The organism is Klenkia sp. AC732, assembly GCF_979256525.1.
Genome location: NZ_CEEDOS010000040.1, coordinates 1 through 42,524 on the forward strand (window position 1 = coordinate 1; position 42,524 = coordinate 42,524).

General features: G+C 74.8%; 47 protein-coding genes. 13 read left to right on the plus strand and 34 right to left on the minus strand.

The genetic code is table 11. From position 1 onward, the window contains the following. Positions 1–52: 52 nt before the first annotated feature. The 4 genes from kal to AC0IVP_RS17265 all read left to right on the plus strand — a co-directional run bounded on the left by kal (position 53) and on the right by AC0IVP_RS17265 (position 3,716). Positions 53–442, plus strand: coding sequence for a 3-aminobutyryl-CoA ammonia lyase (gene kal / locus AC0IVP_RS17250; RefSeq protein ID WP_471758120.1), 390 nt, complete (start codon positions 53–55; stop codon positions 440–442). A 308-nt stretch (positions 443–750) separates the two neighbouring features. Then, positions 751–2,385: an apolipoprotein N-acyltransferase gene (lnt, locus tag AC0IVP_RS17255; protein ID WP_471758122.1), complete on the plus strand. Its 1,635-nt coding sequence runs from the start codon at positions 751–753 to the stop codon at positions 2,383–2,385. After that, positions 2,382–3,167, plus strand: coding sequence for a polyprenol monophosphomannose synthase (locus tag AC0IVP_RS17260; protein ID WP_056298584.1), 786 nt, complete (start codon positions 2,382–2,384; stop codon positions 3,165–3,167). Before lnt ends, AC0IVP_RS17260 begins: the two co-directional genes overlap by 4 nt. Before the next feature lie 30 nt (positions 3,168–3,197). Further along, the gene (locus AC0IVP_RS17265; RefSeq protein ID WP_471758124.1) at positions 3,198–3,716 is read left to right on the plus strand and encodes an FxsA family protein; all 519 of its coding nucleotides are present in this window, start codon (positions 3,198–3,200) and stop codon (positions 3,714–3,716) included. A 66-nt stretch (positions 3,717–3,782) separates the two neighbouring features. Here the strand turns inward: AC0IVP_RS17265 and AC0IVP_RS17270 are convergent, their stop codons facing one another. The 5 genes from AC0IVP_RS17270 to AC0IVP_RS17290 all read right to left on the minus strand — a co-directional run bounded on the left by AC0IVP_RS17270 (position 3,783) and on the right by AC0IVP_RS17290 (position 8,079). Continuing rightward, on the minus strand, positions 3,783–4,130 hold the full coding sequence (locus AC0IVP_RS17270; protein WP_056298576.1) for an RNA polymerase-binding protein RbpA: 348 nt from the start codon (positions 4,128–4,130) through the stop codon (positions 3,783–3,785). A 172-nt stretch (positions 4,131–4,302) separates the two neighbouring features. After that, positions 4,303–5,043 (minus strand): thymidine kinase, encoded by a 741-nt coding sequence (locus AC0IVP_RS17275; protein ID WP_471758126.1) that lies wholly within the window; start codon positions 5,041–5,043, stop codon positions 4,303–4,305. Further along, complete coding sequence (locus tag AC0IVP_RS17280) at positions 5,040–6,374, minus strand: MFS transporter (RefSeq protein WP_471758128.1); 1,335 nt, start codon at positions 6,372–6,374, stop codon at positions 5,040–5,042. Before AC0IVP_RS17280 ends, AC0IVP_RS17275 begins: the two co-directional genes overlap by 4 nt. Next, positions 6,371–7,306 (minus strand): lysophospholipid acyltransferase family protein, encoded by a 936-nt coding sequence (locus AC0IVP_RS17285; protein WP_471758130.1) that lies wholly within the window; start codon positions 7,304–7,306, stop codon positions 6,371–6,373. Before AC0IVP_RS17285 ends, AC0IVP_RS17280 begins: the two co-directional genes overlap by 4 nt. After that, the gene (locus AC0IVP_RS17290; RefSeq protein ID WP_056298565.1) at positions 7,303–8,079 is read right to left on the minus strand and encodes a glycerophosphodiester phosphodiesterase family protein; all 777 of its coding nucleotides are present in this window, start codon (positions 8,077–8,079) and stop codon (positions 7,303–7,305) included. The genes AC0IVP_RS17285 and AC0IVP_RS17290 overlap by 4 nt, the downstream gene beginning before the upstream one ends. 97 nt (positions 8,080–8,176) lie before the next feature. Here AC0IVP_RS17290 and AC0IVP_RS17295 point away from each other — a divergent pair, with 97 nt between their 5' ends. Beyond that, a complete protein-coding gene (locus tag AC0IVP_RS17295) occupies positions 8,177–8,626 on the plus strand; it encodes a hypothetical protein (RefSeq protein WP_235564907.1) in 450 nt (149 codons plus the stop codon). A 55-nt stretch (positions 8,627–8,681) separates the two neighbouring features. On the opposite strand, the gene AC0IVP_RS17300 is transcribed toward AC0IVP_RS17295, so the two are convergent. The 5 genes from AC0IVP_RS17300 to AC0IVP_RS17320 form a co-directional block, all read right to left on the minus strand. Next, on the minus strand, positions 8,682–8,915 hold the full coding sequence (locus tag AC0IVP_RS17300; protein ID WP_157519525.1) for a hypothetical protein: 234 nt from the start codon (positions 8,913–8,915) through the stop codon (positions 8,682–8,684). A gap of 1,452 nt (positions 8,916–10,367) precedes the next feature. Continuing rightward, positions 10,368–11,273 (minus strand): 4-hydroxy-tetrahydrodipicolinate synthase, encoded by a 906-nt coding sequence (dapA, locus tag AC0IVP_RS17305; RefSeq protein WP_471758132.1) that lies wholly within the window; start codon positions 11,271–11,273, stop codon positions 10,368–10,370. A gap of 18 nt (positions 11,274–11,291) precedes the next feature. After that, positions 11,292–11,753 (minus strand): tRNA (cytidine(34)-2'-O)-methyltransferase, encoded by a 462-nt coding sequence (locus tag AC0IVP_RS17310; RefSeq protein WP_471758134.1) that lies wholly within the window; start codon positions 11,751–11,753, stop codon positions 11,292–11,294. Between the two features lie 4 nt (positions 11,754–11,757). Then, the gene (locus AC0IVP_RS17315; protein ID WP_471758136.1) at positions 11,758–12,246 is read right to left on the minus strand and encodes a GNAT family N-acetyltransferase; all 489 of its coding nucleotides are present in this window, start codon (positions 12,244–12,246) and stop codon (positions 11,758–11,760) included. A gap of 59 nt (positions 12,247–12,305) precedes the next feature. After that, positions 12,306–12,866, minus strand: coding sequence for an isochorismatase family protein (locus tag AC0IVP_RS17320; RefSeq protein ID WP_056298537.1), 561 nt, complete (start codon positions 12,864–12,866; stop codon positions 12,306–12,308). Between the two features lie 120 nt (positions 12,867–12,986). Here AC0IVP_RS17320 and AC0IVP_RS17325 point away from each other — a divergent pair, with 120 nt between their 5' ends. Beyond that, positions 12,987–13,277 carry a hypothetical protein gene (locus AC0IVP_RS17325; protein WP_471758138.1) on the plus strand — a complete coding sequence of 97 codons (291 nt, stop codon included), beginning with the start codon at positions 12,987–12,989 and terminating at the stop codon, positions 13,275–13,277. A 28-nt stretch (positions 13,278–13,305) separates the two neighbouring features. Here AC0IVP_RS17325 and AC0IVP_RS17330 read toward each other — a convergent pair whose 3' ends face one another. The 4 genes from AC0IVP_RS17330 to AC0IVP_RS17345 all read right to left on the minus strand — a co-directional run bounded on the left by AC0IVP_RS17330 (position 13,306) and on the right by AC0IVP_RS17345 (position 15,765). Further along, on the minus strand, positions 13,306–13,974 hold the full coding sequence (locus tag AC0IVP_RS17330) for a lysophospholipid acyltransferase family protein (RefSeq protein WP_235564906.1): 669 nt from the start codon (positions 13,972–13,974) through the stop codon (positions 13,306–13,308). Further along, complete coding sequence (gene trhA / locus AC0IVP_RS17335) at positions 13,971–14,666, minus strand: PAQR family membrane homeostasis protein TrhA (protein WP_471758140.1); 696 nt, start codon at positions 14,664–14,666, stop codon at positions 13,971–13,973. The genes AC0IVP_RS17330 and trhA overlap by 4 nt, the downstream gene beginning before the upstream one ends. Positions 14,667–14,768: 102 nt before the next feature. Then, positions 14,769–15,134, minus strand: coding sequence for a Rieske (2Fe-2S) protein (locus AC0IVP_RS17340; protein WP_471758142.1), 366 nt, complete (start codon positions 15,132–15,134; stop codon positions 14,769–14,771). 31 nt (positions 15,135–15,165) lie between these two features. Then, entirely contained in the window at positions 15,166–15,765 is a 600-nt protein-coding gene (locus AC0IVP_RS17345) for an antibiotic biosynthesis monooxygenase (RefSeq protein WP_235564905.1), read from the minus strand. A gap of 77 nt (positions 15,766–15,842) precedes the next feature. On the opposite strand from AC0IVP_RS17345, the gene AC0IVP_RS17350 reads away from it, so the two are divergent. Continuing rightward, positions 15,843–16,538, plus strand: a complete 696-nt coding sequence (locus AC0IVP_RS17350) for a M50 family metallopeptidase (protein WP_471758144.1) — start codon at positions 15,843–15,845, stop codon at positions 16,536–16,538. A gap of 4 nt (positions 16,539–16,542) precedes the next feature. On the opposite strand, the gene AC0IVP_RS17355 is transcribed toward AC0IVP_RS17350, so the two are convergent. Together AC0IVP_RS17355 and AC0IVP_RS17360 are read right to left on the minus strand one after the other, a co-directional pair. After that, positions 16,543–18,906: a glycoside hydrolase family 65 protein gene (locus AC0IVP_RS17355; RefSeq protein ID WP_471758146.1), complete on the minus strand. Its 2,364-nt coding sequence runs from the start codon at positions 18,904–18,906 to the stop codon at positions 16,543–16,545. Then, entirely contained in the window at positions 18,903–19,622 is a 720-nt protein-coding gene (locus tag AC0IVP_RS17360) for an HAD family hydrolase (protein ID WP_471758148.1), read from the minus strand. Before AC0IVP_RS17360 ends, AC0IVP_RS17355 begins: the two co-directional genes overlap by 4 nt. 105 nt (positions 19,623–19,727) lie before the next feature. Between AC0IVP_RS17360 and AC0IVP_RS17365 the strand changes: the two genes are divergently transcribed. Together AC0IVP_RS17365 and AC0IVP_RS17370 are read left to right on the plus strand one after the other, a co-directional pair. Next, positions 19,728–20,261: a YbhB/YbcL family Raf kinase inhibitor-like protein gene (locus AC0IVP_RS17365; protein ID WP_056298520.1), complete on the plus strand. Its 534-nt coding sequence runs from the start codon at positions 19,728–19,730 to the stop codon at positions 20,259–20,261. A 67-nt stretch (positions 20,262–20,328) separates the two neighbouring features. After that, positions 20,329–21,216 (plus strand): serine hydrolase, encoded by an 888-nt coding sequence (locus AC0IVP_RS17370; protein ID WP_471758150.1) that lies wholly within the window; start codon positions 20,329–20,331, stop codon positions 21,214–21,216. Between the two features lie 7 nt (positions 21,217–21,223). On the opposite strand, the gene AC0IVP_RS17375 is transcribed toward AC0IVP_RS17370, so the two are convergent. After that, a complete protein-coding gene (locus AC0IVP_RS17375) occupies positions 21,224–22,060 on the minus strand; it encodes a GNAT family N-acetyltransferase (protein WP_471758152.1) in 837 nt (278 codons plus the stop codon). Between the two features lie 90 nt (positions 22,061–22,150). Between AC0IVP_RS17375 and coaA the strand changes: the two genes are divergently transcribed. Next, entirely contained in the window at positions 22,151–23,113 is a 963-nt protein-coding gene (gene coaA / locus AC0IVP_RS17380) for a type I pantothenate kinase (RefSeq protein WP_471758154.1), read from the plus strand. 2 nt (positions 23,114–23,115) lie between these two features. Here the strand turns inward: coaA and AC0IVP_RS17385 are convergent, their stop codons facing one another. Both AC0IVP_RS17385 and AC0IVP_RS17390 read right to left on the minus strand, forming a co-directional pair. Continuing rightward, on the minus strand, positions 23,116–23,541 hold the full coding sequence (locus AC0IVP_RS17385; RefSeq protein ID WP_471758156.1) for a VOC family protein: 426 nt from the start codon (positions 23,539–23,541) through the stop codon (positions 23,116–23,118). Continuing rightward, positions 23,538–23,822 carry a tetratricopeptide repeat protein gene (locus tag AC0IVP_RS17390; protein WP_471758158.1) on the minus strand — a complete coding sequence of 95 codons (285 nt, stop codon included), beginning with the start codon at positions 23,820–23,822 and terminating at the stop codon, positions 23,538–23,540. Before AC0IVP_RS17390 ends, AC0IVP_RS17385 begins: the two co-directional genes overlap by 4 nt. Before the next feature lie 54 nt (positions 23,823–23,876). On the opposite strand from AC0IVP_RS17390, the gene AC0IVP_RS17395 reads away from it, so the two are divergent. Beyond that, positions 23,877–25,337, plus strand: a complete 1,461-nt coding sequence (locus tag AC0IVP_RS17395; protein WP_471758160.1) for an aminopeptidase P family protein — start codon at positions 23,877–23,879, stop codon at positions 25,335–25,337. Here the strand turns inward: AC0IVP_RS17395 and AC0IVP_RS17400 are convergent. Next, complete coding sequence (locus AC0IVP_RS17400; RefSeq protein ID WP_471758162.1) at positions 25,319–25,996, minus strand: response regulator; 678 nt, start codon at positions 25,994–25,996, stop codon at positions 25,319–25,321. The two genes, AC0IVP_RS17395 and AC0IVP_RS17400, sit on opposite strands and share 19 nt — an antisense overlap. Continuing rightward, entirely contained in the window at positions 25,993–27,627 is a 1,635-nt protein-coding gene (locus AC0IVP_RS17405) for a sensor histidine kinase (RefSeq protein WP_471758164.1), read from the minus strand. Before AC0IVP_RS17405 ends, AC0IVP_RS17400 begins: the two co-directional genes overlap by 4 nt. Before the next feature lie 179 nt (positions 27,628–27,806). Between AC0IVP_RS17405 and AC0IVP_RS17410 the strand changes: the two genes are divergently transcribed. Next, positions 27,807–29,246, plus strand: coding sequence for a CitMHS family transporter (locus AC0IVP_RS17410; RefSeq protein WP_471758166.1), 1,440 nt, complete (start codon positions 27,807–27,809; stop codon positions 29,244–29,246). A gap of 52 nt (positions 29,247–29,298) precedes the next feature. After that, positions 29,299–29,688, plus strand: a complete 390-nt coding sequence (locus AC0IVP_RS17415) for a universal stress protein (RefSeq protein ID WP_056298501.1) — start codon at positions 29,299–29,301, stop codon at positions 29,686–29,688. A gap of 17 nt (positions 29,689–29,705) precedes the next feature. Here AC0IVP_RS17415 and gcvP read toward each other — a convergent pair whose 3' ends face one another. The 13 genes from gcvP to AC0IVP_RS17480 all read right to left on the minus strand — a co-directional run. Then, positions 29,706–32,705, minus strand: coding sequence for an aminomethyl-transferring glycine dehydrogenase (gcvP, locus tag AC0IVP_RS17420; protein ID WP_471758168.1), 3,000 nt, complete (start codon positions 32,703–32,705; stop codon positions 29,706–29,708). Between the two features lie 112 nt (positions 32,706–32,817). Beyond that, positions 32,818–33,384, minus strand: coding sequence for a MerR family transcriptional regulator (locus tag AC0IVP_RS17425; protein WP_056298498.1), 567 nt, complete (start codon positions 33,382–33,384; stop codon positions 32,818–32,820). Positions 33,385–33,605: 221 nt separating this feature from the next. After that, entirely contained in the window at positions 33,606–34,097 is a 492-nt protein-coding gene (locus tag AC0IVP_RS17430; protein WP_056298496.1) for a bifunctional nuclease family protein, read from the minus strand. Positions 34,098–34,247: 150 nt separating this feature from the next. Beyond that, a complete protein-coding gene (gene ftsR / locus AC0IVP_RS17435; protein WP_471758170.1) occupies positions 34,248–35,036 on the minus strand; it encodes a transcriptional regulator FtsR in 789 nt (262 codons plus the stop codon). Beyond that, on the minus strand, positions 35,033–35,551 hold the full coding sequence (odhI, locus tag AC0IVP_RS17440) for an oxoglutarate dehydrogenase inhibitor Odhl (protein ID WP_082557099.1): 519 nt from the start codon (positions 35,549–35,551) through the stop codon (positions 35,033–35,035). The genes ftsR and odhI overlap by 4 nt, the downstream gene beginning before the upstream one ends. Before the next feature lie 271 nt (positions 35,552–35,822). After that, positions 35,823–36,227 (minus strand): glycine cleavage system protein GcvH, encoded by a 405-nt coding sequence (gene gcvH / locus AC0IVP_RS17445; protein ID WP_056298488.1) that lies wholly within the window; start codon positions 36,225–36,227, stop codon positions 35,823–35,825. Between the two features lie 77 nt (positions 36,228–36,304). Beyond that, positions 36,305–37,078 (minus strand): DUF881 domain-containing protein, encoded by a 774-nt coding sequence (locus AC0IVP_RS17450; protein ID WP_471758172.1) that lies wholly within the window; start codon positions 37,076–37,078, stop codon positions 36,305–36,307. A 10-nt stretch (positions 37,079–37,088) separates the two neighbouring features. Next, positions 37,089–37,421 (minus strand): small basic family protein, encoded by a 333-nt coding sequence (locus AC0IVP_RS17455; protein ID WP_056298486.1) that lies wholly within the window; start codon positions 37,419–37,421, stop codon positions 37,089–37,091. A gap of 4 nt (positions 37,422–37,425) precedes the next feature. Further along, positions 37,426–38,385 carry a DUF881 domain-containing protein gene (locus tag AC0IVP_RS17460; RefSeq protein WP_471758174.1) on the minus strand — a complete coding sequence of 320 codons (960 nt, stop codon included), beginning with the start codon at positions 38,383–38,385 and terminating at the stop codon, positions 37,426–37,428. Next, entirely contained in the window at positions 38,382–39,008 is a 627-nt protein-coding gene (locus AC0IVP_RS17465) for a CDP-alcohol phosphatidyltransferase family protein (protein ID WP_471758176.1), read from the minus strand. The genes AC0IVP_RS17460 and AC0IVP_RS17465 overlap by 4 nt, the downstream gene beginning before the upstream one ends. Before the next feature lie 97 nt (positions 39,009–39,105). Beyond that, positions 39,106–40,455, minus strand: a complete 1,350-nt coding sequence (locus AC0IVP_RS17470; RefSeq protein WP_471758178.1) for a YcaO-like family protein — start codon at positions 40,453–40,455, stop codon at positions 39,106–39,108. Further along, positions 40,452–41,795 (minus strand): CocE/NonD family hydrolase, encoded by a 1,344-nt coding sequence (locus AC0IVP_RS17475; protein ID WP_471758180.1) that lies wholly within the window; start codon positions 41,793–41,795, stop codon positions 40,452–40,454. The genes AC0IVP_RS17470 and AC0IVP_RS17475 overlap by 4 nt, the downstream gene beginning before the upstream one ends. Next, positions 41,792–42,524 (minus strand): hypothetical protein (locus AC0IVP_RS17480; RefSeq protein ID WP_471758182.1); only part of this gene is annotated, 733 nt, incomplete at its 5' end. The genes AC0IVP_RS17480 and AC0IVP_RS17475, both read right to left, overlap by 4 nt.

Genomic DNA, 42,524 nt, shown 5'->3' on the forward strand with positions numbered 1-42,524 from the left:
CGTCGGCGTCGGCGGAGACCGCGGCGGGGGAGAGCCCCGAGGAGACCGCCGCGTGAGCGCCACCGTCGGACTGACCGTCACCCACCGCCGGTACGTGCCGCACGCGCAGGCCCACTACGGCGGCTCGCTGGTCGACGGCGCCTACACCCTGGGCCTGTTCGGCGACGTCGCCACCGAGGTCGCGGTCGTCGGGGACGGCGACGAGGGGCTGCTCGCCGGGTACAGCGAGGTCCGCTTCCTGGGACCGGTGCAGGCCGGCGACGTGCTGGAGGCCTCCTGCGAGGTGGTCCGGGTCGGCCGGCGCAGCCGGACGCTGCGCTGCTGGGCCGACGTCGTCGCCCGCGCGGAGCCCGCGCGGGGCCCGTCGGCGGCGGGCGTGCTGGACCCGCCGCTCCGCGTGGTAGAGGCCACCGCCACCCTCGTCGTGCCGGAAGCGTCGTGACGCACGGCAGCGACTCGGTCACATTTTGGTCACGGCCTGCCGCTGGTGTCCCGATGACCTGTCCGTCCGGCGTGTCGGCTCCTAGGGTCTGACCGCTCGCACGATGCGGTCCCGACCTGTCTCGGGGCCACCCGGGCGGCACCCCGCGCCACCAGACAACGACGGGTGCGGACGCAACCGGCGTCCGGTCCGACGGCCCGAAGGCGCGGGGTGCCGTCGCCGGGGAGCTGACGCCGGCCCCCGCCCCCCGGGTGGGATGCTGGTGGTCCCGCGCCGCCCGGCGCGGACCAGCGAGGGGAGTGCCGGCAGTGGCAGCGACCGGCACGGTCGAACGGGCGGTCCCGCCCGCCGACGACGACACCCCCCGCACCCGCCGCCCGGCCACCGCGCTGCTGGGCCGCACGCTGCTGGCCGCGGGCGGTGGCCTCGCCCTGTTCTTCGCGTTCCCCGGCTTCGACCTCTCCTGGCTGGCTCTGGTCGGGCCGGCGACGCTGTCGCTCGCCGTCCACGGCACCCGCTTCCGCACCGGGCTCTGGCTGGGCCTCGTGCACGGCCTGGCCTTCTTCGTCCCCCTGCTGTCCTGGACCGGCGTCTACGTCGGGTCCTTCCCCTGGCTGGCGCTGGCCACCGCCGAGTCGCTCTACGTCGCGGTGCTGGGCGGCGCGCTCGCCGTCACCGCCGGCGTCCGCGGCTGGCCGCTGTGGGCAGCAGCGCTCTGGGTGGGCCAGGAGGCCGTGCGCGGCCGCTGGCCCTTCGGCGGCTTCCCCTGGGGACGGCTGGCCTTCAGCCAGGCGGAGGGGCCCTTCACCGGGCTGGCCGCCTACGGCGGGACCGCGCTGGTCAGCTTCGCCGTCGCCCTCACCGGCACGCTGCTCGCCGCCGCGGTCCTCGCCCTCCTCCGCGCCCGCCGCACGGACGCGCTGCGCGCGCCCGCCGTCCGCGCCGGGGCCGCGGCCGTCGTCGTCGCCCTCGCGGTGCCGGTCCTGGGCTGGGTCGCTGCGCTGCCGCTGCCCGGCGCCTCGCTGACCGAGGGTGGACCCACCCGGGTCGTCGCCGTCGTCCAGGGGAACGTGCCCCGGGCCGGCCTGGACTTCAACGCCCAGCGCCGGGCGGTGCTGGACAACCACGTGCGGGAGACCCAGGCGCTGGCGCTGCAGGTCGACACCGGCGAGGTGGCCCAGCCCGACCTCGTCGTCTGGCCGGAGAACAGCTCCGACATCGACCCCTACCGCAACGCCGACGCGGCCGCGGCCATCAGCACCGCCGCCCGCGCCATCGGCGCCCCGATCCTGGTCGGTGCAGTCGTCAGCGGCCCGGGGGAGTTCCTCAGCAACACCGCGATCGTCTGGGACCCCGAGACCGGGCCGGGGGACACCTACGTCAAGCGCCACCCGGTGCCCTTCGCAGAGTACATCCCCCACCGCGACTTCTTCCGGTTCTTCAGCTCCCAGGTCGACCTGGTCCGCAACGACTTCGCCGCCGGCGAGGGCGTGGGCACCCTGGACGTCGGCGGCGCCCGCATCGGGGACGTCATCTGCTTCGAGGTCGCCTACGACGGCCTGGTCCGCGACGTCGTCGACGCCGGGGCCACCATGCTGGTCGTCCAGACCAACAACGCCACCTTCGGCTACACCGACGAGAGCCCCCAGCAGCTGGCCATGGGCCGGCTGCGTGCCGTCGAGTTCGGCCGGTCGGTCGTGATGGCCTCCACCAGCGGGATCAGCGCCGTCATCGCCCCCGACGGCACCCTGGTCCGCAGCTCCGGGCTGTTCACCGCGGCGACCTTCGTGGAGGAGATCGCCCAGCGGGACGGTCGGACCCTCGCCTCCCGCGTCGGCGCCGGACCGGAGTGGGTGCTGACCGCACTGGGTGTCGCCGCATTCGCCGGTGTCGTGGGCTCGGGGGTCATCCGCCGCCGGGCTCTGCGACGAACCCCGGCGTGACCTCCCCGAGCGACCGCGTGCTGGTCGTCGTCCCCACGTACAACGAGGTCGAGAGCCTGGCCGGGGTGCTGGACCGGCTGCACGCCGCCGTCCCCACCGCGCACGCGCTGGTCGTCGACGACGGCTCACCCGACGGCACCGGCGCGCTCGCCGACGCGCTGGCGCAGGCCGACGAGCGGGTGCACGTGCTGCACCGCACCGAGAAGTCCGGGCTGGGCCCGGCCTACGTCGCCGGCTTCGCCTGGGCCCGGGCCCAGGGCTGGCCGGTCGTCGTCGAGATGGACGCCGACGGGTCGCACCCGCCGGAGCAGCTGCCGGACCTGTTGGCCGCGCTGGAGGACGCCGACCTCGTGCTGGGCTCCCGGTACCTGCCCGGCGGCCGGGTCGAGGACTGGCCGTGGTTCCGGCTGGCCATCTCCCGGGTCGGGAACGTCTACACCCGGTGGGCGCTGCGGCTGCCCCTCACCGACGCCACCGGCGGGTTCCGGGCCGCGCGGGCCGACCTGCTGGCCCGGCTGCCCTTCGAGGAGGTGGCCAGCCAGGGCTACTGCTTCCAGGTCGACTGGGCCTGGCGGGCGGTCCGCAGCGGGGCCCGGGTGGTCGAGGTGCCGATCGTCTTCACCGAACGTGCCGCGGGCAGGAGCAAGATGAGCTCCTCGATCGTTGGAGAGGCACTGGCCCGGGTCACCTGGTGGGGTGTCCTGGACCGGGTGGCCGACCGGCTGCCCGGTCGGGTGTCCCGGCCGGTACCGGCACGATCGCAGGTCGCCGGGGGTCGCTGACCTCCGCCTGCGGCCGGAGAGAGGGAGCACATGAGCAGCCGACTGCGCACCGCACTGGGCCTGGGCGCACTGGCCGAGGTCCTGGTCTTCATCGCCGTCGCAGCGTGGATCGGGGTGGGCTGGACCATCCTGGCCACCCTGGCGACCAGCGCGCTGGGCTGGGTCCTGCTGGCCCGGCAGGGCACCAAGACCCTCGCCGAGCTGCGCCTGCGCGCCCAGGAGCACCGCGCCCCGGGCACCGTCCTCGGGGACGCCGGCCTGATCGCCGCCGGCGGCCTGCTGATGGTCCTGCCCGGCTTCATCGGCGACCTGCTGGGCCTGCTGTGCCTGCTGCCGGGCACCCGCAAGCTGCCCCGCGCGCTGATCGCCCGCGCCGTGCTGAACAGGCTGCCCGACCGCGCCCGCGGACCGGTGCACGTCCGCAGCACCCGGACGGCGGAGTTCACCACCGACGGCCCGCACCGCACGACCAGCACCCGCGGCCCGGCCGTCATCGAGGGCAGCGTCGTCGAGGGCAGCGTCGTGGGGGAGCCGAGCCCCGAGCGCTGAGCCCGGCCCGGACGCAGAACGGCCCCGGTCCTGGTGGACCGGGGCCGTTCTGCTGTCAGCTGTCGCTCAGCTGGGGACGCGGGTGCGGCGGCTCTTGAGGACGTCGAGGCGCTCGGCCAGGACCTCCTCGAGGTCGTCGACGCTGCGACGCTCCAGCAGCATGTCCCAGTGCGTGCGCGGGGGCTTCACCTTCTTGGGGGCCGGCTCCGCGCCGCCCACCAGCTTGGCGGGCGCGCCGTCGTACTTGCACTCCCAGGTGTCGGGGAGCTCGGCGTCGTCGGCGAACGGCACCGTCACGACGTGGTTCTGGGGGCACCGGTACTCGGCGTACTGCCGCTCGATCGGCGCCGTGTTGCGCTCGGTCTCGTAGCTGACGCTGCCCAGTCGGCTGCCGCGCAGGGAACGCTCGCCCATGGCACACCGTCCTCTCGTGCTCGTGTCGGTCCGTGACGTGGTCCCACGGTGTCTGCCCACCCGGTGACCACTGCACGCGCGACCGAGGTCATCGGTGCGGCGGTGTCGTCCGGGGGAGTCAGGAGGACCAACGACGGAAGTCGGACGGAGATTCCGTCTCGTCAGTCGCCCATCATCGCACGGACACCTCGTGGTCAGCCACCCTCTCCCCGGACAGGGTGAGCTGTCCGGGACCGGTCGGGGTGGGGCCGAGCTGCCCGCGGACGTGGTGTCGGCGGCACAGCACCTGGTACCTCACGTCGTCCCCCGCGGTGGGGGTGGCCACGGTGTCGGCGACGACGACCGTCTCGCCCTCACGCACCATCGCGCCGTCGACGACCCGGGCGTTGAGCAGCCCGGGCAGGCCGCACCAGCACAGCACCTCGACCTGGATCCGCTGGACGTCGTCGGCGAGCTCGAACAGGCGCCGCGTGCCGGTGAACAGCTGGGCGCGGAAGTCGGTGGTCAGCCCGAAGGCGTAGACGTCGACGTGCGACTCGTCGACGAGCTCGGCCAGCTGCTCGACCTGCCGACCGGTGAGGAACTGGGCCTCGTCGACGATGACGTAGTCGACCCGGTGCCCGTCGGCCCAGCGCCCGCGCACCAGCAGCCGGACGTCGACGTCGGGGTCGAGCTCGACGGCCTCGCGGGACAGCCCGACCCGGCTGCTGATCTGCGGGGCGGCGGACCGGTCGCCCTGGGTCAGCCGCAGGCCGTGCCGGCCCTGCCGGCTCTGGTTGTGGTCGACCTGCAGGGCCAGGGTGGACTTCCCGCAGTCCATCGGGCCGTGGAAGAAGGTCAGGTGCGCCGGGGCGGCGTGCCGTCGGCGGTCGCCGGCGACGGGGACGAACGGCGGCAGGGGAGAGGGGGTCACAGACGCTCCGGAGGGGTGTTGCCGGCCTCGAGGACGGCGCGGCGCATCGGCAGCCGGGCCAGCAGCACGAAGCCGGCGACGAAGAAGACGACGAGGCTGATGATGGCCAGCCGGTAGGAGCCGGTGAGCTGGTAGGTCAGACCGAACGCCAGCGGGCCCAGCCAGCTGGTGCCGCGGTCGCTGATCTCGTAGAAGCCGTAGTACTCGGCCTCCTTGCCCAGCGGGATGAGGTGGCTGAACAGCGAGCGGGACAGTGCCTGGGTGCCGCCCTGCACGAGCCCGATGACCGCGGCCAGGGCGTAGAACTGGGCGGCGGCGCCCTCCTGCAGGGTGAAGGCGGCGACCAGCACCAGGGTCCAGGCGACCAGGCAGCCCAGCACGGTGCGCTTGGCGCCGTAGCGGGCCGCGACCCGGCCCAGGCCCAGGGCGCCCGCGATGGCGACCACCTGGACCATGAGGATCGCGCCGGTGAGCACCGACTGGTCCAGGCCCAGCTCCTCGGTGGCGTAGAGCGCCGACAACGAGATGACGGTCTGCACGCCGTCGTTGAAGAGCAGGTAGGCGCCCAGGAACCACAGCGTGAGCGGGAAGGCCCGCATCTCCCTGAGCGTGGTGGCCAGCTGCTTGAACCCGCTCCCGGTCCGGCCCACGGCGGCGGCCACCGGCCGGTTGCGGAGCCGGGACACCGTGAACACGGTGAAGGTGCCCCACCACAGCCCCGCGGTGGCCAGGCAGATCCGCACCGCCTCGCCCTCGGTGAGACCCAGGGAGTCCCGGGAGACGTAGAGCACCAGGTGCACGGCCAGCAACAGGGCGCCGCCGACGTAGCCGACCGCCCAGCCCCGGCTGGAGACCCTGTCCCGCTCGTCGGGTGCAGCCAGGTCGGGCAGCCAGGCGTAGTAGACGACGGTGGCGGCCCCGAAGCTGATGTTGGCCAGCACGAAGAGCCCCGCGCCCAGCAGGTAGCGGCCGTCGGAGACGAAGAACAGGCCCGTGCAGGACAGCGCGCCCAGCGCGGCGAACCCGCCGAGCAGCTCGCGCCGCCGTCCGGTGCGGTCGGCGATCGCCCCGGTGACCGGCAGGACGACGACCTGGACGACGACGGAGAACGACAGCACGAAGGAGAACCAGCTGCCCGGGTCGATGCCCAGGAAGCCCAGCTCGCCGTCCGGGCCGGCCGCGTCGCGGGCCACCGAGGTCAGGTAGGGCCCGAGGAAGACGGTGGTGACGCTGGTGTTGAACACCGACATCGCCCAGTCGTAGGAGTACCAGCCGGTGCGCTCGCGCCGCAGGGCGCGGTCGACCGGGGGCGCGCTGGGGGCGTGGGTCACGGCCGCAGGGTGTCAGGCGGGGACGGGGCGGGTCCAGCACCGGGCACGTCGGCGGGCACGCGTCCTCCCGGGTAGGCAGCGACGGCCGTGGTCGGCCGGGTGGGGTCTCCGAAGGCGATCCGGTCGGTGGGCTCGCCGGCGCGCAGCGGCACCAGCCCCCGGGTGATCGCCGCGGTGATCCGCATCCGGGCCCGGTGCGCGTCACCGACCCGACCGGCCTCCAGGTCCTCCAGCGGCACGGGCGGTCCGACGTGCACCCGGAGGGCCGGCTGGCGCCACAGCGCGCGGGCCAGGGTGCGCAGCTTGCCCCAGTCGTTGGCGTACTGCAGGACCTCGTGGGCTCCCCACTGGCTGATGGGGAGCACCGGCACCCGGGTCTCCAGGGCCAGCCGGGCCAGACCGGTGCGGCCCTTCTCGGGCCACCCGTCGGGGGCCAGCCCGACCCGGCCCTCGGGGTACACGGCCATGTGGCCACCGTGGTCCAGGGCCACCCGGACGACGCGCAGGGCGTGCGCGGCGACGTCGGTGCCCCGCTCGACCCGGACCCCGCCGGACCGCTCCAGCACCGCGCCCACGAGGGGGGCGCCGATGATGCCGCCGGTGGCCATGAACCGCGGGGCAACGCCCAACCGGTGGAAGGCGGCGCCGATGACGAAGGAGTCGTAGTCCCCGATGTGGTTCCCGGCCAGGATCAGCGGCCCGTCCCGCAGCTCGGGCGGGATCTCCCCGGTGATGACGACCCGGCCGAACAGCGATACCGCGGGGGAGACGGTGCGCAGCAGCGCCCGCCACCCCCACCACGGCGGTGCGGCGGCGATGGCCAGCTCGCGGGCGAACCAGTCCGGGTCGGAGTCGGCCACCTGGTCGGCGAGGTCGGCGGGCAGCGGGGGTGGCGTGGGACGCCAGGCCAGCAGCCGGTCCCGGAGGCTCACGTCGCGCTCCAGGCGCCCCGGCGGGTGAGCACCTCGCGCAACATGCTGGGCCGGTCGGTCATCACGCCGTCGACCCCCAGGTCCAGCACCCGGTCCACCTCGGCCGGGTCGTCCACGGTCCACACGTGCACCTGCAGGCTGCGCTCGTGTGCGGCGGCGATGAACCGCTCGTCGACCAGGGGCCGACCGCCCAGGTGCAACGGGACCTGCGCGCAGCCGGCCTGGATGCGGACCAGCCCGGCGGCACGCGGGGAGTAGGAGGACAGCCGGAGCGCGGCGACGCCCTTGGGCCCCAGCGAGGTGCACAGGTCCGGGCCGAGCAGCCGGCGGGCGGCCGCGACGCGGGCGTCGGAGAAGGAGGCCAGGCAGATCCGGTCCAGCACCCCGGTGCGCCGGATCAGCCGGGCCAGCGGGGCCAGCACGCCGGCGGCCTTGACGTCGATGTTGAACCGGACGTCGGGCCAGGCGGTGAGCAGGTCCTCCAGCGGCACGATCGGGTCCCGGCCGCCGATCAGCGCGGTGGACACCTCACTCCAGGGCAGGGCGTCGATCCGGCCGGTGTGGTCGGTGACCCGGTCCAGCGTGGGGTCGTGGAAGGCGACCAGGACGCCGTCGGCGGTGGCCCGGACGTCGGTCTCCAGGTACCGGTAGCCCAGGGCCACCGCAGCCTCGAAGGCCGGCTGGGTGTTCTCGACGTGCTCGATGGCCCCGCCGCGGTGGGCGATCGCCAGAGGCGTCGGCGCGTCGAGGTAGGCGAAGCGCGAGCCGGGCACGGCGACACGCTAGGACGGCCCGTGGAGCCCATGCCTGCCGGGGGTCCCCGGGCGTGTCCCGGCAGCTCCGGGTGATGATCCGTCTACGGTCTGCGACGTGGTGGCAGAGCAGCTGGCGGTGCCGGGGACGGCGTCCGCGGAGTCCGTGGCGGACCCGACGTCGACCGTCCGGGTGCGCCGCTCCCGCCGGCGCGCGCCGGCCGAGGTCGAGGAACGCCGGTGCGGCTGGTGCCGCAGCGTCCTGCCTGCCCAGGAGTCCGTGGGGCGGCCTCGGCTGTACTGCGGCCAGGCCTGCCGCCAGCGCGCCTACGAGCAGCGGTCCGCGACCGCGAAGGCCGGCCTGTCGCCCGATGTGGTGCTGGTGACCCGGACCGAGCTCGACGGGCTCCAGGACCGGCTGTTCCAGCTGCGCTGTGCCCTCGAGGACGTGCAGACCCTGATGACCGAGAAGCCCACGAAGGCCGAGCTGGAGAAGGCGCTGTCGGAGCTGATCCGCTCCACCGGGCGCCTGGACCGGTTGTGGCTGTCGGGCAAGAACGCCGGCTGAGAGCCGCTGGTCGACCTGGTTGCGTCAGCGTGACGCAACCAGGTCGAGGGGCAGGTCAGTCCGGGTCGGAGGGGACGTCGCCCGAGTCCGGGTTCTCGTTGCCGTGGTTGTAGACCGACCCCTGCTCGACGCTGGTCGGGTCGTTGCCGGACAGGTTGCTGGCACCGTCCTTGGGCGTGCCGGAGCGCTGCCCCAGACCCTCGGTGTCGCTGCACCCGGTGAGGGCGGCGCCGCCGCCGAAGAGCGCCAGAGCGGCGAGGACGGAGACGACGGGACGGCGGATCTGCATGCTGTGAGCGTAGGCGACCCGCCCGTCTGTCGCGCCCTCGACACCCACCTGCCGTCACCTGTATTCGTCACTGTGACCTTATGTGGTCTGTCCCGGTGGACCGAGGGGAGTGGCGCCCGGACGCGGCGTCGCCCACCGGGGGCTCGGTGGGCCCGGCGTAGAAGGTCTGGCACCGGTGAGGCCTGAGGTCGACGGCCGACGACGCCGGGCACGGTGGGCGATCGTGATCGACGGTCGACGCCCGCGGCGGTCGACGGCGCGGGCGCAGAGCCGCACGGGCGCCGCACACGGGGACGGACACCACCAGGACGACCGAACTCGACGGACCGGGCGCAAGCTGGTGCGCGTGCGAGCTGACCGCCGACGAGCGAGCACCGACGAGCGAGCACCGACGCGCAGTCGGCGGGCGACGACGTCACGGTCCGTCGGAGCACCCAGACGTCGGGTGGGCCACCCCTCCCGGCCCTCCACCTGTCACGCCGATAATCGACATTATGTCAACCACCGCCCTCGGCTGCTCGACTCAGACTGCGGCCAACGTCCGGCAGATCAGTCCTTGCTGGCACGGGAGTGAGCGACAACTCTTCTGTCTCCCACCGCGTCTGGCGCAGAACGGCCCGGGGGCTGAGGGGGGTGCCCGCGCGCAGAAGTCAGCTGCTGGTTGGTCTAGGCCGGTAGGTAGAGCGTCCGCGGGCTAGCTAGATGAGCAGGGGGCCGCGTGGGGCGCGGCCACCCTGTGGCGCCACGGCTCACGCGGCTCGTACCTCCGGCGCCTGACTGGTCCCGGACTTTGTGCCCGTCAGTCGTCCCGCCTTCGCTATTGCAGCAGTAAGGCGTCGCCGGAAGGGAGAGCAATCTGCCCCTCCCGACGCAAAGCGATCAGTGAAGTAGCTAGATGAGACGCTGCCATCCAGGGTCCGGTTGTCGGATCAAGGAGCTCTCCTGCTAGCCAATCAAAGTGCATCGCATAAAGATGGTCCCCCCCTTTCCGCTTCTTGGTTGGCGTGATCTCAACGTCTTCCTCGCCCCGTCGCACAATTAGGAAGAGGAACAAGTTGCGAACTTCCGGATTTGCTGTCCGTAGTGCTCCGTCGACCGGCTTGAGCATGATGTCCCGGGCGCGGAGAAAGTTCCGATGGACCACTCGAAAGCGTTCCACATCGTCGCTGGGTTCCGCGCGAAAGGAAACTTGAACCCAGTCTTCGAGGTCATTCATATTACGTACTCCAGTCATCGACAGTAGGGGCCCCGGAGGGCACCTCCCATGTTCGGCTCGGTAGGCCATCATGTGCATGTACTCCCAGGACAACGCCGGTCGCCGGGACCTGCTCCGATGAGCTCATGGACCCGCGAGAGGGCAAGCCTTCTCCGAACAGCAGAGGTGACCCGGGTGACCACGACCGCGCGCTGCCGTCGATCAAAGCTCGTCTGAGCTGACCCATCCGGGCGGGATCAGACGATGGCGTCGGCCAACAGCCCGGCGGCGACCAACCCGGCCCGCAGGTCGGCGACCTCGTCGTCGTCGAGCTCGACCAGGGGCTGCCGGACCCGACGGTCCCCCAGCACCCCGAGCAGCTCCAGCGCCGCCTTGGCCGTCGTGGCGCCGTAGTTGGGCACGCCCATCACCGCGTCGAAGGCCGGCAGCAGGCGGGTGTGCAGCGCCAGCGCCCCGGCGTGGTCACCGGCCAGGAACGCCTCGATCATCGCGCGCAGCTCGCGGCCGGCGGCGTGTGCGACGACGCTCACCGAACCCACGGCGCCGTAGGCCAGGTAGCCCAGCGTCAGGGCGTCGTCCCCGCAGTAGACCTCGTAGCCCAGGTCGACCAGCCGGGCCGCGTGCGCCGGGTTGCCGGTGGCGTCCTTGACGGCGACCACGGACGGGATCTCCCGGGCCGCGCGGTAGGTGTCCAGCGCGATCGACGACCCGGTGCGCCCGGGCACGTCGTAGAGCATGACCGGGATGTCGCTGACCGAGGCGACCGTGCGGAAGTGCTCGAGCACGCCCTTCTGGCTGGGCTTGTTGTAGTACGGCGTCACGACCAGCAGCCCGTCGGCGCCGATGTCGGCGGCCTGGCCGGCGATCTCCACCGAGTGCGCCGTGCTGTTGGTGCCCACCCCGGCGACGACCGCGGCCCGGTCCCCCACGGCCGCCCGCACCGCGGCCAGGATCTCGCCGTCCTCGGGCACCGTGGTCGTGGGCGCCTCCCCCGTCGTGCCGGAGACGACGACGCCGTCGCTGCCGGTGGCCACCACGTGCTCGGCGATCGCCACCGTCGCCGCGAGGTCGACGCCGCCGTCGGCGTCGAAGGCCGTGGCGATGGCGGTGAGCAGGCGGCCGAAGCGGGGCGGGTTCTCCACGGCGGCAATCTAGCTGGCTCAGCTGCCGGCGAAGTCGTGCTGGCGCCAGGCCTCGTAGGCGGCGACGGCCGCGGCGTTGGACAGGTTCAGCGACCGCCTCCCGGCCAGCATCGGCAGCCGGACCCGGTCGGTCACCCGGGGGTGGGACAGCACTGCCTCCTCCAGGCCGGTGGGCTCGGGGCCGAAGAGCAGCACGTCGCCGGGCTCGTAGACCACGTCGGTGTGCCGGACGGTCGCACCGGTGGTGAAGGCGAACACCCTGGCACCGGGCACCGAGTCGAGGAAGGCAGCCAGGCCCTCGTGCACCGTCACCGAGGCCAGGTCGTGGTAGTCCAGCCCGGCCCGGCGCAGCTTGGCGTCGGACAGGTCGAAGCCCAGCGGGCCGATCAGGTGCAGCTGCGCGCCGGTGGCCGCGACCAGCCGGATGGCGTTGCCGGTGTTCGGCGGGATCCGCGGTTCGTGGAAGGCGATGCGGAACACCGGGTCAGTCTGCCTGGCCGCGGGTGACCGGGTCGTCGTAGACCATCAGCACCGCGTCGACCACGTGGTCACCCCACTGCTGGCGCGCCGTCCCGGTCTCCCGCCACCCGCGCCGGAGGTAGAAGCCCCGGGCGGCCGCGTCCGGTTCGACCAGCAGCACCGGGGCCCGGCCGGCCGCGACGGCCGTGGCCACCGCGTGCTCCAGCAGCGCCCGGCCGGCGCCGCGCACGGAGCCGTCGGTGACCAGCCGGGACACCACGGCCAGCCGCTCGGGCGGCATGCCGGTGGCTGCCGACCAGCCCCGGGCCGCCGTCCACTCCCCCTCGTCGCCGTCCGGCCCGGCCGCCGGGTGCAGGGCGACGTGCCCGACCACCCGGCCGGCGGACTCGGCGACGGCGCCGGCGAGTTCGGTGGGAGCAGCCAACCAGTCCGCCCGGACGACGGAGGCCCGCACCGGGTACCGGTGCATCCGGTGGCTGCGGGTCAGGATCACCAGCAGCGGGTCCAGGTCGGTCTGCCGGCGGGGCCGTACGACCAGGTCGCCCGGGGCGCTCAGGACCGACCTGCGAAGGCGATGTCGGCGGCGGGCAGCACGGCCGCGGTCCGGCCGGGGGCGGTCTGGAAGCCCCAGTACAGGTTGGTGTGCGCGACGACCTGCTCCGGTGGCGGCGCCCCGTGGGCGGTGAGGTCCTCGGTGGTGTGCGCGTCGCCGACCAGCGTGACGTCGTACCCGCGGGTGAAGGCGCCGTGGATGGTGGAGCGGATGCAGGCGTCGGACTGGGCGCCGGCAACCACCAGGTGACCCACCCGGGCCTGGGCCAGCACGGTCTCCAGGTCGGTGTCCTCGAAGGAGTCGCCGTGGGTCTTGGCGACCAGCGCCTCGGCGTCCCGGCGCTGCAGCTCGGGCACGTACTCCCACTGCGGGCTGCCGACCGGCAGGTCCTCGGCGGAGTGCTGCACCCAGACCACCGGGACGTCGGCGGCGCGCGCGGCGTCCACGAGCCCGCCGATCGCCGCGACCACCTCGTCCCGCCGTGGGGCGCCGGCGACGACGCCGTTCTGCACGTCGACCACCACGAGGGCGGTCCGGGGTCGGTCGGGCAGCGTCGTCATCACGATCTCCTCAGCGCGGGGCCGTCAGGTGCGGCGACCGTAGCGCCGACCACCGACAGGACGGGCCCGGTGAGCAGTCCTCCCCTGGGACCGGCGGCCGCGGCCACCCAGCCTGGTCCGGTGACCACGCAGCCCGTCAGCACCCGGGCCCTCCACCGCAGCTGGCCCGGTCGGCTCGACCGCGCCGGTCAGGCCGCACTCGCCGCCGGCGGGCTGCTGGTGGGCGCCGCGATAGTCTGGAACCACCGGCACGTCGGTGACCCCGGCACCTGGACCGCGGACGCCGTCGCCCTGGCGCTGCTGGCCGCCCTCGGGCTGGGGCACTCGCAGCTGCGCCGCGGCCGGCCGGGCCGCTGGCCGGTCGCGGTCGCCGTCGTGGTCCTGCTCGGCCTCCCGCTGCTGGCCGTCTGACCTAGAACCAAACGCTCGGGCCGACCGCTCAGGCCGACCGCTCGGCGTCGTGCCGGGCCACCAGCTCCCGGAACGCCACCTGCGCCTTGGCCCGACCCGGGATCTGCGGCGGGGCACCCGTGCGCACCTCCGTCATCACCCGGCGACCCAGCTCGGCCGCGCTCTCGCCCTCGACGACCGTGGTGGGCGGCAGGAACTCCACGGTGATCCGCGGCCGTCGGGGCACCCGCACGATGTCGGTGACCCCGGTGATCCGACAGCCGACGACGACCGTCCCGGGGACGGCGAGCACGAGCCGGCCGGCCCCGCTGCGCACCGGCATGGTGCGCCCGCGTGACACCGTGCCCTCGGGGAAGACGCCCAACGCCCCGCCCTCGCGCAGCACCTGCTCGGCGGCGGCGAGCGCGCCGGTGTCGCCGGTGCCGCGGGCGACCGGGATCTGGCCCATCCGGTCCAGGACCCAGGCGATGGCCGGGTTCTTCCACAGCGAGTCCTTGGCCAGTGCCCGCAGGTGCCGCCGGCGCAGTGCGGCGATGCCGACGACGACCGGGTCCCACGCGCTGTCGTGGTTGGGCATCACGACCACCGGCCCCTCGGCCGGCAGGTGCTCCAGGCCGCGCACGTCCAGCCGGCCCCACCAGCGCACCGCGGGGGTGCTGGCGACCATGACCAGGCGGTACACCCAGGGGACGCTCACCGGCTGGCCAGCAGGATCGCGACGGCGGCGAAGTGCATGGTGGCCGCGACGCAGACCGCGGCGTGGAACACCTCGTGGTAGCCGAAGACCAGCGGGCGGGGGTCGGGGCGGCGCAGGTGGTAGCCCACCGCCCCGGCGATGTAGACCGCTCCCCCGCCGAGGACGAGCCAGCCGGCGGCGTGCCCGGCGGTGTCCCACAGCGCCGGCAGGCCCAGCGCGGAGAGCACGCCGAGGCCGACGAAGACCCCGCCCATCAGCAGCTCGGGAACGTCCATGAAGACCAGGTGCAGCACGATGGCGGCCAGCGCACAGCCCCACACCAGGCCCAGCAGCAGGTACCCCGCGGTGCCCCGGACGGCGAGCAGCGCGACGGGGGTGGCGGTGCCGGCGACCAGCGTGACGATCATGGTGTGGTCCAGCCGCTGCAGCCGGCGGTTGGACCGCACCGACCAGCTGCCCCGGTGGTACAGCGCGCTGGTGCCGAACAGGCCGCTCACCCCCACCACGTAGACCACCGCGGCGACGGTCTCGACCGGTCCGCGGGCGGCGACGACGAGCAGCACCCCGAACACCAGGGACAGCTCGAACCAGACCAGGTGCAGCCACCCCCGCCACTGCGGCTTGACGTAGTGCGTCTGCCGCTGGGCGTCGTAGAGCAGGGCTGCCTGCGGGTCGATCGGCGGGGCGGTCACGCGTGCCTCCTCGGGCCGCCCGGTGGTTCGAGCGGTGCCCGCCAGTCTGCCCGACGGCCGCACCCCACGCCGGGGTGAGGTCCCGGCGGGGGCCGGTGCGGGTCAGCCCTCGACGACGACGTCGTCCCCACGGCGGACGGCGCGGCGCACCCGCAGCGGCAGGACCTTCCCGAGCAGCCGGATCAGCCCGGTGTACCCGGGGGTGGGGCCGTGCCAGCCCAGGAACCCGCGGGGACCCTCGACCATCGCGCCGGAGTCCAGGTCGTAGCGGGCCTGGTGCCAGGGGCAGACCAGGCAGCCGTCGGCGTCCACCGTGCCCTCGGACAGGTCGGCGAGCTGGTGCCGGCAGCGGCGGGAGGTGGCGACGAGGTCGCCGTCCCGGTTGGCGACGGCCCAGGGCCCGGCCCGGCGGACGGCGCCGGGCGGGAGGTCGGCGGCGGGGATCCGGCGCTGCTCACGTGAGGTCATGCCCGGGCCCCTACCCCGGCGGGACGGGGGCTCAGCCGCGCCGGTGCCGCCAACTGCGGCCCTGCAACCACCACTCGAGGCGGCGGGTGATCCAGGGCAGCAGCAGGTAGGTCATCAGCGGGGTGAGGGTCAGTGTCACGACCGCCACCCGCCAGACGACGAACACGTCGGCCAGCAGCGCACCCAGGGTGACCGTCGCGAGCAGGTTGAGCGGGAAGAAGACCAGCCAGATGGTGGTGGCCTGCTTCCAGCGCGGCGGCGGACCGGCGGGGGGCGGGGTGTGGTCGACGGCCTCGGTGCTCTCCGGCGGGTCGAACCAGCCCTCGATGCCGGTGCGCTTCTCGGTGCGGGTGACCTGGGCCAGCCCCTGGGCGGCGCCCAGCCACCAGGACCGCTCGGGGCTGGCCTCCCAGGCGGTGAGCGTCGCGGGTGAGTCGAAGCGGGCCAGCATGTGCCACTCGTCCGAGCCGCCGCGCGGGCGCACCCAGCCACCGCCCAGGAAGCCCGGCGCGGACTCGGCCAGCGTGAGCCCGGACCGGATCCAGGCGGTCATCTCCGCGGCGTGCGCGGGGTCGGCCCGCCGGGTGAAGGAGACGGTGACCGGCAGGGTGCCGGTGGCGGGCGCTGTCACGCCTTCCAGGGTCCCCGGTGATCGTGTCCCGTGCGTGTCACGTCGCGCACACAGCGGACTGTGGTCGGCTGGCCCCGATGAGCGAGACCTGGGACCGCGTGAGCGCCACCTCTCCCCCGCTGCCGGCCTGGGCGCTGCTGGTCAGCGCGGCCGTGGCGCTGGTGCTGGTCGGCCAGCGAGACCTCTGGCGGACCAGCCGCAACGCCGTGACGATCGCCCACGAGGGCGCGCACGGCGTGGCCGCGCTGCTGACCGGACGGCGGCTGGCCGGGATCCGGCTGCACTCGGACACCTCCGGCGTCACCGTCTCCGCCGGACGCCCGACGGGCCCGGGCATGGTGGTGACGGCGGCCGCCGGTTACGTCGGGCCCGGTCTGATCGGGCTGGGTGCGGCCGCGCTGCTGGCCTCGGGTCACGCGATCGGCCTGCTGTGGGCGCTGCTGGTCCTGCTGGCGCTCCTGCTGCTGCAGATCCGCAACCTCTACGGGCTGTGGTCGGTGCTGGCCACCGGGGCCCTGGTCTTCGCCGCGACCTGGTGGCTGCCGGTGACCTGGCAGTCCGGGTTCGCCCACGTCGTCGTGTGGTTCCTGCTGCTGGCCGCGCCGCGCACGGTGTGGGAGCTGCAGGCCAAGAGACGACGCCGGGCAGCACCGGACTCCGACGCCGACCAGCTGGCCCGGCTCACCGGGCTCCCCGGCCTGGTGTGGGTCGGGGTCTTCCTGCTGGTCGACGTCGGGGCGCTGGCGCTGGGCACCTGGTGGCTGGTGCGCTGAGGCCTCAGGCGGGGCGGCCCCGGCGGCGGGGTGCGCAGTGCGCCGGCTGCCGCACCGGCTCGACCGGGCCGAGCTCGGGGACGGGCAGCACCAGCTCCTCGCCGGTGACCTCCACCTGCTCGCCGTGGTGGGTGATCGTCAGCGACTCCCCCCGCACCAGCCGGTAGGTCGCCGTCTCCTGGGTGACGCGGACGGAGAGGCAGCGGCCCAGGAAGACCACCCGGAAGGACAGTGCGGTCAGCCGAGGGGGCAGCCGCGGCGCGAAGGACAGGGCGCCGCCGTGGTCCCGCATCCCGCCGAACCCGGCGACCGCGACCGTCCAGCCCCCGGCCAGCGAGGCGATGTGCAGGCCGTGCCCGGAGTTGCCGTGCAGGTTCTGCAGGTCGGTCAGCGCCGCCTCGCCCCAGTAGTCGTAGGCCAGCTCCAGGTGACCGGTCTCCGCGGCGACGACGGCCTGCTGGGCCGCCGACAGCGAGGAGTCCCGCACCGTGCGCGCCTCGTAGTAGGCGAAGTCGCGGGCCTTCTGCTCGGGGGTGAAGGCGTCCCCGCGCAGGTGCAGCGCCATGACCAGGTCGGCCTGCTTGACCACCTGCTTGCGGTAGATCTCGAAGTAGGGGAAGTGCAGCAGCAGCGGGTACTTCTCCGGCGGGGTGCCCTCGAAGTCCCACTCCTGGTGCCGGGTGAAGTGCTCGCTGGTCTGGTGCACGCCCAGCTCGTCGTCGAACGGGATGCGCATGGCGTCGGCGGCCCGGCCCCACAGGTCCAGCTCGTCGTCGGTGACCTTCAGCCGGGCCGCGACGGCGGGCTGCCGGGCGGCCGCGGCGCGGGCCTCGCGCAGGTTCTTCTGCGCCATCAGGTTCGTGTACACGTTGTTGTCGACCACGGCGGTGTACTCGTCGGGGCCGGTGACGCCGTCGATGCGGAAGCCGCGCCCGTCGTCGAAGTGGCCCAGCGAGGCCCACAGGCGGGCGGTCTCCACCAGCATCTCGACGCCGAACTGCTCGTCGAAGGTGTCGTCGAAGGTCGCCGCGTAGTACCGGGCGACGGCGTCGGCGATGTCGGCGTTGACGTGGAAGGCCGCGGTGCCGGCCGGCCAGTAGCCGCTGGTCTCCTCACCGCGGATGGTCCGCCACGGGAACGCGGCACCCTCGTGGCCGAGCACGCGGGCGCGCTCGCGGGCCAGGTCCAGCGTCGAGTGCCGCCACATGAGGGCGTCCCGGACGGCCTCGGGGGCGGTGTAGGTGAGCACCGGCAGCACGTAGGTCTCGGTGTCCCAGAAGGTGTGCCCGTCGTATCCGGGGCCGGTGAGGCCCTTGGCCGGGATGGGCTGCCGTTCGGCGCGGAGCCCGGCCTGCAGGACGTGGAAGACCCCGACCCGGACGGCCTGCTGCAGTTCGTCGTCGCCCTCGATGACCACGTCGGCCTGCGCCCAGTGCTGGTCCAGCAGGTCGCGCTGCTCGCGGACCAGCCGGTCCCAGCCGGCCAGCTTGGCCACCGAGAGGGCGCCCTCGACCTGGTCGCGGACGGCGGGTGAGGACCGGCGGGAGGACCAGCCGTAGGCCAGGTACTTCACCAGCCGGAGCTTCGAGCCGGCGGGCAGCCGCGCGGCCAGCGTGTAGCGGGCCAGGTCCGGGGAGACCTCGAGGTCCTCGCTGGCGCTGTCGGGCACCTCGACGTCGTGGTCCATGCCGGCGGCCATCCGCAGCCGCGAGGTCCTGGTCTGGTGCACCAGGACGGCGTGCCGGCCACGCCCGACGTGCAGCTCGCCCTGCAGCGGCTTGCTCAGCGCGGCCGCGGCGCGCGGGTCGTCGGACCCGGCGTTCTCCACCAGCTCGTTGGCCAGCAGGTCGGACTGGATCGCGACGTAGAGGTCGCCCTTGTCGTCCACGCAGCGCACCGAGAACTCGATGGCGGCGATGGAGCGGCGGGTCAGGGAGACCAGCCGGGTGCTGGTGACCTCCACGGTGCGCCCGTTGGGCGAGCGCCACACGGTGGTGCGCCGCAGGACGCCGGCGCGCAGGTCCAGGGTGCGGCGGTGCGACTGCACCTCGCCGTAGTCCAGGTCCAGCGGGGAGTCCCCCACCAGCAGCCGGATGAGCTTGCCGTCGGTCACGTTGACGACGGTCTGGCCCTCCTCGGGGAAGCCGTACCCGGCCTCGGCGTAAGGCAGCGGCCGCTCCTCGAAGAACCCGTTGAGGTACGTGCCCGGGACGACGGAGGGCTCCCCCTCCTCCAACGTGCCGCGCATGCCGATGTGCCCGTTGGCCAGGGCGAAGACGGACTCGTTGACGGCCAGGCTGTCGTGGTCGATGCCCACCTCGGTCAGCGACCAGGGCTCGATCGGGAAGTGCGCGCGCCCCTCGGTCACAGCAGTTCCTCCAGGTCCTGCACGACGACGTCGGCGCCGTTCGCGCGCAGCGCGTCGGCCTGACCCACGCGGTCCACGCCCACGACGAAGCCGAAGTGCCCGGCCTTCCCGGCGGCGACGCCGGACTGCGCGTCCTCGAAGACGACGGCCTCCGACGGCTGGACCCCCAGCGCGCGGGCGCCGGCCAGGAAGGTGTCCGGCGCGGGCTTGCCGCGGTACCCCTCCCGGGCCGTGACGACGCCGTCGATGCGCGCGTCGACCAGGTCGGCGAACCCGCCGGCGGCGATGACGGCCTCGCCGTTGGCCGAGGCGGTGACCACGGCGACCGGCAGGCCGGCCTCCTTGGCGGCGCGCAGGTAGCGCATCGAGCCCTCGTAGACCTGGACGCCGTGCTCGTCGAGCTCGGCGAGGACCAGCTCGTTCTTCCGCGTGGCCACGCCCTCCACCGTCGCGGCGTCGGGACCGTCGTCGGCGGAGCCCTCCGGAAGCTCGATGCCCCGGCTGGCCAGGAAGTCGCGGACGCCGTCCCGACGTGGCTTGCCGTCCACGTAGGAGTTGTAGTCGGCGTCGCTGAACTCCGCGGCCTGCGGGTCGCGCGAGCGGAGGAAGTCGTCGAAGGCGCGCTTCCAGGCGGCCTGGTGGACCTTCGCGGTCTGCGTGAGCACACCGTCGAGGTCGAACAGGCACGCGCGGACGGCGTCAGGGAGTCCCAGCACGCGACGACCGTACGGCCCGGTGATCACCCCGACCTCTCGAAGGGCGCCGGGGTGACCAGGCTCCTAGGTTGGGCACGACCCACCCGCTGTTGGAGGAGCACCCCCATGACCCGTCCCACCCCGCCCGACCCCTACGACTTCCTGCCCCAGGTCCCCGAGTTCGCGCTGACCAGCACCGACGTCAGCGACGGCGTCGGTCTGGGCCGCGAGCAGGTCAGCGGGAAGATGGGCCTGGATGGCGAGGACCGCTCCCCGCAGCTGTCCTGGTCGGAGTTCCCCGAGGGCACCCGGGGCTTCGCCGTCACCGTGTACGACCCCGACGCCCCGACCGCCAGCGGCTTCTGGCACTGGGCCGTCGCCGGCATCCCGGCCTCGGTCACCGAGCTGGCCGCCGGCGCCGCGGACGGCGGGCTCCCGGAGGGCGCCGTCCAGCTGCGCAACGACGCCGGCTTCGCCGGGTTCGTGGGTGCCGCTCCCCCGGCCGGTCACGGCCCGCACCGGTACTACGTGGTCGTGCACGCCCTCGACACCGACGACCTGGGTGTGCCGGCCGACGCCACGCCGGCCTTCCTGGGCTTCAACCTGTTCAGCCACACCCTGGCCCGGGCCGTCCTGGTCCCGACCTTCGAGGTGAGCTGACCCCGCGTCACCGGGCGGTCGCACAGTCGGACTGTGTGAACGCTTGAGCACCGGGTAACCCCGGTGCATGCGCCGAGCCCAGGACCTGCGACCCGACCCGTCGGCGCAGCCTGGGCTCTCGGCGTCCCGGCCCCTCCTCCTGGCGGTCTCGGTCGTCGTGGCCCTCCTGGTCGGCCTCACGGCCGGCCCCGCGCAGGCACAGATCCGGACCGCGTCCTCGGTGGACGCCGCCGACGCCGCGTGGGCCCAGGCCCTGGCCCCCAGCGGCACCGGCGGCACGCTGGCCGTGGTGGTGGCCCCCGTGCAGTCCGCCCGGGCATCGCTGGCCGACCGCACCCCCGCCCCCGTGGGCAACGCCGCCGCGGACCGCCCGACCTACTCGGCCTCCCTGGTCAAGCTGCTCGTCGTCGAGGACGTGCTCCACCGGGCGCGCTCCGGGGCGCTGACGCTCACCACCGCCGACCGCCAGCTGCTGATGAGCATGCTCATCACCTCCGACGACCCGGCGATGAACACCGCGTGGGAGCGGTGGGGCGCCGACCAGATGGTCCGCGACGCCGCAGCCCGCTACGGGCTCACCTCGACCGCCCCGCCCGCCGAACTCGGCCAGTGGGGTCAGACGGTCACCACCGCCGGCGACATGGCCCGCTTCCTCGCCGCGCTCCCGGTGACCGCGCACCCCGAGGACGCCACCACCATGCGGTTCTGGCTGTCCATGGCCACCCCACTGGGCGCCGACGGCTTCGACCAGTCCTTCGGCCTGCTCGCCCAGGACACCCCCGGCACCGCCGCCAAGCAGGGCTGGATGTGCTGCGTCGCCGACACCCGCCACCTGCACTCGGTGGGCTACGTCGACGACACGGTCGTCGTGCTGCTCGGTGAGGTCCCGGCCGCTACCGGCTGGGACGTCACCATCGCCGGGCTCGACGCCGCCGCGGCCGCCCTGCTGCGCTGAGGCGCGTTCAGCAGCCCTCGACGGGACGCTCGGCGACGTACGTCGTCCCCACGCGGGCGAAGCCGACCCGCTCGTAGACCCGGGCCACGTCGTCGTCCCCGGCGGAGAGGAAGACCAGCTCGGCGGTCTCCCGGGCGTGCTCGACCAGCGTGGAGGCCAGGCCGGCGCCCAGGCCGCGCCCCCGGAAGCGGGGCAGCGTGGCCACCCCGACGATCTCGCTGACCTCGACGCCGTCGACGTCGACCGGCTGGTGCGAGCCGACCGCGACCGGCTCGCCGTCCTCGACGGCCACCATCATCACGGTGCGGCCGGCGGCGATGCGCTCCCGCAGCACCGAGGTGGGCTGCGGGGGGTCGACCAGCCGCTCCGGGGCGACCCCGGTGGAGGTGGTGACCGGCTCGTCGGGGGCCAGCGGGCCCGTCGGGGCGGCGAAGGCGAGCTGGGCCAGCCGCTGGTAGGTCGCCAGCTGCGGGTCGTCGGCCCCGATCAGGAAGTACCGGACGCCGGGCGGGAGCATGACCTCCAGGGTGTCGACGGCCACCAGCAGGGGCAGCTCGTCGACGACCAGCCCGGCCTGCCGGGCGGCCTGGCCCAGGCCCGGGTTCCGCTCGGCGAACCACTCCAGCGCCTGCGGCAGGTCCGCGGCCTCCTGGGCGGCCAGCGCGGCCTCCACGTCGGCCAGCGGCACGGGGCCACCACCGGGGTGCGGGCGCGCGGGGTGCGGCCACTCGGGGGCCCCCAGCGGGACGTCGAGGGCGCCGATCCGGCTCACCGGGGAGTCCGGCAGCGGGGACAGGGCGAAGTAGCGCTCGATGCGGTCCAGGACCCCGGGACGCGTCGACACACCCGCACCCTAGACGCGCGAGGGCCCGGCGTCCGCCGGGAGGACCCCACGGTGACCCGGGCGGGGGGTCCGCGCGAGCCGGACGGCACCATGTGTTCCGTGACGGTCGGACCACGGAGCCACCCCTCGCCCTACGCGGCGTTCGACCGAGCCCAGTGGCGGGCGCTCGCCGCCGGGCAGGACCTGCCCCTGGACGCGGACCAGCTGGAGGAGCTGGCCTCCCTCGGCGACCGGATCGACCTGCACGAGGTCAACACCGTCTACCTGCCGCTGGCCCGGCTGCTCGCCCTGCACGTGACGGCCAGCCGCCGGCTGTGGGCCGCGCAGTCGGAGTTCCTGGGCGCCAGCACGGCGAAGGTGCCCTTCGTCATCGCCGTCGCCGGCAGCGTCGCGGTCGGCAAGAGCACCACGGCCCGGCTGCTGCAGGCCCTGCTCGCCGCCCAGCCGGACACCCCGCGGGTCGACCTGGTGACCACCGACGGGTTCCTGCACCCCAACGCCGTCCTCGAGGCCCGTGGCCAGCTCGGACGCAAGGGCTTCCCGGAGACCTACGACCGCCGGGCGCTGCTGCGCTTCCTGGCCGACGTGAAGAGCGGACGCGGCGAGGTGTCCGCCCCGCTGTACTCCCACCAGTCCTACGACGTCCTGCCCGACCGCCGTCAGCTCGTCGACTCCCCCGACGTGCTGGTGCTCGAGGGCCTCAACGTGCTGCAGGCCGGCAGCCGCACCGACGGCCGGGTGCCCGAGGTGTTCCTGTCGGACTTCTTCGACTTCTCCGTCTACGTGGACGCCGCCGAGGCCGACGTCGAGCAGTGGTACGTCGAGCGCTTCCACGCCCTGCGCCGCACGGCCTTCCAGGACGAGGCCGCCTACTTCCACCGCTTCGCCGACCTGACCGACGAGGAGGCCACCCAGACCGCGCGCGGCATCTGGGCGGGCACCAACGGCCCCAACCTGCGGACCAACATCGCCCCGACCCGGTCGCGTGCCCGGCTGGTCCTGCAGAAGGCCTCCGACCACTCCGTGCGCAAGGTGCTGCTCCGCAAGCTCTGAGCTCAGTCCGGCAGCTGGGAGGTGCCGTCCTCGGCCAGCGGCCAGAACGGGTTGTGCGCGATCTCCCAGCGGTGCCCCTCGGGGTCCGCGAAGACGCCGTTGTACCCGCCCCACGGGGTGGCCGCCCCCTCGCGCAGCAGCTGCCCGCCGGCGGCCACCGCCTCGGTCAGCACGGCGTCGACCTCGGCCGGGGAGCCCACGTTGTGCGCCACGGTGATCCCGCCCCAGCCGCCGGCGTCCTGGGTCACCTCCGAGTCGGCGGCCAGCTCGGTGCGGGACCACAGCGCCAGGTGCGAGCCCACGCCCCGCAGGAAGGCGATGGACTCCTGGGACTGGCTGGACTCCCGCCAGCCGAGGGCCGCGTAGAAGGCGCGGGCCCGGGGCAGGTCGGTGACGCCGAGGGTGAGCAGGGTGACGACGGGTCTCATGGCACAGCACCTTGGCACGACCCCCCGACAGTCGTGGCCTCGCGCCGGGCGTGGACGGGACACGGGTGTCCGCGCTGTGGGCCCCGGGAGCTGGTGCACCACGGTGCGGAGGTCGCGGTGCTGCGCGACCTCCACCGCGCCCGCAGCTCCTCGGCGTAGGCCTCCAGCGAGCGCCGGTACCGGGTGAGGTGCGGGGCCAGCGCGCCGACGGCGAACCCCACGGCCTCCCGCTGCCGGAGACCAGTCGAAGTCCGCCACGGGCCGATCCTGGTAGCCGGCACGCTGCCTCGTCACCCCCTGCGGCCCGCAGGCCCACCGGACCGCAGACTGGTCCCATGAGCGAGCTGCCCGCCGACGCCGCCACCCGCCGCGCCCCGCACGACCAGCCCTTCGGGCCCTGGGTCCAGACCACCCTGGCCGGCGGGTGGGACCCCGAACCCGTCGTCGCCCACCCCGCCGTCGACGGAGCCGCCGAGGCCGCCGCCGACCACCGCGCCCGGCTGCTGGCCGCGCTGGGCGCCGGCACCGTCGTCGTCCCCGCCGGGACGGCGCCGGTGCGGGCCAACGACACCGTCTTCGGGTTCCGGCCGGCCAGCGCCTACACCTGGCTGACCGGCGACCAGGCCGAGGGTGCCGTGCTGGTGTTCGACGCCGACGGCGCCACGGTCTTCCTGCCGCCCTCGGCCGGCCCGGGGACGCTGACCTACGTCACCGACCGCCGCGAGGGCGCGCTGTGGGTGGGCGGGGTCCCCGGCGCCGAGCCGACCGCGCGGCGGCTGGCCGTCGCCGTGCGCCCCCGCACCGACCTGGCCGCCGACCTGGCCGGCCGGCCGGGCCCGGTGCGCCTGCTCGCCGGGGTGGACGCCGACGTCGACGCCCTGCTGCCCGGGGCCGCCTCCCGGGAGCTGGAGCTGACCGTGGACCGGCTGCGCGCGGTCAAGGACGCCTGGGAGGTCGACCGGCTCGCCGAGGCGTGCGCGGCCACCGCCCGCGGGTTCGCCGACGTCGTCGCCGAGCTGCCGGGACTGCTCGCCGGCGACGGGCGGCGCGGCGAGCGCTGGCTGGAGGGCACCTTCTGGCGCCGGGCCCGGTTCGAGGGCAACGACGTCGGCTACTCCTCGATCGTCGCGGCCGGGGCCAACGGCACCTCGCTGCACTGGGCCCCCGTCGACGGCGACATCGTGGCCGGACAGCTGCTGCTGGCCGACATGGGCGTGGAGACGACGTCGCTGTACACCGCCGACGTCACCCGGACCATGCCGGTGTCGGGCAGCTGGACGCCGGTGCAGCGGCGGGTCTACGACGCCGTCCGGGAGGCGCACCTGGCCGGCATCGCCGAGGTGCGGGCGGGCAACGCCTTCCTGGCCGCGCACGCCGCCGCGCAGTGGGTGCTGGCCGACCACCTGCACCGCTGGGGGGTCACCGCCTGGTCCGCCGACGACGCCCTGCACCCCGACCTCGCCCGGCCCGGCGCCGGGGCACACCGCCGGTACACGCTGCACTCGACCAGCCACCTGCTCGGCCTCGACGTGCACGACTGCGCCCGCGTCGACGGCGCCGAGTACCTGGCCACCACCCTGCAGCCCGGCCACGCGCTGACGGTGGAGCCGGGTCTCTACTTCCAGGTCAACGACCGCACCGTGCCCGACGAGCTGCGCGGGCTGGCGGTGCGGATCGAGGACGACCTGGTGGTCACCGACGGCGCCGCCCGGGTGCTGTCGGACGCCCTGCCCACCGACGGCGACGAGCTGGTCGCCTGGATGGCCGACGCCGGCACTCAGGCGCGCGGGCTGTAGCGCTGCTCGGGCCGGCCGGTGCTGCCGTACCGCAGCTCCAGCTCGAGGCGCCCGTCGGCGTCCAGCGCCGCGAGGTGACGCTGCGCGGTCGCCCGGGACACCCCGGTCGCCGCAGCCAGGTCGGCTGCCGACTGCGGCTCCCCCGCGGCCCGCATCGCCTGCAGCAGCAGGTCACGGGTCGCGCTGGACGCCGATCGCGTCACGCTGCCGCCGTCCCCGCGCAGCGCGTGCAGCGCGGCGTCCACGAGTTCCTGGTCCAGGTCGACGGCGTCGTCGACGACCCGGCGGTACCGGGCGTAGGCCCGCAGTCGGGACTGGAGCACCCGCTCGGGGAAGGGCTTCACCAGGTAGCCCAGCGCCCCGGCGCGCAGCGCCGCGCGGAAGGTGGGCAGCTCGGTGGCCGCCGACAGCACGAGCGCGTCGCAGTCCAGCTGGGGCAGCAGCCCCAGCCCCGACCCGTCGGGCAGGTACAGGTCCACGAGCGCCAGGTCGTAGGGGGCTGCGCCGGACTGCCGCCGGGCGGTCACCGCCGCCCGGGCCGCCGCGCGTGTCCCGGCCTGCCCGGCGACGACGAAGCCGGGCACCCCGGCCACCGCCCGCGCGTGCAGCTCGGCCACGCGGAAGTCGTCGTCGACCACCAGCACCGTCAGGTCGGTCATCGGCCCGCTCCCCTCTCCAGCACCCCGGGCAGCTCCACGACGAACACCGCGCCGCCGAGCTCGCCGTCGCCACCGGCCGACGCCAGTCGCGCCGCACCGCCCCGCGCCCGGGCCACCTGGCGGACCAGACCGAGCCCGATGCCACGCTCACCGGAGGGCCGGCCCGTCACCCCGGACTCGAAGACCCGGTCGCCGAGCTCGGCGGGGACCCCGGGTCCGTTGTCGGCGACCGCGAGCACCAGGGTGTCCCCGTCCTGGACCAGGTCCAGCTCGACCACCCCCCCGGTGCGGCCCGCCAGGGCGGCGACCGCGTTGTCGACCAGGTTGCCCAGCACCGTCGTGACGTCGACCGGGTCGGTGAGCCGACCCGGGACGGCCACCCCGCCCAGTCGCAGCTGCACCCCGCCCTCGCGGGCGTGTGCGGCCTTGGCCGCGACGAATGCCTGCAGGTAGGGGTCCCGGACGGCGTCCAGTCCCTCGACGGCGGTGCCGAGCGGTCCGGTGCCCAGCAGCGTGTGCACGTACTCGGCGGCCTCCGCGCCGGCGCCGGCGTCCAGCAGGCCGGCGACCAGGTGCAGCCGGTTGGCGAACTCGTGTCGTTGGGCGCGCAGCACGGTCCCGGCCTCGGCGACCGCGTCGAGCTGGCGGGTCAACAGTTCCACGTCAGTGCGGTCACGCAGTGTCAGGACCACCCCCAGTGCCCGCCCGTCGCGCTGGACCCGTCGGGAGGAGCACAGCAGGGCCCGGTCGCCCAGCACGGTCAGCGAGGCGACCGGGTCGGGGTCGGCCACCAGCCGCCGCAGCGCCGCGGGCCAGTCCCCGGTCGTGTCCCCGGCGCCGACGGGTCGGCCCAGCAGGCGCACCGCCTCCTCGTTGGCCAGCACGACCCGGCCGTCCGGGCCGACCGCGACGACGCCGTCCCCGATGCCGTGGAGCACCGCCTCGTGGCCCTGCAGCAGGGCGCCCAGCTCCTCCGGTTCCACGCCGTGGGTCAGCCGCCGCAGCCGGCGCGCCAGCAGCACCGCACCGGCGACCCCGCCGAGCAGGGCCAGCACGGCCGTGGCGGCCGCCAGCAGGGTCGCGTCCCGGGCCAGCCGGTCAACCTCGACGGCGGGCACGCCGACGCTGACCTCACCGACCACCCGGTCCTGCCCCGGGGCCCGGACCGGCACCTTGGCGCGGGCCGCCTCCCCGAGGGTGCCGGTGCCCTCCTCGACGACCTCTCCCCCGGCCAGGGCGACGGAGGGGTCGCTGCTCACCGGCAGCCCGAGCCGCTCGGGTTCGGGGTGGGACAGGCGCAGCCCCCGCGCGTCGGTGACGACGACGAAGAAGGCACCGGTGCGCCGCCGGGTGGCCTCCGCGGCCGCCTGCACCGGTCCGTCCACGAGGTCGGCGCGGGCCGCGTCGTCGGCGGGTGCCGGCGCGTCACTGGCGCGGGCGGCACCGGCCCGGACGACCTCGTCCTCGGCCACCGCCCGGGCCAGGGCCAGGGCGACCTGCCCGGCGTTCTGGTCGGCCTGCCGTTGCAGCACGACCGCCGAGCCGCCGAGAGCGACCACGAGCACCGCCGTGACCAGCAGGACCAGGACGGCGAGGGTCTGCCGGGTGAACGTCCACCGGCGGGGATCCACCACCGGAGGCTACCCGGCTCGTTGCGCACAACGAGCACAACGAGGTCATCGCGGACAACCGATCTCTGCGCGCGCAAGCCCGGTGACGCACGCCACCCCTCCTAGCGTCGGACCACCGCGACCGGTCGGGTCGGCGGGGGGCCCGCACACCGGGCCCGTCCAGATCGGATGGAGCGACGATGCTCGTACTTCTCGGATTCGGCATGGTCGCCGTGTTCATGGCCCTGATCCTGACCAAGCGGCTCTCGCCGGTGGTCGCCCTGATCCTGGTCCCGGTGGTCTTCGGGATCGTCGCGGGTGCCGGGTCGGACCTCGGTGACGCCGTGGAGGAACAGGTCGGCGGGTTCGCCACGACCGCGGCGCTGTTGTTCTTCGCGATCATCTTCTTCGGCCTGATGATCGACGTGGGCCTCTTCGACCCGCTGATCAAGGGCATCCTGCGGGTCTGCGGTGACGACCCGGTGCGGGTGGTCGTGGGCACCGCCCTGCTGGCCGGCGTGGTCTCCCTCGACGGCGACGGCTCGACGACGTTCATCATCACCGTCTCGGCCATGCTGCCCATCTACCTGCGGCTGGGGCTGTCCCCGGTGACGCTGACCGTCGCGGCGAACCTGGCCAACGGCGTCTTCAACATCCTGCCCTGGGGCGGGCCCACCATCCGGGCGGCCACGGCGCTGGACGTCTCCCCCACCGAGCTGTTCAACCCGATGGTGCCCAGCATGGTCGCCGGGTTCGCGATGGTCCTGCTGCTGTCGGTCCTGATGGGCCTGGGCGAGCGGCGCAGGCTCGCCAAGCGGGGCATCTCCCTCACCGAGGTCCGTGAGCAGGAGCTCGCCGGGGTCGGCGCGTTCCGCACCGGCGGGCCCGGTGGCGGACGCCGTCCGGTGGCGCGCCCGGCGGGCGGCGACGACGACAGCGAGGCCGACGACGTCCCCACCACCCCCGAGGACGCCGACGGCCCCGCCACGACCGGCCTGGATCCCGAGCGGGCCAGCCTGCGGCCGGGACTCCTGTGGTTCAACGCCTCGCTCACCGTCGCCCTGCTGGTGCTGCTGGGCCTGGACCTGGTCCCGCTGTTCTTCGTCTTCATGGTCTTCAGTGCGATCGCCCTGCTGGTGAACTTCCCCAGCCCGGCCGAGCAGGCCGAGCGGATCAAGGAGCACGCGTCCTCGATCGTCGCCGTGGTCTCCATGGTGTTCGCCGCCGCCGTGCTGGTCGCCGTGCTCTCGGCCACCGGCATGGACACCGCGATGGCCGGCTGGATCGTCGACGTCGTCCCGGAGAGCTGGGGGCCGTACTTCGCCGTCCTCACCGGTGTGCTGTCGATGCCGTTGACGTTCTTCCTGAGCAACGACGCCTTCTACTTCGGCGTGCTGCCGATCCTGTCCGAGGCCGCGGCCAACTACGGCATCACCCCGGTCGAGATGGCGCGCGCCTCGATCATCGGCCAGCCGGTGCACATGACCAGCCCGCTGGTCCCCGCGATGCTGCTGCTGATCTCGCTGGCCCGAGTCGACCTGGCCGACCACCACAAGAAGGTCATCTGGCGGGCCGCGCTGTGCTCGCTGTCGATGCTGGCCGTCGCCCTGCTGATCGGCGTCGTCCCCTTCCGAGCGTGACGGCCGGCCCAGGCACACCCACACACCCGAGCACGAGCACCCAGGAGAGACCGTGACCCCCGCACCCGTCGTCATCGCCGTCAACGACCGTCCCGAAGGCAGCGCCGCCCTGACCTGGGGCCTGAAGCGGGCCCGCCGGCTGCAGACCACCGCCGTCCTGGTGCCCAGCACCGGGGACACCCCCAGCGCACCGGTGCACCTGTCGGTGGCCACCCGGGACCTCATCGAGTCCGCGACCGCCGCTGCCGGGGTGGACTACGTGCTCCACGAGCAGCCCGAGGACGTCGCCCAGGCGCTCATCACCCTGTCCGAGGGCGCGGACATGGTGGTGCTGCCGGTGCGACGCCGGTCGGTGACCATGAAGTTCCTGCTGGGCAGCAACGCCATGCGGGTGATCGCCGAGGCACACTGCCCGGTGGTCACGGTGAAGACCCCGGGCTGACCCCGCGCTGAGCCGGCCTAGGCCTGGGCGACGGGCTCCCGCTCGACGCCGGCGGTCTCGGTCTCCCCCACGCCCTCCGGGTCGGCGTCGGCCTTCGGCACGGCAGTCGGCTCGACGTCCTCGAAGGCCTCCGGGGACGGGCAGGAGCAGACCAGGTTGCGGTCGCCGTAGGCGCCGTCGATCCGGCGGACCGGGGACAGGTAGGACCGGCCGACCAGCCCCGGCACCGGGTAGACCGCGGTCTCCCGCGAGTACGGCTTGTCCCAGTCGCGGGCCAGCATCGCCAGCGTGTGCGGGGCGTTGCGCAGCGGGTTGTCGGTCCGGTCGAACTCCCCGGACTCCACCTTCGCGATCTCCCCGCGGATGGCGATCATCGCGTCGACGAAGCGGTCGAGCTCGCCCAGGTCCTCGCTCTCGGTGGGCTCCACCATCAGCGTGCCGTTGACCGGGAAGCTCATGGTCGGGGCGTGGAAGCCGTAGTCGACCAGCCGCTTGGCGATGTCGTCGTTGGTGACGCCGGTGGCCTTGGTGATCCCCCGGACGTCCAGGATGCACTCGTGGGCGACCAGGCCCTCCGCGCCGGTGTAGAGCACCGGGTAGTGCTCGCGCAGCCGGGCGGCGACGTAGTTGGCGGCCAGGATGGCGTGCTCGGTGGCCCGGGTCAGCCCGTCGGGACCCATCAGCCGCAGGTAGGCCCAGGAGATCGGCAGGATGCCGGCTGAGCCGAAGGGGGCCCCGGCGACGGCCGGACCGGTGCCGCCGGTCTCGACCAGCGGGTGGCCGGGCAGGAAGGGCACCAGGTGCTCCCGGACGCCGATCGGGCCCACGCCGGGGCCGCCACCACCGTGCGGGATGCAGAAGGTCTTGTGCAGGTTCAGGTGGCTCACGTCGGAGCCGAACCGGCCCGGGCGGGCCAGCCCGACCAGGGCGTTGAGGTTCGCGCCGTCGACGTAGACCTGACCGCCGGCGTCGTGCACCGCGGCGCAGATGTCGCCGACCGCGGTCTCGAACACCCCGTGCGTGGAGGGGTAGGTGATCATCAGCGCGGCCAGCCGCTCGGCGTGCTGGTCGACCTTGGCCCGCAGGTCCGCCACGTCGACGTTGCCCGCCTCGTCGCAGGCCACCACGACGACCCGCATGCCGGCCATGACCGCGGAGGCGGCGTTGGTGCCGTGCGCCGAGGACGGGATGAGGCAGACGTCGCGCTGCTCGTCGCCGCGGGAGTGGTGGTACCCGCGGATGGCCAGCAGGCCGGCGAACTCGCCCTGCGACCCGGCGTTGGGCTGCACGCTCACCGCGGCGTAGCCGGTGATCTCGGCCAGCCCGGTGCACAGCTCGTCGATCAGCTGGCCGTACCCGCGGGCCTGCTCGACGGGCGCGAACGGGTGCAGCCCGGCGAACTCCGGCCAGGTGATGGCGGCCATCTCGGTGGCGGCGTTGAGCTTCATCGTGCAGGAGCCCAGCGGGATCATCGTCCGGTCCAGCGCCAGGTCCTTGTCGCTCAGCGAGCGCAGGTAGCGCAGCATCGCGGTCTCGCTGCGGTGCGCCGAGAACGTCGGGTGCGTCAGGTACGGCGTGGTCCGGCGCAGGGCACCCGGCAGCGCCTCGGTGGCGTCGTCCAGGTCGCCGGCGGCGACGCCGAACGCCCCGGCGACGACCCGCAGGGTGTCCACCGACGTCGTCTCGTCGCAGGCCACCGCGACCGTGTCGGCGTCCACCCGGCGCAGGTTGACCCGCTGCGCGGCGGCCGCGGCGACGACCTCGGACGCGCGGCCGGGCACCGAGGCCAGCACGGTGTCGAAGAAGTGCTCGTGGACGACGTCGACCCCGCCGGCGCGCAGCCAGCCGGCCAGCGTGGTGGCGCTGCGGTGCGTACGCGCCGCGATCGCGGCCAGGCCCTCGGGGCCGTGGTAGACGGCGTAGGCACCGGCGATGACCGCCAGCAGCACCTGCGCGGTGCAGATGTTGCTGGTGGCCTTCTCCCGGCGGATGTGCTGCTCGCGGGTCTGCAGCGCCAGCCGGTAGGCGACGTCGCCGTCCGCGTCGACGGAGACGCCGACCAGCCGCCCCGGGAGCTGGCGGGCCAGGCCCTCGCGGACCGAGAGGTACCCGGCGTGCGGGCCCCCGTAGCCCATCGGGACGCCGAAGCGCTGGGTGGTGCCGCAGGCGACGTCGGCGCCCCACTCCCCCGGTGCCTCCAGCAGGGTGAGCGCCAGCAGGTCCGCGGCGACGACGACGGCCGCACCGGCCTCGTGCGCGGCGGCAGCCAACGCCCGGTGGTCGCGGACCGCGCCAGAGGCACCCGGGAAGGCCAGCAGCACGCCGAAGGCGCCGGCCTCGGGCAGGTCGGTGGGCCAGCCGGCGGACAGGTCGGCGACGTGCAGCCCGATGCCCAGCGGCTCGGCCCGGGTCTGCAGCACCGCGAGGGTCTGCGGCAGCGTGTCGGCATCGACGACGAAGACGGCGTCGACCTTCGCGCGGCCGGCCCGGCGGACCAGGGTCATCGCCTCGGCGGCCGCGGTGGACTCGTCCAGCATCGAGGCGCCGGCCACCGGCAGCCCGGTGAGGTCGGCCACCGTGGTCTGGAAGTTGATCAGGGCCTCGAGCCGGCCCTGGCTGATCTCGGGCTGGTAGGGCGTGTAGGCGGTGTACCAGGCCGGGTTCTCCAGGATGGTGCGCTGGATGACCGCCGGCGTCGTCGTCCCGGAGTAACCCAGGCCGATCATCGAGGTGAACACCTCGTTGGCCGACGCGCGCTCCCGCAGGGCGGCGAGCACCTCGGCCTCGCCCTGCGCCGCGGGCAGGTCCAGGGCGGCGCGGTCACGGACGACCTCGGGCACGCAGGCGTCCACCAGGGAGGCCAGCGAGTCGTGGCCGACGGCGGTGAGCATCGCCTGCGTGTCGGCCGGCCGGGGGCCGATGTGCCGGGCGGCGAAGGCCCCTCGCGGCTGCAGGTCCGTGAGCGGGGGCAACGACCCGGTCAGCGGTACGGAGGCATTGCTGGTGCGGTCAGCCACTGCTCAGACGCTACCAGCGGAGCGCGTCCGGCCGGTGACGGAACGGGCGCGTGGGGCCTGGACGCACGAGAGCCCCCGCCGTTGCCGGCGGGGGCTCTCGGGAGGGTGTGGCTCAGGCGGTGGCGCGACGGCGGCGGCGGGCGGACAGCTCGTCGTCTGCGTCGAGCGTGCGCCCGTCGATGCGCTCGGCGGGCAGCTCGGCGAGCTCACCGGACAGCTCGCGCAACGCACCGGACACGGCGATGCCGAACACGCCCTGGCCGCCGGCGAGCAGGTCCACGACCTCCTCGGCGGAGGTGCACTCGTAGACGGTCGCGCCGTCGGAGAGCAGCGTGATGTTGGACAGCTCCTTGACCCCCCGCGTACGCAGGTGGTCGACGGCCTTGCGGATGTTCTGCAGCGAGACCCCGGTGTCCAGCAGTCGCTTGACGACCTTGAGGACGAGGATGTCGCGGAAGCTGTAGAGGCGCTGGGTGCCCGACCCGGTGGCGGTGCGGACCGACGGGGAGACCAGACCTGTTCTCGCCCAGTAGTCCAACTGCCGATAGGTGATACCAGCGGCGGCACACGCCGTGGGACCGCGGTAGCCGAAGGCCTCGCTGTCGGCCTCGTCGTAGGAGGGTGCGCCGACTGCTGCGTCGGTGAACAGCTGGCCCTGCCCGCTGTTCTGATCGCTCACGTCAGCGTCCTCCTCGTGGTGCGTCCGCCCCGTGGTCGGGGCCGGTGTCGCGCAACCCGTGAGTCACATCCGTGTGAGTCACACCGGGGTCGTTCTGCGAACCTAGGCCCGTGCCCAGGGGCGGTCAACCGAGGGCGACGGCGTGTCGAGCAGCTCACCCGAGAGGGTGACCGGACCGTGACCTGCGGACCCTCGGTGTGTGGTCGCGCGGTCACCGCCAGTCAGGACTGGGTGCCCGGACCGCCGGAGCCGGCCTCGAAGTCCTCGGGGCTGATCTGGTCGAGGAACTCGCGGAACTTCTCGACCTCGTCCTCCTGCTCGTCCGGGATCTCGATGCCCACCTCGTCGAGCAGCTGCTCGGCGCCGTAGATGGGGGCACCGGTCCGCACGGCCAGGGCGACGGCGTCCGAGGGGCGGGCGCTGACGGTGCGCTCGTCCCCGAAGACCAGCTCGGCGATGTAGATGCCGTCGCGCATCTCGGTGATGTGCACGGCCTCCAGGCTCGCGCCCAGGGCGGTCACCACCTCGCGCAGCAGGTCGTGCGTCATCGGCCGCGCCGGCCGGACGCCCTGCTGCTCGAAGGCGATGGCGGCGGCCTCGACGGCGCCGATCCAGATCGGGAGGTAACGCTCCCCCTGGGTCTCCTTCAGCAGCAGGATGGGCTGGTTGCCGGGCAGCTCGACCCGGACACCGACGACTCGCAGCTCCTGCACGGTGTGGCTCCTCCCGCGTGGTGCCGACGGCGGCCGCGGTGCGCGGCCCGGCGTCGGCGGGTGTCGTCTGGTCTGTCCGGGCCGGTGCCGCCGGGACCCCGGGGAGGGGCGTCCGGGTCACCGTCCGTACGGCGACACGGTACGCCCGCCTCAGTCGGCCAGGGGCTCCCCGAGGACGTCACGCAGCCGGGACTCCAGCAGCGCGGTGTGCAGCTGGGCCGACAGCGCGGCGAGATCGCGCAGCTGCTCGGCGGCGCGGGTGTGCGCCTCCTCCGAGCGGGCCCGCAGGCCCGGTGCCACGACCTGCTCGAGCAGCTGGGCCTCCCGCTCGGCCCCACTGCGGTAGACCCGCAGGTGCCGGGCCTCGATGCCGTGCCGCGCCAGGCCGCCGGCCGCGCTGGCGATCGGCAGGTCGGCGACCGGGTGGCGCCCCTGGGCGTCGGGGGTCAGCAGGCCGTACTGCACGCAGTCGGCCAGCTGGACCGGGTCGAGCCCGGCGGCGGCCCCGAAGTCCTCGGGGGACATCGGCTCCCCGGCCGCGACGTCGTCGACCGCGGCCTCGGCGCCGGTGCCCACGGGCGTCGGCTCCGGGTCGGGGGCCGACGCCGGGACCGGGGGCTGGCCGGTCACCCGGGTGGTCCCGTCGGGCAGCGGCTCCCCGCGGTCCAGGGCGTCCAGGTGCTCCTTGATGACGCGCAGCGGGAGGTACTGGTCCCGCTGCGCGGCCAGCACGAAGCGCAGCCGGGCGACGTCGGAGGTGGAGAACTTGCGGTACCCCGACGGCGTCCGCTGCGGGTGGACCAGGTCCTCGCCCTCGAGGTAGCGGATCTTGGAGATCGTGACGTCGGGGAACTCCCCGCGCACGCCGGCCAGGACCTCGCCGATGGTGAACCGGGGCTGGGTGTCGGCGTCCGGCTCGGGCCGGGGCGCCGCGGTCACGACGAGGCGGGCTCGCCGGTGCGCGGCCCGGTCAGGTAGACGAGCCGGAACTTGCCGATCTGGACCTCGTCACCGCCGGCCAGGGAGGCGACGTCGACCGGCTCGCGGTTGACGTAGGTGCCGTTGAGGCTGCCGACGTCGTGCACGGTGAAGCCGCCGCCCTCGCGGTGGAACTCCACGTGCCGGCGGCTCACGGTCACGTCGTCGAGGAAGATGTCGCTGTCGGGGTGCCGACCGGCGGTGGTGACCTCCTGGTCCAGGAGGAACCGGCTGCCGGCGTTCGGGCCGCGCTTGACGACCAGCAGCGCCGACCCCGCGGGCAGGGACTCGACGGCACCGGCGTGCGCGTCGGCCGGGGACTCGACGACCTCGGCCTGCTCACCGGAGTCCTCGCCGCCGACCTTGGGGATCACGCTGGTGGACTCACCGACGCGCTCGGGAGAGAGGGCGGAGCCGCACTGCGCGCAGAAGCGACTGCCCTCGGGGTTCTGGTGTCCACAACGAGTGCAGTGCACGGGTTCTCCTCCGGTGAGCAGGCGGCGCCGCCGCGTCCCTCTCGGGCCGCGGCCGGCCGGCGGACGGTGGGCCGGGTGGCCCGCCGTGGGTCGGCCGCCGCAGGAGCGGGCGGGCCGGGGTCATGGAACCAGTCGGCCGACCCGAGGGTCAACCGGACCTGGAGGGTGAGGGTCTGCCCCCACCCGGTGGTGCGCGCCGGTCGTCGAGGTCTTGCCGACCGGCGGGTCCGAGCATAGTGATCGCCGCACCCGGGACGGGGACGGCGGGCCGTCAGCCCTGCTCGACGAGCGCCTGGTAGGCGGCGGCGTCCAGCAGCGGCTCGGTGGGGTCGCCGTCGTCGCCGGTGACCTCGATCTCGATCAGCCAGCCCTCCCCGTACGGGTCGGAGTTGACGGTCTCCGGGGTCTCGGCCAGGGCGCCGTTGACGGCGCTCACGGTGCCGGCCAGCGGGGCGTAGACGTCCGACACGCTCTTGGTCGACTCGACCTCGCCGATCGCGGTGCCGGGGGCGATCTCCTCGCCGACCTCGGGCAGCTGCACGAAGACGATGTCGCCCAGGGCGTCCTGGGCGTGGTCGGTGATGCCGATCCGCACCACCGTGGCGGCCCCGGCGGGCCCCTGGACCTGGGCCCACTCGTGCTGGTCGGTGTAGCGGCGGTCGTCAGGCGTGCTCACGAGGGGTCTCCTGGAGGTGAGGGGGTTGCGGCGGGCCCGGGTGCCGGGTCGCGGTCCACGCGGGGCGTGGGCCGGTGTCAGTCGCCGTCGTCGGGGTCAGCGTATTGAGGGTCGTCGAGCACCCGCAACGCGTCGACGACGACCAGGTCCGACTGCTCGATCCGGACGTCGCCGCCCTTGCCGCGGACCGTGGAGCTGACCCCGGTGGGGATCTGCATGGCCACGGACAGGTCCTGGGCCGACCCGATGGCGACCACCTCGTAGGGGGCCTGCAGGTCCTCGCCGTCGATCTGCAGCGCGCCGGGGTCACCGGTCACCGCGCTGGACACCCCGATCCGCACCCCGTCGACCTGCATGGTCTCCGCACCCGCGCCGCGCAGCTCCTGGACCACGTTGAGCAGCACCGCCGCCGACACCTCCCCCGCCGGGTCGGTGATGGTCATGGTGATCCCGGGGCCCTGGGCGGGGATGGTGCCGTTGAGGATGCCCAGCGCGGTGGCCCGCTGCTCGGCCTCGCTGAGCGCGGTGGCCGCCTGGCTGTCGGAGTTCGTCAGCTGCTCCAGGGCCGCGCGCTGCTCGGCGATCTGGTCGCGCAGCCGGTCCTCCCGGGCGTTCACCTCGTCGAGGATGCGGACCAGGTCCTCCTCGCGCGCCCCGGCGTAGGTGCCGTCGGCGTCGGTGCTGCGCACCTGGACGGCGAAGGCGAAGCCCAGCAACAGCGTCAGCACGCCGATGAGCGCGGCCGCCAGCCGGTCCCGTCGTCCCGAGCGCCACCGGCGCCACGGGGACTGCTCGGGCTCCGCAGCCGCGGCCGGGGTGTCGTCGGGCCGGTCCACCTGCTGCTCGCTCACCGGGCCGCCCTCACGCCCGGAACAGGTGCCGGCGGATGGCCGCGGCGTTGCCGAAGATCCTGATCCCCAGGACGACGACGACGGCCGTGGACAGCTGCGCGCCGACGCCGAGCTGGTCGCCGAGGAAGACGATCAGCGCGGCGACGACGACGTTGGACACGAAGGACACCACGAACACCTTGGCGTCGAAGATCCCGTCGAAGCGGGCGCGGATGCCGCCGAAGACCGCGTCGAGCGCGGCGACGACGGCGATCGGCAGGTAGGGCTGCAGCCACACCGGGACGTTGGGGTCCAGCAGCAGGCCGAGCACCACGCCGACCGCGAGGCCGAGGATGGGGATCACCGGGTCAGTCTCCGTCCTCGTCGGTGGCGGGCGCCGGGGCGGGGTCGCCGGGTGCCGCGGTGGGCTCGGGCACGACACCGGCCTCGCGCAGCTCGGTGCTGCTGGCGCCTGCCAGGGCGAGGTCGTCGGCACGGCCGAAGGTGAAGACCATCCCGTAGGAGATCTCCAGGCTGGCCAGGTAGGTGGCCTCCGGGGAGCGCAGGAAGCCGTTGTTGAGCTGGTCGGGGTCGCCGACGGCGAGCACCTCGTAGGGGCTGCTGACCGGGCGGAAGTCGACCAGGATCGCCCCGCCGGCCTGCCGGATGGCCGTCGTGGGGCCCAGCCGCTGGCCGTCGACGCTGATCGCCTCGGCGCCGGCGGCCCACAGCGAGTTGACCAGCAGCTGCAGGTCCCGGTCCAGCACCACGGCGGTGGGGTCGTCGGTGCCGGTCCCGCCCACCGGGTCCTCGTCGGCCGAGGGCAGCGGGTTGCCCAGCGTGACGAGCAGCCCCGGCCCGCGGACGGGCGAGGCGGCGGCGCCGGCCTCGGCCGCGGCCAGCCGGGCCAGCGCCTGCTGGCCGACGGAGCTGGCGGCCAGCGCCTCGTCGCGGGCGGCGGTCACCTCGCCCTGCAGGTCGGTCAGCGACGTCACCAGGTCGTCGGTGACGGCGGACTCCCGGTCGATGTCGGCGATGAGCGCCTCGCGGATCTCCTCGCGGCCCTCGGCGCCCGAGGAGGCCTCGGAGTAGGTCAGGGCGGCGAGCAGGCCGGCCAGGACCATGGTGACGGCGACCAGGGCCTGCCCCCGGCGTCGGCCGCGCTCGGGGACCGGCGCGGAGCCGCTGGCCGCGGCGGTCTCGGCGCGGGCCCGCCTGGCCTCGGCGGCCCGCGCGTAGGCGGGGTCGACGGTCTCGGCGAGCACCTGGTCCAGCAGCGAGGAACCCAGTGACCGGCCCGGGGGGCGCGGCGGCGCTGGGGCGCTCACGCGGTGCGGCCCTGGCGGAGCAGCCCGACCGCCTGGACGACGTAGAGCACGCCGGCCAGCAGGTACAGCGCGGATCCCCAGACGGTGAGCGCGTAGGCCAGCGGGGCGACGACGGGCGCGAGCCAGCCGGTGCCGGCGGCCAGCAGCAGCAGGGGGAAGGCGTAGAGCAGGATGAAGGTGGCAGCCTTGCCCAGGTAGTGGACCTGCAGAGGCGGCCACCCGGCCCGGCGCAGCACGAGCAGCACGACCCCCAGGACGACCTCGCGGGCGACGAGTGCGGCCACGATCCACAGCGGGACGACGTCGCGGAGGACGAAGGCGACCAGGGTGGCCACGATGTAGAGCCGGTCGGCCGCGGGGTCCAGCAGCGCCCCGAGCCGGCTGGACTGGCCCAGCACCCGGGCGAGCTTGCCGTCGGCCCAGTCGGTGACGCCGGAGACCATCAGCACGACCACGGCCCAGCCGTCGGCCTGCGGGCCCAGCAGCAGCCAGAGGAACAGCGGCACCCCGAGCAGGCGCAGCACCGAGAGGGCGTTGGGCACCGTGAGGACCCGGTCGCCCAGCTCGTCCCGCGAGGGTGCCGGGACCGTTGCGTCCCCCGACCGTCCGTCCGCCCGCGTCACGCCGTCCCCACCCACTCCCCAGCTCCCCCGTGCTGCCGGCGACCAGGCTAGTGCCCGCACCCGGGTCGGCCCACGCCCCGCGTCCCCGGGCGGTGGTTCAGAGGCTGGGCGGGGGCAGCAGCAGGAGGCTGTCCGGGTCGCTCGGGTCCGCGGGCAGCCCGAGCCGGCCGGCCAGCTCACGCCAGCGGGGCAGTCCGAAGTAGGTGAAGGCGGCCGGGGCGTTGGGGATCAGGCCGCGGGCGCAGACCCGCACGACGCGCAGCGGGGTGAGTGCCACGTCGGGGGTGGTCAGGTCGCAGACGACCACCTCGTGCCCCCCGGCGGCCAGCGCGGCCCGCAGCCCCGCCTCGGTGCCGACCGGCAGGGAGCTCAGCGGGACCCGCTCGGCGGGGGCGGTGAACCGGGGCAGCAGCTCGGCCTGCACGCGGGGGTCCAGCCAGACCTGGGCCTGGGCGCCCAGGTCGCGGACCCGCTCGCACCGGGGGCCGGTGAGGTCCCGGTAGTCCCGGTCGGGTCGGTGCGGGAAGTACAGCCCCGCCGACAGGACGCCGGCGTCCATCGCTTGGAAGACCCAGCCGTCGGCGTCGAGCATGCCCAGGGTGAAGACCCAGCTGTGCACGGCCTCCAGCACCGCCTTGGTGGCGGTCTCGGCGGGGTCGAGCTTGGCGGAGAACCCGCCGGCGGCGATGCCGGTGACGGGGTCGTGCACGACGGCGGCGACGACGGGGACGCCGAGGTCGCTGGGCAGGGCCAGCAGGTGCACCTGCAGCCGGGTGTCCCCGAGGTGGTCGCGCAGCCCCGGGACGCTGTCCACGTCGATGCCGGCGGCGGGCCGGCGCAGGTGCCACCAGGAGGACAGTGCGTCGCGCTCGACGAGCTCGAGGAGCCCGCGGCGGGTGGCGTCGGCGGCGCCCTGGCCGGTGGCGATGCCGGCGTAGTTGAGCGGGTGCAGCCAGGGCTCGGCGCGGCGCGGTCCGCTGCGCCAGTTCAGGTGCACCCAGGACGCCGGGACGAGGACCGGGCCGTCCTCGCCGGTGCCGGTCACCCAGCTGGTCTCGACGTCGTCGGTGAACCGGGTGAAGGGGAACTCGGGCTGTTCGTGCTGCCAGTCGGCGAAGAACGGCAGGTCCTCGGGCCCCAGCAGCCGGTGCCCCTCGGCCCGCAGCCGGGCAGCGCTCGCCCGGCGGAGGCCGTCGGGGACGTGGTTGCCGCAGTACCTCTCGACGGCCTCGCCGATGGCGGCGATCCGCGCACCGGCGGGGTCGCCGAACGTGGTGCCCAGCGACACCAGGTCGTTGGGCCAGGTGCCGTGCACCCGGGCGTCGGCGACCTGGGCGGTGAGCCCGACGTAGGCGGCGGGCATCCCGGGCAGCCGCTCCACCTGGTGCAGGGCCTGGACCAGGCCGCACCAGGGGTCGACGAGGTCCTCGACGGTCAGCAGGCTCATGCGGGGGTCTCCATCTCGACGGCGTGGACGGTGCGCCGGGCCGGGGCGGGCCCGGTGCCGGTGAGGTGGTCGGCACCGGACTGCAGGTCCCGGGCGTGGCGCGGGAAGTCGTGCGGGGAGACGACGAGGACCAGGTCGCCGCCGTCCGCGGGTGGGACGACGACGGGCCCCAGCCGGACCCGCGGGCCGGTGGAGCCACCGTGGGCGAGCTCCTGCAGCGCCCCGCCCGGCCCGCGGAGGGCCAGCGAGGCGCACCAGTGGCCGGGGCCGTCGGCGCGCACGGTCACGGTGACGTCGCCGGTCAGGCCGCCGCCGGGGTCGACCGCGGCCGGTGGGACCGGGAGCACCAGCTGGTCGGCCCGGGGACCGGGGGCCAGGGTGCGGCTGCCCAGCGGCGGGGACGGGCGCGGGTGGCGGGCGTCGGCGTGCACGACCCCGCCGGCGAGGACGGTGCCGCGGACGGCGGCCGGCCAGCTGCCCAGCTCGCGCTGCGCCCCCCGGCCGTCGACGACCAGGGCCCCCACGGGCGGCCGGCCGTGCCCGACGGCGTCCAGCCAGTCCAGGGTGACGGCGGCGCGGGAGGCACCGCGGAGGCCGTGGTCCCAGGGGCCCAGCACCAGCCGGGCCGGGCCGCCCCAGTCCGCCCAGGTGCGCACGGCCTCGCGGGCGAACCAGTCGGCGGTGCCGCCGACGACGAGCAGCGGGCAGGTCTGGGCGGCCAGCAGCCGGGCCCGCTCGTCGTCGGTGCGCCGGGCAGCCGTCACCCGGCGCCAGGAGGGCACCGGCCGGGGGGCGTGATCGCCGGCGGTGGTCACCGGGAGCCGCTGCCACAGCCCGGGCAGGGCGGCCGGCACGGGCGACGGTGTCGGGGTGTGTGCGTGCTCGGTCCACCAGCCCAGCCGGGACTGCAGCAGGAAGGCGCCGTCCGGGGTCCGCGCGGTCTCCCCCAGCCCCGGCGCCGGCACGGCGAGCGCCATGGCGTCCGGGGTGGGCGCGCCGGGCGTCCCGGCCGCCGCGTCGAGGGTCGCCAGGGCGCAGTGCGCCCCGTACGAGGAGCCCTGCAGCACGACGGGGGCGGCGGTCCAGCTGCGCACCCAGGTCAGCAGCGCCAGCCCGTCAGGCCCCTCGTCGGCGTAGGGCGCGAAGTCCCCCGGCGAGGTGTGCCGGCCACGGACGTCCTGCACGACGAAGGCGACGCCCCGGGCTGCCCAGGCGGCTCCCTCGGCCCGGTGGGCGTCGGCCCCGTACGGCGTCCGGACGACGAGCACGGCGCGGGGTGCGCTGTCGGGCAGCGTCACCCGGGTGCCCAGGTCACCGACCCGGTGCGCGCCGTCCCTCACGCGGGGACGGGCGGCACCGGCAGGACCGGGTGCCGGGTGACGTGCAGGGTCAGCAGGTCCAGCACGGTCGCCAGGTGGTCGTCCCGGTCGACCGTGCGTGGTCCGGCGGGCGCGATCTCGGCCCGGCGCACGGCCTCGGTCGCGATGAGGGCAGCCGCCAGGACGCGGGCCCGCGGGGAGGGCACCGGGCGGCCGGAGACCACGCCGTCCTCGGTCGGGGCAGCGGGGCGGTGCGCGGCGCGGTGGCGGGCGGCGGTGTCCGGCGCGCTGACCGCGACGGGGGTGAGCACCAGCCGGTGGCCCTCGACCCAGCAGGCCAGCTCGCCCGCCGGCGGACCGGTCGGGCCGGGGGCGGCGTCGAGGAGGTGCACCACGGTGGTGGCCTCCCCCGGTGCGACCGGGAGGGCGCCCGTGGCGCGCAGCGCGTCGACCACCGCGGCGGCCAGCGGGCCTTCACCGGAGACGGCGACCCGGGGCGACGGGTCGGCGTCCGGGGCGACGGCGTGCCCGGCGAGGACCAGCGCCTGCAGGGCACGGCGGGCGGCCGGGAGGGCCGGGAGGGTGCCGGTGACGAGCGCGTCGAGCAGGGCGCCGGTGTCCGCCTCGTCCAGCAGCACGGTGTGCTCGGTGCCGTCGGCGGTCCGCAGCAGCCAGCCCGTGTCGCGGGGCAGCAGGGCGGTGCCCGGGGTGAGCAGGGGCGACTCGCGCAGGCGGGGGGTCATCGGGTCT

Coding starts and splice junctions, on each gene's coding strand:
- AC0IVP_RS17340 (WP_471758142.1), bottom strand. CDS start 15,134: ATGACCTCACGTGAGCAGCGCCGGATCCCCGCCGCCGACCTCCCGCCC.
- AC0IVP_RS17395 (WP_471758160.1), top strand. CDS start 23,877: ATGAGCGAGCTGCCCGCCGACGCCGCCACCCGCCGCGCCCCGCACGAC.
- AC0IVP_RS17265 (WP_471758124.1), top strand. CDS start 3,198: ATGAGCAGCCGACTGCGCACCGCACTGGGCCTGGGCGCACTGGCCGAG.
- AC0IVP_RS17370 (WP_471758150.1), top strand. CDS start 20,329: ATGCGCCGAGCCCAGGACCTGCGACCCGACCCGTCGGCGCAGCCTGGG.
- AC0IVP_RS17270 (WP_056298576.1), bottom strand. CDS start 4,130: ATGGGCGAGCGTTCCCTGCGCGGCAGCCGACTGGGCAGCGTCAGCTAC.
- AC0IVP_RS17410 (WP_471758166.1), top strand. CDS start 27,807: ATGCTCGTACTTCTCGGATTCGGCATGGTCGCCGTGTTCATGGCCCTG.
- coaA (WP_471758154.1), top strand. CDS start 22,151: ATGTGTTCCGTGACGGTCGGACCACGGAGCCACCCCTCGCCCTACGCG.
- AC0IVP_RS17365 (WP_056298520.1), top strand. CDS start 19,728: ATGACCCGTCCCACCCCGCCCGACCCCTACGACTTCCTGCCCCAGGTC.
- AC0IVP_RS17320 (WP_056298537.1), bottom strand. CDS start 12,866: ATGACGACGCTGCCCGACCGACCCCGGACCGCCCTCGTGGTGGTCGAC.
- AC0IVP_RS17385 (WP_471758156.1), bottom strand. CDS start 23,541: ATGAGACCCGTCGTCACCCTGCTCACCCTCGGCGTCACCGACCTGCCC.
- AC0IVP_RS17350 (WP_471758144.1), top strand. CDS start 15,843: ATGAGCGAGACCTGGGACCGCGTGAGCGCCACCTCTCCCCCGCTGCCG.
- AC0IVP_RS17470 (WP_471758178.1), bottom strand. CDS start 40,455: ATGAGCCTGCTGACCGTCGAGGACCTCGTCGACCCCTGGTGCGGCCTG.
- AC0IVP_RS17400 (WP_471758162.1), bottom strand. CDS start 25,996: ATGACCGACCTGACGGTGCTGGTGGTCGACGACGACTTCCGCGTGGCC.
- AC0IVP_RS17300 (WP_157519525.1), bottom strand. CDS start 8,915: ATGCAGATCCGCCGTCCCGTCGTCTCCGTCCTCGCCGCTCTGGCGCTC.